Genomic DNA, 57671 nt, shown 5'->3' on the forward strand with positions numbered 1-57671 from the left:
ACACCAGTAGCTTCCTCGCCATTTGTTAAGCCATCGCTATCGCAATCGGCATTAGACCAATTATCATTTACCTTATCAAGATCAAAACTTGCCAACAAATAATCACAAACATCTTGTGGACCAGTCCCGTTTAAGATTTCTTTAGCATTATTTATTCCATCCCCATCACAATCCAACGCAGACCATTGAGTATAGGCTGTGCTACCTGAAAGCGGAGCAACAGCATAAGAACAAGGATCATTTGGATCAGTATTGTTTGTTGCTTCAGTCTCGTTTGTTTCTCCATCCCCATCACAATCTGCAGCCAGCCAAATAGGATTACTCGTATCTGGAATTGCCCCAGGAGCATGTGCACAAGGATCTAAAGGATTCGTATTATTTATTACCTCTTGACCATTGGTGGTCCCATCACCATCACAATCGGCATTGCTCCAAGCGGTACTTGGCGTAATATCTTGATTATCTATATTAAAGCTACATGGGTCGTCTGGATCAGTGCTATCCAAAAGTTCTAGGAAGTCCATTACCCCATCACCATCCGTATCCACAGGGCTTACAGTAAGGTTTAGTGTTGCATTTGCTGTAACAGTTCCGTCGGTAAACTCATAAGTTGCCGCTGGAACGGAACCATAATAATTTGTAGCAGGTGTAAAGGTAAAGCTGCCATCTGTATTGATGAATAAAGTCCCCTTTCCAACAATTGTAGCGGTAGAACCTGCCGTAAACGTTTCAGCATTACCATCACCATCGGTATCGATGCTAAATTCAGTAATTGTTAAAACATCGCCATCCACATCCGTTTCATTGGTCAATACATTACCACTAGCGTCGGTATTTTGAGGGGTAGCAATCGTTTCATTTTGTAAGATTGGTGCATCATTCACTGGACTCACATCAATGCTTAAGGAGCCAGGCACAGTTGATTCGCCATCAGTTACATTATAGCCAATTAAAGGCAGGATACCATTATAATTTGGAACTGGAGTAAAGGTGAATGTCCCATCGGCATTCACTACAAGCGTTCCTATCCCCGCTAGACTTACTGTTTGTCCTGCAGGATAAGTTTGCCCTCCAACCGTAAAATTAGTAACAGTTAAATCATCACCTTCCGCATCGGTATCATTTGATAATACATTTCCTGTGGCTACTGCATCTTCAAGGATACTGATTGTCTCATTCTTAACGATAGGTGCATCATTAACTGGAGTGATGGTTATCGTTAAGCCTGAAGTGCTTGATCCTCCATTTCCATCAGAAACAGTATAAGTAATTGGAGGCACAGCAGCATTATAATTAGGTTCAGGTGTGAAAATATAGTCGCCATCTCCTTTTATTATAATTGAACCTACATTAGGGATTTCAACTATTGTTCCTGCCGAATAGTTTACTCCATTAATAGCAAATTGTGTAACTGTAAGGTTATCGCCATCAATATCTGTATCATTTGACAATACATTACCATTGGCGATTGTACCCTCATCAATTGTTTGAGTATCTGCTGTTGGGACAGGATTATCATTTACTGCCGTGATGCTTAGACTTAATGTTGCTGTAGCAGACAATGCACCATCACTTACTGTATAAGTAATTACCGGAACTGTTCCATTGTAATTTTCTTCAGGTTCGAAAGTATAAGTCCCATCAGAGTTAACAGTAATTGTACCTGCATTGGCAATAGTAGTTGTACCAGAAGCTCCTGTTGGGATTGTAATCGTCTGACCATTAACCTCAAAGCTAGTCAGGCTCAATGTACCGCCATCAATATCGCTATCATTAGTCAAGACAGTGCCTGTAAGATCTGTATCTTCCAGACCAGTTTTGCTATCATTTACAGCTGCTGGCGCATCATTCACTGGAGTAATGCTAATCGTTAAAGAACTTGTCGCTGTTCCACCATCCGCATCTGTTAAAGTATAATTTATCGCTGGTACAGTCCCGTTATAATTCGCATTTGGAGTGAATTCATAAGTACCATTCGCATTGACAATAATTGTTCCAACACCAGCAATAGTGGCTGTGGTGCCTGCTGGGAAGGTAGAAGTTGTAGTGCCAATGGTGAAAGAGAACTCAGTCACTTTTAAATCAGCATTCGCTGTTTCTACATCCGAATCATTTGCTAAAACATTACCAGTAGCTTTTGTATCCTCATTGATTGTTTGAGTATCTGCTGTTGGAACAGGATTATCATTTACTGCCGTGATGCTCAGACTTAGCGTAGCTGTGCTGCTTCCTCCTTGTCCGTCGCTTAGCGTATAAGTAATTGCTGGGACTGCCCCATTATAATTAGCTACAGGCACGAAGGTGTAAGTCCCATCTGAATTGATGGTAATTGAACCTACATTGGCAATAGTAGTGGTACCAGAAGCTCCTGTTGGGATTGTAATCGTCTGACCATTAACCTCAAAGCTAGTCACACTCAATGTACCGCCATCAATATCGTTATCATTAGTCAAGACAGTGCCTGTAAGATCTGCATCTTCCAGACCAGTTTTGCTATCATTTACAGCCGCTGGCGCATCATTAACTGGAGTGATGCTAATCGTCAAAGAACTTGTTGCTGTTGCACCATCCGCATCTGTTAGGATGTAATTTATCGCTGGTACAGTCCCGTTATAATTCGCATTTGGAGTGAATTCATAAGTACCATTCGCATTGACAATAATTGTTCCAACACCAGCAATAGTGGCTGTGGTGCCTGCTGGGAAGGTAGAAGTTGTAGTGCCAATGGTGAAAGAGAACTCAGTCACTTTTAAATCAGCATTCGCTGTTTCTACATCCGAATCATTTGCTAAAACATTACCAGTAGCTTTTGTATCCTCATTGATTGTTTGAGTATCTGCTGTTGGAACAGGATTATCATTTACTGCCGTGATGCTCAGACTTAGCGTAGCTGTGCTGCTTCCTCCTTGTCCGTCGCTTAGCGTATAAGTAATTACCGGAACAGTTCCATTATAGTTGGCTACAGGCACGAAGGTGTAAGTCCCATCCGAATTGATGGTAATCGTACCTACATCTTGGATTGTAGCATCACCAGAAGAATTTGGAGCGATTGTAATCGTCTGACCATCCACTAGGAATGAAGTCACGCTCAATGTACCGCCATCAATATCGCTATCATTAGTCAAGACAGTACCTGTAAGATCTGCATCTTCCAGACCAGTTTTGCTATCATTTACAGCCGCTGGCGCATCATTAACTGGAGTGATGCTTATTGTTAAAGAACTTGTTGCTGTTGCACCATCTTCATCTGTTAGGATATAATTTATGGCTGGTACAGTCCCGTTATAATTCTCATTTGGAGTGAATTCATAAGTACCATCCGCATTAACAACAACGGTACCAACACCAGCAATAGTGGCTGTGGTGCCTGCTGGGAAGGTAGAAGTTGTAGTGCCAATGGTGAAAGAGAACTCAGTCACTTTTAAATCAGCATTCGCTGTTTCTACATCCGAATCATTTGCTAAAACATTACCAGTAGCTTTTGTATCCTCATTGATTGTTTGAGTATCTGCTGTTGGAACAGGATTATCATTTACTGCCGTGATGCTCAGACTTAGCGTAGCTGTGCTGCTTCCTCCTTGTCCGTCGCTTAGCGTATAAGTAATTACCGGAACAGTTCCATTATAGTTGGCTACAGGCACGAAGGTGTAAGTCCCATCCGAATTGATGGTAATCGTACCTACATCTTGGATTGTAGCATCACCAGAAGAATTTGGAGCGATTGTAATCGTCTGACCATCCACTAGGAATGAAGTCACACTCAATGTACCGCCATCAGTATCGCTATCATTAGTCAAGACAGTGCCGGTAAGATCTGCATCTTCCAGACCAGTTTTGCTATCATTTACAGCTGCTGGCGCATCATTAACTGGAGTGATTGTAATATTTATGGCACTGTTTGCTGTTCCACCATCCTCATCTGTTAAGATGTAATTTATAGCTGGTACAGTCCCGTTATAATTCACATTTGGAGTGAATTCATAAGTACCATCCGCATTGACAACAACGGTACCAACACCAGCAATAGTGGCTGTGGTGCCTGCTGGGAAGGTAGAAGTTGTAGTGCCAATGGTGAAAGAGAACTCAGTCACTTTTAAATCAGCATTCGCTGTTTCTACATCCGAATCATTTGCTAAAACATTACCAGTAGCTTTTGTATCCTCATTGATTGTTTGAGTATCTGCTGTTGGAACAGGATTATCATTTACTGCATTGATCTTAATTGACAAAGTTCCAGTATTTGAAGCTCCTTGTCCGTCGATTACCGTATAAGAAAGCACCGGCACCAGACCATCATAATTTGAGGCAGGAGTAAATGTATACGAACCAGTAGCGCTAATCTGGAAGGTTCCAACACCATCAATTGTGGCTGTAGTTGGAGTTCCAGGAACAACTGGAATAGTTTGTCCATCAACAGAAATTGAAGTTATACTTAATGTACCTCCGTCAATATCAGAGTCATTTGCTAATAATAAACCACTTGCTGGTACATCTTCAGCGATGATTTTTTGCTCATTTACAACAATTGGCTGATCATTTACGGCTGAAACAATAATATCTAATTTACTTGTAGCTGTTCCACCAGTATTATCGCTAAGGGTATAATTTATAGTTGGAACAGTCCCGCTATAATTAGCATTAGGTGTAAAGATGTATGAACCATTAACATTAACCACAATCGTACCTACATTCGGAATGGTGGCTGTGGTACCTGCAGGGAAAGAAGTATTTGTTCCGCCTATCAAGAATGAGAAGTCTGTAACTTTTAGATCAGCTTTTGCTGTTTCAACATCCGAATCATTGGTCAATACATTGCCTGAATCTACAGCATCTTCATTAATAGTATTACTATCGGCAATAGCAGTAGGACTATCATTTACCGCAGTTATGGCTAATCTAAGCGTAGCAGTAGTGCTTGCAGTACCATCGCTTAATGTATATGTAATTACCGGTACTGTACCATGATAATTAGCTAGTGGAGTGAAGGTATAAGTCCCATCAGAATTAATGGTAATTGTACCTACATCAGTAATTGTAGCTGAACCAGAAGCGCTTGGAGCAATAGTAATCGTCTGACCATCAACGGTAAAGCTAGTTACAGTCAAGGTACTGTTATCGATATCACTATCATTAGCTAATACATTTCCAGAAAGAGTAGAATCTTCTAAGCCTGTCTGACTATCATTGCTGGCTACTGGGGCATCATTTACCGCATTAACCGTAAGAATTAAGGTGCTTGTAGCTGTTCCACCATTGCCATCGCTTAGCGTGTAAGTGATAGTTGGTACCGTACCATTATAATTGGCATTTGGTATAAATTCATAATCACCATTCGCATCAATTTGGATAGTTCCTACCCCTGCAATGCTCACTGCGGCACCTGTATTATAAACTACACCATTGATAGTAAATTGACTAACTGTTAAAGTATTGCCATCGATATCCGAATCAGCAGTGTCATCAGTCAATAAATTACCTGTTTTATTAGCATCATCCTCATCAAGCGTATTGGTATTTGGCTGAGCAACTGGATTATCATTTACTGGACTAATAGCAATATTTAAGCTTGCTGTTGCGCTTCCTTGAGGAGTATTGTCTGTTGCGGTATAAGTAATGGTTGGTACAGCTCCATTATAATTTAATGCTGGAGTGAAGGTAAAATCACCATTTTCTTCAATTACAATAGTCCCTTTGCCAGGAATTGTTGCTGTTTGACCAGCTGTAAAGGTTCCGGTAATCCCACTAATGGTAAACTCTGAAACTTCAATGCTATCCCCATCAGGATCGCTATCATTCAATAAAACATTTCCTGATATTGGCGTATCCTCAGGCGTAACAATATTTTCGTCGTTTACTGCTACTGGGTCATCATTTACTGCGATAATGGTAATAGCTAAAATTGCGCTTGCTTGACCTCCATCATTATCGCTTAGAGTATAAGAAATATTTGGTACCGTGCCATTCCAATTAGAATTTGGTTTAAATTCATAATCACCATCCGCATCAATTTTGATAGTTCCTACCCCAGGAATAGTTGCTAAAGTTCCCGCTGGATAAGTATACGTTATTGCATTTACAGTAAATGAGAATTGCGTAAGTTCTAATATTGTATTTAGATCAAGGTCTGAATCGTTCAAAATAACATTATCTGTTAAGATATTATCCTCATCCACAGACTTGGTATCATTTACCGCAACAGGATCTCTATTTACTGGAGCCACATAAATATCAAGGGTTGCTATATCTATTCCGCCATTACCATCGCTAATAGTGTATGTGATAATTGGCACATCACCTGAGTATTGATCTCCTGTCGTTCCATCTCCATTCACATCTACTGAAGGAACAAAAGTAAATTGGCCATTAGTATTTAAGGTGATTGTTCCCACTCCTGGGATAGTCACTGGTGTATTGCCAGCTGTAAAAGTACCAGTAATACCTGCTATTGTAAATTGAGTAAGCGTTAATGCGTCGCCTTCTAAATCAGAATCATTGGTCAGAACATTTGCACTCACACTAACAGCTGCATTAGTTACAGCAATATCATCTGTTGCCGTAGGAGCATCATTAACCGCCGTAACTGAAATATCAATTAGCGCTGTAGCAGAGCCACCATTATTATCGCTGATGGTATAGAAAATATCTGGCACATCGCCTACATAATTTAATGCTGGTGTAAATGTATATGTTCCATCTGCATTAACTTTAACTGTTCCAATACCTGGGATGCTCGCGAGATCGCCAACATTATATGAAGTTGTACCAATTTTAAATTGTGTAACCGTTAAAGTATTGCCATCAACATCTGTATCATTTGTTAAAACATTGCCAGAAATCACAGTGTCTTCAGTAGCATTGACCACATTATTAACTGCTATTGGAGCATCATTTACTGGAGTAACCGTAAGATTTAATATCCCAGAATCTGTATCAGAGCCATCACTTAAGGTATAAGTAATTGCAGGTACAGTACCATTATAATTTAATGCTGGCGTGAAGGTAAATGTACCATCGGCATTTATTTTGATAGTACCCGCAGGAATAGTTTCTGTAACACCGATAACAAATGGGCCAGACAAACCTGCTATACTATAGCCTGTAATGGTAATTGCTGAGCCTTCAACATCGCTATCATTTGTTTTTATATTTCCGTTAATGATAGCATCTTCTGAACCTATAAAGCTATCATCAACAGCTATTGGTGCGTCATTTACGGCAATCATTGTGATTTTCAAATCGCCTGTATCTGTGCCACCATTTGCATCGCTAACTGTATAATTAACCACTGGGACTACACCTGCATAATTTAAGGCAGGCGTGAAGGTATAGCTACCATCGGTGTTGACTACAAGTGTACCCACACCAGGGATACTTGCCGTTGTACCGGCATTATAAGAAACACCATCAATGGTAAATTGTGTAACTGTTAAGCTATTTCCATCTATATCGGTATCGTTTGTTAAGATGTTAGCAGTTAAAGGCGTATCTTCTGTAGCGTTTACAATGTCATCCACTGCAAGTGGAGCATCATTTGCTGCCGTAACCGTGATATCTAAAATACCAGTGTCTGTTGCATTACCGTCTGATACAGTATAAATAATATCAGGAACAGAGCCACTGTAATTTGCTGCAGGGGTGAAAGTAAATGAGCCATTCACATTCATTTGAATAGTTCCAACACCCGCCACTGTGATTGTACCGCCAGTGCCCGAAACCACATTTACTGTTTCAGTACCAAATGTGATTGAACTCACTACAATTGGATTTCCCTCTACATCGCTGTCGTTGCTAAGTAAGTTTCCTGTAAGCGGAGCATCCTCTGCAACCGTAAAAATATCATCTACAGCAGCTGGAGCATCATTAACTGCGGCAACATTAATATCAATTAGACCTGTATCTGTCCCGCCATTTGCATCATTTACTTCATAAGTAATATCCGGCACATCGCCATTAAAGTTCAATGCAGGACTGAAAGTAAAGTCGCCATTCTCATTTACGATGATTGTACCTACTCCAGGGATATTAGCAGTTACACCCACATTGTAAGACACCCCATTAATAGTAAATTGAGTGACTTTCAATGTATTTAAATCCGTATCGGTATCATTTGAAAGCACATTACCTGAGATTGGAGTATCCTCAGTAGCAAGAATCACATCATCCGTAACTTGAGGAACATCATTCACTTCGGTTAAGATCAATGTCAAACTTCCTTCATCAGTCAGAGTACCATCTGTTACTGTATAAGTTACCAATGGCACTGTACCATTATAATTTGGTAGAGGAGTGAAAGTAAAGTCGCCATTTGCGCCGATAACAATTGAGCCTACTCCTAGTATTGTTGCTGTCTGTCCAGCATTAAAATTACCTGAAACACCTGCAACAGTAAATTTAGTTAAGGTTAAAGAACTAGCCTCAACATCACTATCATTCGCCAAAACATTTCCTGTAAGCTGCGCGTCTTCCAATCCGACAAAACTATCATCTGCCGCAGAAGGGGCATCATTCACAGCTAAGATTGTAATATCTAACAATCCAGTATCTGTTCCACCATTGCCATCAGTGATCGCATAAGTAATATCAGGAACAGCACCTGTATAATTTAATGCCGGTGTGAAAGTATAGCTTCCATCAGCTTTGACTTCTACCGTACCTACGCCAGGAATACTTGCCGTTGCTCCTGCATTATAACTAGTTCCGTTGATGGTGAAAGTAGAAACTGTTAAAGTATTGCCATCGATATCCGAATCATCAGTACCATCAGTTAATACATTACCTGTTAGCGGAGTATCTTCTGTAGCGTTTACTACTTCATCAACCGCTAAGGGAGCATCATTTACAGCGGTAACTGTAAGATTTAATGCGCCCGTATCTGTTAAAGTTCCATCACTTAAAGTATAAGTAATTGCCGGAACAGTACCAGTATAATTTGCTAATGGCGTGAAGGTAAATGTACCGTCAGTATTTAGTCTGATGGTACCTACATTAGGGATAGTTTGATCCGTATTTAAGTCGAAAGGACCCGTTACACCTGCAATGCTAAAGCCTGTAAGCGTAATTGCTGGTCCGTCGATATCGCTATCATTTGTCAGCACATTTCCAGTGATTGGAGCATCTTCCGCGCCAGTTAAACTATCATCTGCTGCTAAAGGAGCATCATTTACAGCTAAGATTGTAATATCTAATAATCCTGTATCTGTGCCACCATTACCATCAGTGATCGCATAAGTAATATCAGGAACAGCACCTGTATAATTTAAGGCAGGTGTGAAAGTATAGCTTCCATCAGCTTTGACTTCTACCGTACCTACGCCAGGAATACTTGCCGTTGTGCCTGCATTATAACTTGTACCATTAATGGTAAAGGTGCTAACCGTTAAAGTTGTATTTAAATCAACATCAGTATCGTTTGTTAATACATTACCTGTTAGCGGACTATCTTCTGTAGCGTTTACTGCCTCATCAACCGCTAAGGGAGCATCATTTACAGCAGTTACTGTAAGATTTAATGCGCCTGTATCTGTAGCCGTTCCATCACTTAGAGTATAAGTTATTGCCGGAACAGTACCATTATAATTTGCTACTGGGGTAAAGGTAAATGTACCGTCAGCATTTATTTTGATAGTACCCACTCCTAGAATGCTTGTTGAGCCTCCATTTGTTGGATCGACAGGAACAGTAATTCCTCCAACAACAAAATGAGTCACTTTTAGCGCATCACCATCCACATCGCTATCATTTGTGAGCACATTTCCAGTGATTGGAGCATCTTCTGCGCCAGTTAAACTATCATCTGCTGCTAAAGGAGCATCGTTCACAGCTGTGATTGTAATATCTAATAATCCTGTATCTGTTCCACCATTGCCATCAGTAATAGCATAAGTAATATCTGGAACAGCACCTGTATAATTTAAGGCAGGTGTGAAAGTATAGCTTCCATCAGCTTTGACTTCTACCGTACCTACGCCAGGAATACTTGCCGTTGTGCCTGCATTATAACTTGTACCATTAATGGTAAAGGTGCTAACCGTTAAAGTTGTATTTAAATCAACATCAGTATCGTTTGTTAATACATTACCTGTTAGCGGACTATCTTCTGTAGCGTTTACTGCCTCATCAACCGCTAAGGGAGCATCATTTACAGCAGTTACTGTAAGATTTAATGCGCCTGTATCTGTAGCCGTTCCATCACTTAGAGTATAAGTTATTGCCGGAACAGTACCATTATAATTTGCTACTGGGGTAAAGGTAAATGTACCGTCAGCATTTATTTTGATAGTACCCACTCCTAGAATGCTTGTTGAGCCTCCATTTGTTGGATCGACAGGAACAGTAATTCCTCCAACAACAAAATGAGTCACTTTTAGCGCATCACCATCCACATCGCTATCATTTGTGAGCACATTTCCAGTGATTGGAGCATCTTCCGCGCCAGTCAAGCTATCATCCGCCGCTAAAGGTGCGTCATTTACGTTTGTAACGCTCAGGGTTAAACTATTGCTAGCTGTTCCACCATTTCCGTCGCTCAGAGTGAAAGTCGCGACCGGGACCGCCCCAACGTACCCTAAGACAGGCGTAAAGGTATAGGAACCATTGGCATTCATGATCAAGGTACCTTTGCCAGGGATTATTGCAGTTTGGCCTACATTATAGGTGGCGCCATTAACAGTGAAAGTACTTAGGCTTAAGGTATTACCTTCTGTATCGCTTGAGTTCCCGGTTAAAACATTACCCGAAACGGCCGTGTTTTGAGGGGTGCCTTCAACAACGCTACCTACTGTTGGAGCATCATTTACTGGTGTTAGCGTCAGACTTAATGTACCTGAATCTGTACCATTATTAGCATCTATTGCTGTATAATCAATACTTGGAATAGGACCATTATAATTTAAATCCGGTGTAAAGGTAAAAGTACCATTTGTATTGATCACGATAGTACCAACACCACTAATAGTAGCTAAATCACCTGCGTTATAAATTGTTCCATTGATACTGAAGGTAGTCAGTGTTAATAAGGACCCTCCAGAGCCGCTATCATTGGTAAATACACTCGCTGTTAGCGGAGTATCTTCCACAGCCGCAAAACTATCATCCACAATGGTAGGTAAGAAACCGATAATAAGACGAGCTGAGTTAGAAGTAACAGCACCACACACATAATTCGATTGTGAAATATTTAATCGGAAACGATGCCCTTGCATTGCGGAGCTCACTGAGGCCACCGTCAAGCTTGTGGTATTTGCACCAGAATAAGCTCCGGTATTATTCACATTGTTCCAGGTAGCACCACCATCGGTACTTATTTGCCATTGATAGCTTGTTGTTCCGGAGCCTGCTGTTAGTGTAGCTGCAAAGACCGCATTTTCTGTGACTTGCACCGTTTGATTTATCGGTTGAGCAGTTATGGTACTTGCCAAACCAGCTGTGCTAACATTTGCATTTGTAGCAGGATAGCTTGCTCCAATTACTGTACCATTCGCGTTTACTGCTGGCGGATTTCCATTACCGTAGTACAAATTCCCATCTGTACCTTGCGCCGTTGTATTGTTGTATGCTTCGTTGGCATCGGAGCAACCATCGTTGTCTGAATCTAGATCTAAATGGTTTGGAATTCCGTCGTTATCTGTATCAATATCCGTACAAGAAGTAAGAATAACTTTAACATCATCTATGAAATTACCAACAGTAGCGCCACCAACTGATGAAACAGTTCCAATAACAAAATACGTATCAGTTTGACCTACAGGAACAGTATAAGTACCAGAATAGCTTCCCCAAGCAGTAGTGCCATCCGACATGAGTGCCACTTGTGTTGCACCTTGAATAGATGAACCAATATTCACTGAAGCAACATCTACCCCTTGGCGCCCTCTATGCTTAACCGACCAAGTAATTTCATCACCTGGGTTAACATTAATCTTTTGGTACAAAGAAGACACATAATATGCATTCAATTCTACAAATTGATTCCCCTCGGCAGAAGGGACACCGTATGCACCATTAACCCACATTTCCATGGTCTGGTCTGCAGCAGTAGTTTTCCAACCCACCATATTAGCATTAGTTGGGAAACCTATTCCTGTTGGCAATTCAAAGCCACCATTTATAATTACAGAACTATTAGGACAATTTTGTTCACCCGTATCCAATATCCCATCATTATCATCATCCAAATCGAAAATATCAGGTACGCCATCCCCATCGGTATCGGTACACGCATTGATGGTACGAACGAGGGCATAATCTGCATAAGTTGAGGTATAGTTAACTGTACCAGCAGTTGTGCCTTCGTAATTATTGAGTAGACCATTATCATTGCTATCATCACCATTAGGATAAATGCTAGTACTCTTTGCCGTAGTTGAACTACCTGCTTCGATAGCATCGGCACAACCGTCACCGTCTGAGTCGAGGTCTAATGAATTGATAATTCCATCATTATCCAAATCACAACTAACAGTAATCATTGGGATGTTTGAGAAATTCCAGCTAGCTGTTGGCAAGCTCGAGTAAGGGCCAACAAAATAACTATTGGTATTGTTGTTGAAAGAACCTCCAACAGTTTGAGGTGTCCAAGAACCTACAATAGTAAACTCGCCTGAAACTGTACTTGCCTCATCAATCACATAGGTATTAGTACCATTTGTGAGTAGCATGGCATCTGCCACGGCATAAGTACCTATAGTATTGGCATTGGGAGCTAGTCTAACAACAATTTTATTTTGAGCATTAGGCTGAATATTTGAAGCTACTAATTTCCATGTCGACAAGCCATTTGATGTAAAATTATTAGGAGCAACACCTTGAGTACGTTGATCTAATAAAACAGTTTGAGTGGTAGCACCCGTAATTATGACAGGAATATTTTGAGCCCAGCTACCATCTGCACGGTTATGAGTGTATAGTCTGTAACCTGGAGGTGGCGGACATTCATCGGTATCTAGGACACCATCATTATCATCATCTAGGTCAAAAATATTCCCTATTCCATCTCCATCGGTATCCAAACAAGCATTAATTGTGGTATTTAATGCGTAATTGCTATAAGTTGACGTATAATTAATTGTTCCGGCAGTCGCAGCTTCGTATACATTCAACAAACCATTTCCATTGGTGTCTGTTCCTGTTGGGTAAACCGTTGTACTAGTTGCTGTTGTTGAACTACTTGCTTCAATGGCATCTGAACAACCGTCTTTATCCGAGTCAAGGTCTAGGCGGTTAGGAATTCCATCTGTATCGGTATCAATGTCTTGACAAACAGTTTGTGCTGGGTTAGCACCATCTGTTAATATGATATCAGTGATAGAAGATGTAGCGTAGGCACTCACTACGACTTTATAATCAGAAACTACACCTTGATAGGCAGTTTGATTTACTCCATTCTTTTTTACCGTCACATAACCTGTTGTATTGATATCGATACTCCATGTGTCTGAAGGCAACATAGCTGTACTGAATGCCCAAGCAGATACAAAATATCCATATACGGAAGTGTTTTGAGAATAGAATTTATAGCCCCCATCAACCCAATCGTTAGGTGTTTGTGTATTGGCAGCTGGGATTAATCCAAACATGGCATAACCAGTGGTTGAAGGCACTTTAAAGCTAAGTGAAATTGGAAGCTTTAAATTTTGAGTTGAATAAGAAGAGGCCCAAACATTACCACCTCTTGTATTCATAGAATTAGCTGTTTTAGCTGTTATTCCAGAGCCAGTAAAGCTAAGCTTATTGAAATCTATACCTGAATTAAGGCAATTTATTTGTTCAGAAATATCTAATACGCCATCATTATCATCATCTATATCAATGACATCTCCCACACCATCATTATCTGTATCTAAACAGGCATTGATTGCGTTTGACAAGGCATAGTTTGCATAGGTTGAAGTATAATTTGTTGTTCCAGCAGTAGTGCCTTCGTAGTTGTTTAACAAACCATTTCTGTTGGTATCCGTTCCAGTTGGGTAAACCGTTGTACTCGTTGCCGTTTTTGAACTACTTGCTTCGATAGCATCGGCACAACCGTCACCGTCAGAATCTAGATCTAGGTGGTTCAGGATACGATCACCATCCAAATCCCAATTACAAACATTTTCTTTGAAATGGATCTCCGTTGCCCATCCGCCACCAGAGGTAGCGCTGATACCAAAAATACGGTAATATTTATAGGCAGTTGTATTGCTTGGGAACCTAGCAATATTGGAGTTGTGATTCGATAATCCACCACTTGTGGCTGTTGAAATATTGTTATAAGTTAATGTTCCTGTAACATCCGTCCACGTTGTATTATCGGTACTTCCTTGGATTTTGTAAGTAGATCCAGTAGCAAACAATTGTTGACCCTGATAATGTCCTATTTCTAAATAACCTAATGCTTTTGGCGTTGGGAATTCAAAATTAAACCATGGACTGTTATTCAATGTTCCTGTGGGGCCGCTAGTCACGTAAACATTCGCATCTATCCCATCAATTAAATTAGCAATTGTATTTCCGTTGAAGGAATAATTGATTGTGGCTGGCTTAGTAATTTTGACACCTGTTTTACTTGTTATTAGTTCTACACATGCCAATTCCACTTCATCTAATATCCCATCATTATCATCGTCAATGTCTATAACATCTCCAAAACCGTCGCCATCGGTATCTACACACGCGTTAATGCTGTTTGATAAAGCAAAGTTCGCATAGGTTGAAGTATAATTTATTGTTCCAGCAGTAGAGCCTTCGTAGTTGTTCAATAAACCATTTCCGTTGGTATCGGTTCCATTTGGATAAACCGTTGTACTTGTTGCTGTGATTGAACTTGAAGCTTCTTTAGCATCGCTACAACCATCGCCGTCGGAGTCAAGATCTAGATTATTTGGTGTACCATCCCTGTCAGTATCTGGACAAACATTTGTTGTGGTTATGATTCCAAAGTCGCCAGTAATATAGGTTTGGCCGATTACTACTTGACTAATTTGGAAGGTATTTGGTGTGAATTTATTTAAATTAATCGTATTGAAACTTCCATTTCTAGGGCGCATTTTAAACAATGGTCCGCCAGATGTTTTCGCACCAAAAACAGACACTTTTCCATCATTGTCAATAATTACACGAATTAAAGGCGCTGCTTGAGTACCTGATACAGACCATACTGATGGATACATGGTTCCATCCTCAAATTCCAAGTCAAAATTTGCAGGGGCACCATCTGGTTCATAGAATTGAAATTCAGATGGTGTAGATAAATCGGCTCCATTAATTTTTATATTAAATGAATTGTCTAGAGTCCGCACATTAACCACTAATGCATTGAATGCTGCGCCAAAAGTTTGAATATTTGATGCTCCATTGACAACATTAAAATCAATTGGGTTGTATGAAAGTGTTGACGCATCAACATTAAATGGACATTCAATTTCGTCTAATACGCCATCATTATCATCGTCAAGGTCGTTCACATCCAATGTTCCATCTGAATCTGTATCTAAACAAGCATTGATAAAAGAACTCGTTGCATATGGTTGGTATTTATTTAAGTAATTTATGGTTCCAGCAGTTGTACCTTCGTAGTTATTCAACAAGCCATTTCCGTTGGTATCGGTTCCTGTTGGGAATACTGTCCTACTTGTTGCTGTTATAGAACTTCCTGCTTCAATGGCATCGGCACAACCGTCATTATCACTGTCTAGTTCTAATGAATTTGGAATTCCGTCGCCATCTACATCGGGATTACAAACACGTTCTGTAAAGTACGCTTCTTGCACCCATCCTGAAACGGTACCAGAGACAGATGTTCCAAAAATTCGGTATTTTGAGTAGGCTGTATAATTGTTAGCCAAATTAAATTTATAGGAATTGTTGGTTCCCGTTATTGGTGTTGATGTGCCAAATGTTTGGTTAGAAGCTATTACCTTCCAAGCAAATCCATTCCAACCTTCTATGTTGTATGTTCCGGTGCTTCCAAGTGGGAAGTTACCAGCCTGACTGCTCAATTCAATCAAACTTAGTATTTTGGCCGAAGGCAAATCAAATTGTAAAATAGTTTGATTTAAGAATGTGGTGGTGGTATAGGCATCAATACTTTCTGTGCCATTGAGAATATTGGTTAAAGTTCCGCCCCAAGTTACTGTAGAAGAAACAGTAACTCCCGCTTTACTCATTAAAATAGGTGTACAATTGAACTCATCGGTATCCAATACACCATCATTGTCATCGTCTAAGTCAACAATGTCTTTAACCCCATCGCCATCTGTATCCAAACAAGCATTGATTGTGTTGGTTAAGGCATAGTCTGTATAGGTTGACGTGTAATTAATTGTTCCAACGGTTGTTCCTTCATACACATTCAATAAACCATTCGAATTGGTATCTGATGTTGCTGATGTTTCTGGGAATACCGTTGTACTTGTTGCTGTAGTTGAACTTCCTGCTTCGATGGCATCGGAACAACCATCTCTATCAGAATCAAGATCCAAACGGTTAGAAATACCATCCCCATCGGTATCAATATCTCTACATGCATATTCTAGGAAATAGGCCTCCTGTGCCCAATTGCCTTGATTAGTTAAAGAAATACCAAAGATTCGGTATTTTATATACGCCTTGGTATTGGCCGGCATGCTAAACTTAATCGAATTATTGCTGGCGAAGATGGGTTGGGTATTGGCCACCGTTTGGGAAGCAACAATATCAGTCCAGGTAGATCCATTCCAGCCTTGAATCTTATAGGTCCCGCCAGGTACAAATGGGATTTGACCTGGGTGGTTTCCTAATTCGATTAAATTCAAGACTCTTGCCTGAGGTAAATCAAATTGCAAAGCCGTTTTGCCACTCAATGACTCTATCGGATAAGCCTGATTCGTAGACCCATCGATCCCATCAACAAGGGAATTCAAATTGGCAACTCCATTGGCAAAAGTCCATTGAACCTCCGAAGAAACAGTGATTCCTGTTCTGCTAAGGAGAGAAGAGACGCAGGCCTGTTCTGTCTGATCTAAGACGCCATCGTTGTCATCGTCTAAGTCAAAAACATCTGAAATACCATCGCGATCACTATCTAAACAAGCATTTACGCTATTAATTAGTGCATTCGTAAAGTAAGTCGACTCATACCCTAACAATCCTGCAGTACTTGTATTTTCATAGGTATTGAGCAATCCATTCCCATTCACATCATCGCCAGTGGGATGTACTGTCGTACTTGTGGCAGTGGCAGATGCGCCAGACTCAATGGCGTCAGAACAGCCATCCCCATCAGAATCCAAATCAAGGGAGTTTATTTTCCCATCATTATCGGTATCAATGGTAGTACACACGCTGTAGGGCATCCCATTCATGGTATGACTTACTTCATGCCAGAATTGGTTAGGACCAACATAGGCGATTGAAGGACGTGTATCAAGTCCCACAGATATCGAAGTAGTAGTTCCAATAGCTGTAAAAGTAACTGAACGAGTTCCTGTACCATTCAAATAGGTTGCACCAAGTTCAAGACCCGTTGCAAAATCTACTCCTTTTAATTGTGGTTTAATGTCTTCTGCATCCACAAAATTATTCATCAAATTGATGGTGTAGGTATAGGTAATTCCAGGAACGGTGGTGAAATTTTTATACATTTTACCACATAAAACAGTGGTAGCACTACTTGAAACAGACCCTTGAAAATCAAAATAAGGAATTCCATTGGTAAGGCCCATGTAATCAAAGTTTGTAATAACCGTTACACTTGGCGATGGGTCATAGTCAAAACCTAGCCAGCCTGTACAATGCGACGTTATTCCGTATTGTAGGGTTCCCATTTGAGCGATTGTACAAGTACCATTTGCCACAGCAGCTATACAACTTAACTCTTGCAAATCTGGGGCACCATCATTGTCATCATCTAGATCAATGAAATCCCCTATTCTATCCCCATCTGTATCAATGCAAGTATTGATTAAACTGGTCCTCGCATTGAGGTAGGTATAGGTACCCTTAAATATTCCGCTACCAGCGGTCGTTTCTAATGCATCGGCAAAGCCATTGGCTCCTGTTGTAGCAGGATCAAAGAAGCTCGTGGCAGAAAAAGCGGTGGTACCTATTAGTGCTGTACCTGCTTCAACTGCATCACTACAAGAATCGCCATCCGAGTCGTGGTCTAAATGATTTGGCCTGCCATCATTGTCATTAGCAGAAATACAAGTTGGTTTTTGATACAACTGATTTGGAGAATCAGGAATCACAAAACGCGCGGTATGCACGCCTCCATAACTTGAAGTTCCTGCCACACCAATTAGCCTAAAGAATTTGAATTTAGCACTTGTTGCTAAGGTATTGTTTATAGTAAGTGTTCCAGTATTTGCACTAGAAGTGATTGCTGCTGACAAATTGGTCCAGCTTTGATTATCACTTGAACCCTGTAACCTAAATGTACTGTTGGCATCTGCGGAAAGTGCCCAACTTACCAAGTCGAAAGTCATGGCAGTCAGCGGAACATAATCTGCTGCAGTAAACTTGAAAATTTCTTTCCCTACCCAATTTTGGCCAGTTGCAAATGCAGATGCAGTTGACGAACTAGCGTCGATTGAATTTCCAATAACATAGGAAGTGTTATGTTGTGTTAATTCAGAAGAAACAGCAATCGGTATTCTTAATTCTTGATTGGTATAAAAACAATCAGGAGATTCCACATTGTCTATAACCCCGTCGTTGTCGTCATCCAAATCAAAATAATCTACAACGCGATCACCATCAGAATCTAGGCAAAGGTTAAACGCAGCGGAAAGTGCAAAATCATAGGTGGCATTGTAATTAACTGTTCCAGCGGTAGTGCCTTCATATTGATTTAACAGACCATTTGAATTGGTATCCGTAGTCGTTCCATTGCTAACAGGAAAGACCGTTGTGCTAGTTGCAGTAGTAGAGCTTCCAGATTCAATGGCATCGGCACAGCCATCACCATCTGAGTCGAGATCTTGGTGGTTCAGCTTTTGATCTCCATCAGTATCATTCGTACAAATTGCTTTTGGATTGGCTGAAGAATTAAAATCTGGGGCAATATTAAACCTAATTTCTCCCACACCACCATACCATGAAAGACCGGATGCTCCAATAATACGATAGTGAATAAAAGATTTAGTAGGCTCGATTGTATTGCTTATCACAAAATCATTTGAAGCAGCTGTTGAAGTTACCGCAGCAGATAAATCTGTCCAAGTTATATTATCAACAGAGCCTTGTAATTTAAAGCTTGCAGTACCATTGGTAAGTGGCCAACTCACCAAATTACCTAGAGTAACTCCAGTAATTTTAATAGACGATGCCGCAGTTAATTTAAAGAGTTCTAATCCCACCCAATTGATATTCGGTGCAAAAGCAGATGCAGTTGCAGGATTATCATCAATTGTACTAGCAATTAAATAGTTTGAATGCATTGACAATTGCGTGCTCACCGCAATAGGTCTCTGTAATTCGCTGGCAGTAAAGAAGCAGCTCGGCGATTCAACAGCATCTAAAACGCCATCATTATCATCATCCAAGTCAAAAATGTCTTTTACTCCGTCACCATCGGTATCGGCACAAACATTTAAGGTAGATGCTAATGCAAAGGAAAGATAAGTTGATACATAATTGATTTTTCCGGTGGCTCCTTCGTATTGATTCAACAAACCGTTGGAATTAGTATCCGTGTTCGTTCCATTAGTTACAAGAAAGTCCGTTGTGCTAGTGGCTACTGTAGAACTTCCCCCTTCAATCGCATCGGAGCATCCATCGCCATCTGAATCTAAATCAAGTCTGTTAGGAATGCCGTCATTATCTGTATCAATATCTGCCACTCCGCATATTGCCCTAAATTCACTTAGGAAAATGTTATATGCTGAGTTAACCGTTTGCCCTACAGTAGAAATTTGACCAATGCTGTTATTATTGACGTCGTACCATCCGCTGGAAATGTTTAATCGGATTTTCGTAACATTATTTAAAGCGGTCGGGAGATAAAAAGCTTGTACCCCCGGCAATGCACCGCTAGAATTGGGCTGAGCTGTCGTGAAAACCTGCGATGTATAGATTTTTCCACCATCATAAGTTACAACCACAGTAAAGTCTTTTACAGGACCGTCTCCCCCACCATAGTTTGTAGCATCAGGCGCCCACAAAGCTACCCCGCCAACATTCGCATTGGCCGGCATTGTATATTCGATGAACCCTGAAGTTTCTGGTTCTTTGAGCAACCAAGCATCGGATATCGTTGCTGGAGCAGTTGCCAGTGCCGAGAGACCTGATCCTGTAAATCCTGAGCCATCTATTGATAAAGTGGCTGTTGCACTTCCCCAAAATGGACTTGAGATAGCAGAAATAGGAGTCAAGGTCTCCGAGGAGCATGTCCCCGATTGTTCACTTACATCCAAAATCCCATCGTTATCATCATCGATATCGATTAGATTAGGAACCCCATCACCGTCGGTATCCAAACAACCATCTATGTTTTTATCAGTAGCAAATTGATAGCTATACAAACCCTTGTAAACTCCTGATTCTGGACTGGTTTCCAATACATCTATAAATCCATTGGCACCTGTGGTCGTATTGTTAAAAAAGCTTGTGGCTGAGAATGCTGTCGTCCGGGCTAGTGCCGTACCTGCTTCGATAGCATCCGCACAACCATCCGCGTCAGAATCTAAATCCAAATGGTTAGGACTATTATCGATATCTATGTCATCTAAACAAGTGATTTTAGGAAACAGACTGGTATTTGTACTTGCATGGAGTAACAATGTAGCATTGGCGACACCGCCATTTGAACCTGTTCCAGCAACCCCAATAATGCGGAAATATTTGAAGCTTTCAGCGGATTGAAGTGTATTTGGAAGAATAAAAGAACCTGTTGATGCGGTAGATGAGAGTGCACCAGAAAGATCAGTCCATACGATATCATCTTTTGAACCCTGCAATTTAAAGGTATTGGTTGTTGCACTTGATAAAGCATAAGTACTTAAGTCGAGCTTTAAACCCGTAATTTGTATTTGTCCTTTTGCTTTAAATTTAAATATCTCTCTATTTACCCAATTTTGACCACCCGTAAATGCTGAAAAAGAACCAATTGAATTATCAATTGCATTTCCAATCACATAAAGCGAATTAGATGAACTTTGGAAAATCTCCAATTGTGTGCTTACCGCTTCAAACTCCCCTACTTCTTTCAAGTTGTAGAAACAAGATGGTGATTCTACCGCATCAAGTATCCCGTCATTATCATCATCGATATCGTAAATATCACTGATGCCATCCTTGTCAAAGTCTAAACAAACATTTATACCAACAGCGGTAGCTAATTCATAGGTGTATACGCCATTGTAAATACCATTATCTACTTGGCCCTCTAAACTATTTGCAAATCCATTTGTACCAAACCCAGTAGTAAAGACATAATCTGCTGTCTTAATGGAAGTTGTTCCAGATTCATAAGCATCACTACAGCCATCATTATCTGAATCCAGGTCTAAGCTATTTCTAATACCATCTCCATCGGTATCACAAGCGCCAGAACCATTAAATGCGTTAAATTCAGCAAATAAATAGGTTGGCGCAAATTCGTTGTCTTGACCTAAGGTAATGGTGTTCGTACCCGTTAAGTTAATTGGTAACAACTGATAGGAAGCATTCAGTAAAACTAATTCTTGGTAATTACCTGCTCCTTGCGTACCATCTAGTGCTAATATTTTGGTTTCACCAAATCGATTGATCACAACTCGAAGTAATGGACGAGGCTGAGTATTTCCATAGGTCCAAACGTGGTTTGGTGCATTTACAGCAACTCCATTTGGTAGAACCATCAAAGTACTACTAGCCGTGTATACTGTTGTCCCCATGTTAGAAAGGTTCAACTCACTAACGGTAGAAATATTTACACCATTCACTTTTAGGTTAAAATTGTTGTCGATATTCCAAATATCAATGTACAGTTCTTCTGGGAAACCAGTTAAAGAATGTGATTGTAAAGCTCCAGAGCTAATTTGAAAACGAGGTAAAATCGGTTGAAAACCAGGGGTTGGACATTCTACTTCATCCAGTACACCATCATTGTCATCATCAAGGTCGAATACATCAGTTAAACCGTCTCCATCTGTATCCAAACAAGCGTTTATAGTGTTGGTTCTGGCATTGCCATAGGTATAGCTTATTTTTGAAATACCAGTTTCAGCGCTTGTTTCCAAAGCATCGGCAAAACCATTCAATCCGAAAGGACTTGCTGCTAATCCTGTAGTTGATGAAGAAAGTACCTTTGCTTCCACTATATCGAAACAGCCATCCCCATCAGAATCTAAATCCTGATGATTTAATTTACCATCATTATCCGAATCACTAAAGCAAGTCAATTTAGGATGTGCACTCGGATTATAATTAGTAGCCGTTTCAAAATAAACCTCATCAGACCATCCGCCTGAGGAGTTTATTCCTCCTCCAGAAGTCCAGTAAATATCATAGAATTTATATTTAGAGGCATTTTTGGTTACTGTAAACACATTGGCATAGTGGGCTCCTAAGAAAGGAGGGAGCACGCTTACTCCCAAAGTGCCGGTAGTATTGCTATAAGCCAATGGATTAGATAATTCTATCCACGTTGCCCCATCATTTGAACCGCGAAGCACCAGATTAGTACCTGCAAGGAAATGTGTCGCTGTGGTGGTATATCCCAAGTAAATTTTACTCAATTCAACAGGAATATTCATATTGAAAGCATAAACTTGCTTAGCAGCAACAGTCTCGCCAGCAAATCTAACAGCAGTATTCCCTATACCATCTAAATTATCCACCAATTCTGATGGTTGATTGTCTGATGAAAGCATGTTTAATGGAGTACTTACCCTAATCTCTCTTCTATCGCCCAAGAACCAATTCTGAGCAGTATAAAAACAACTTGGCGATTCAATCGCATCAAGAATACCGTCATTATCATCGTCTAAATCCGCTTGGTCAAATACACCATCTGAGTCTAAATCTTTACAAAGAGAAAGGTTATTACTCAAAGCATTGGGAAAGTAGGTAGAGGTATAGGTAGTTAGCCCATTATCCACAGCAGATTCAAGTGTATTATCAAAACCATTTAATCCAACAGTTCCTGAAAATCTAAAAGTAGGATCTGTATTTGCTGTAAGACCTGCTTCTAAAGCATCCGAACAGCCATCACCGTCAGAATCTAAGTCCAAACTATTAGGAATCCCATCTCCATCGGTATCTAAGAAAGTAACACATTTACTATACACCGCTAAGCCAGCTGTGCCAGACGTTGCTGTTGATTCCAAGATAGTAAAGCTCAATTCTACAATACCTTTTGTCTTAGCACCAGGGATATTTTTAAAATGAACAATTCCCCAAGATTGCGCATCACCAGAGGTTAGATTTGACGTTTGAAAGAAAGGTGTTCCTGGAGCAAAGGGTGCTCCATAATTTTTAGTGAAATTACCCGTGAAATTATTTACATTATTGGGCTGTGGCGTCCAGATAGCTGCCGTAGGCGCAAAAGTAGTGGACAGATTAAAATCTATGTTTTCTATAATCGTACCATCCGACAATTTAGCCGTGAACTTACCATATCGATCAAAATCATAAATAGATGCAAACTGTAGGGCAATGTCCTCTACAGGTGAGTCAAAAGTAAGGGTATAACCTGGTTGGAATTGATTAAACGAAAGTCGCATCCAAGAAGGGAAGGCTGCATTATAACCAAAAGCTCCAGTTGTGGATCCATTGATGTTTTTAAGTGTAAATGGAACCGTTCCTGTACAGGTTGCTTGTTCAATTGTATCTAGTATACCGTCATTGTCATCGTCTAAATCTATTAAATCGATTACACCATCACCATCGGTATCCGTACAAGCTACAATTGTATTATCTACTGCATAATCATAGGTATACGTACTTTTATAAATTCCATTATCTGCAGTGGTTTCGAGGCTATTTAGTAACCCATTCGTCCCGTTCCCTGTAGATGGATGAGCAAAGTTGGCCGTTTTGCTTGTCGTAGTTCCTGCCTCGAAAGCATCCGAACAGCCATCACCATCTGTATCTAAATCTAAATGGTTAAACTGTTTATCCCCATCTGTATCATTTACACAGTTAGGTTTAGGAAATAGGGAAGCCTGATAGGTTGCTAAATTGACATCAAAATATACCTCAACAGCTATTCCTGAAGATATATTTGCAGCAGTAACTCCATAAATACGATAGTACTTATAAGCTCCTGGATTTGTATTCAGTGTAAATTTATTGGAGTTAGGTAAGGTAAGTACCCCAACAGCTGTAACATTCGTAGCATTTGCAGGAGGAGTTATATCAGCTGTTAAGTCCATCCATGTCAAGTTGTTATTCGAACCTTGTACTCTTACACTTGCTGTTCCAGTGAAAAGTTGTGTAGCAGATGTTTTTTGAATATAAATCGCATCCAATTGCATTGGCTTCGACAATTCTATTTTTAATAATTCTTTGTTCAATTGCGATTGTGCAGGTGTTGATACAAATTGAACAGCAGCTGATGTTGATCCCAAACCATCCACTAAGGCACCTAAATTATTATTTGGCGCTAACAGGTTCAATTCCGAAGTAACTTTTGCAAACAACGATTTATCTGTACTGTTCCATTCGTTCGGTTGGAAGAAACAACCTGGCGATTCGACAGCGTCTAAGATTCCGTCATTATCATCGTCGATATCATCCAAATCATTTATCCCATCGTTGTCCGAATCGCGACAGGCAGCAAGATTTCCGCTAAGAGCAAAAGGAACGTAGCTTGAGGAATAATTAATTGTACCAGGTGTTGTTCCTTCATATACATTCAAAAGGCCATTCGCATTCGTATCTGTTCCTGTTGGGAAAACCGTTGTACTTGTTGCTGAAGTTGAACTTCCTGATTCGATGGCATCGGCACAACCGTCAGTATCAGAATCAAGGTCCAAATGATTTAGTTTTCCATCATTGTCAAAATCTGTTGTGCAAATTGGTTTTGGTAAGAGAGAAGCTTGGTAATTGCTAGTATTTACATCAAAATAAAATTCGGATGCTGTCCCTAAATCAACATTAGCAGCCACTGCACCATAAATTCTATAATAACGGTATGCCCCACCATTCACAGCAACCGTAAATTTATTGGAATTGGTCAATGACACTGCGCCATTTGCGGTCACATTTGTTGCGTTAGCCGGATTGGCCGCTGCAGTAAATAAATTGGTCCAAAGCGTGTTGTCATTAGAACCTTGCAACCAAACATTTCCTCCTGAAATTTGGGTTGTACTTGTTTTTTGGAGGTAAATAGCGTCTAAATGAACGGGAGCAACAAATTCAAATTTAAATAATTCTTTGTTTAATTGAGATTGGGTTGGCGTCGTAACAAAGCGAATTGCCGCTGTAGCACCTCCAATATTATCCGTTAAATCCGTAAAGAAATTAGTCGGAACAATAGTGGATAGTTCAGAAGTGATTTTTACATAGCCAGATTTATTAGCTGTATTCCAATCTAATGCACTAACAAAGCAGCTTGGCGATTCTTCTGCATCCAAAACCCCATCATTATCATCGTCAATGTCAAATAAATTGGCTATGCCATCCGTGTCTGTATCCGTACATGCATTGAATGTAGTATTCAAAGCATAATTAAAATAAGTTGAAGGATATTTAATTGTCCCAGCAATAGTACCTTCATAAACATCTAAGAAACCATTTGTATTTGCGTCTGTACCTGTGGGATAAACCGTGGTACTAATAGCCGTTTTAGAACTTCCTGACTCAATAGCATCTGAGCAACCGTCGCCGTCAGAATCTAAATCCAAGTAATTAGGAATTCGATCATAATCGAAATCTTGGTTTGGCCCTTCCAGACAATTCAAAGGTTTCATGAATGCAAAACCATGGTTGTCGCAATTATTGCTGCTGAGTAACCAAATGTGCTTTATTCTAAATCCTGTAACCGAACCAATAACTTGAATACGACCGAATGCAGAATTGCTTGGTTGGTTGGTAGAAGAAATTGGCGGAGTGGACAATGTTAATACATTGCCATCCACAACGGTTGGGGCACTTACATCTAAAATTCTGAATTTAATAGGATTACCATCTTGGTCAAACCATTCTTCGCGTGCAAAATCTATACCGTAGAATGCAACAATAGGATTAACTAAAGTTTCAGCAAAATTGTAATTAATGAATACTTCTTGACCAGGAGTCATACAAGTGGTTTCATTTTTTCCACCACCTGTTACTACTGGGAAAAATGTTCCGAAGTTAGCTACTGGGTCATTATAAGTCACACCAATAGGTGTAACCATTTGCCCTAATGTTGGTTTACACCAGAAATCTTCATCTGTGTCTAAAACACCATCATTGTCATTGTCTAAGTCAAAAACATCACCTACTCCATCCCCATCTGTATCCAGACAAGCATTAACAGAATTAGTCAAAGCATAAGCGGTATATGTTGACGAATAATTCACCGTTCCTGCAGTGTTTCCTTCGTACACATTCAATAGTCCATTCCCATTGGAATCTGTTGTTCCTGATGTAGTTGGGAAAACTGTCGTACTTGTTGCAGTGGTTGAGCTTCCTGCCTCAATGGCATCGGCACAGCCATCGCCATCAGAATCTAAGTCTAAATGGTTTAGTTTTCCATCATTGTCTAGATCATTTGTACAAATTACCTTAGGGAATAAACTTGCCTGGTAACTTGGTAAATCTATGTCATAGAAAATTTCGGAAGCCACCCCTGATAAAACATTTGCAGATGCAGCACCAAATATTCGATAATACTTGTACGCAGCAGAATTATTGTTTATCTCAAATTTATTAGAATTTACTAATGAAATTGAACCATTTGCTGTAATGTTTGTGGCATTTGCCGGATTTCCAGCTGCAGTTTGCAAGTTTACCCATTGGGTATTGTTATTGGAACCTTGCAGCATCACATTTCCACCAAAAATCTGTGTTGCAGTAGTTTTTTGAATGTAAATGGCGTCTAATTGTACTGCTAAGCCAAAATTAAATTTAAAAAGCTCTTTGTTGGATTGGTTTTGTGCTGGCGTTGTTGAAAATTGCACAGCAGCCTCACTTAATCCATCATTTAATTGATTTAAATTGGATGTCAACATCAATAATTCGGATGTAACATCTACGAAAGAAGATTTATTGATTTGGTTCCACTCTGTGGCCGTATAAAAGCAAGCTGGAGATTCCACTGCATCTAAAACCCCATCATTATCATCATCAATATCTAGAAAATCGGCAACCGTATCTCCGTCAAAATTTGTACAAGAAAATGAAATTGAACTGGAATTATTGGTATAAGAACATTCTATGATGCCACTTTTACTTAAGTCAGCAAAAGAATTCCCAATATCATTTACTATTGCGAAAATCTGCGTACTGCCTAAATTATTGAGGTATAAATTAGCGTTAAACACCTCAGAAGAACCAACATTTACTGTTTTATTCGTTCGTATTGTTGCTAAAAAGGAAGCCTTAGGCTGTGTCGGATTTCCTAAATAAAATGATACCGGAGTACCAGAAGGTAAATCAGCATCTCCGCCATTAGATATAGTAAATTCTAAAGAAATAAAGGGACAATTAGCTTCAATTTCATCAATATTGATACTTGCATCTGGTACTTTAACTATCCCTGGAGGCAATGCCAATGCATCATAATTAGCTACCCCATTAATATAACTAATACCACTAATTTGTGTGAGGTATTTGTTAAAAGTAAAAAGACCTGAGTTTAGCGGAAAAGGCAATCCCACATTTTGTTCTTTTACTGGAACTGTTAAATCATTATTAATATTTACTGTTCTATAATTTCTTTGGTTCCAACGGTTCAAAGTATTTTGCCAAGGATAACTACCACTTGCCAAAACATAAAGATAACCAGTAAATGGAATGTCTTCGCCAACTGCACCTCCAACAGCAACAATTTCAGCAGTACCATCACCATTCACATCTGCAACAACCGGATGCTCGGCCCAAGTAGCCGTAGCAATATTAAATGATGCTTTTACAACAACAGGAAGTTTCGAAGCATTAATAATTGATAACTGTTGCTCTCCTAAAAATAATATTTCTTCTACCCCATCACCTTCAAAATCAAAAGAAGTTACCGAAGTTTCAGCATATCCAATTCCATCATCAACAGTAATTTGCCAGATTACTCCAGGTGTGGCATTGGTCTTATAATTCACATTATAAGCAATTAACTTACCCGTGTTTACAACCAATATTTCAGGAAAATCTTTCTGCTTACCATCTTTTGTATCATTATACAAATTGGCCGCCATAGGCATACCAGAAGTTGATGTTCCTCCTGTGCGTCTTAATAATACTGAACCGCCATTTGGATCCCAAATAATAAAGTCACCAGTTGAACTAGAGCCATAAAACACGTCAATATCTCCATCCAAATCTACATCGGCAATACCTGTTCTACCATCATCATTAATTGCAATAGACGACAAATAGGTATTCGCTCTTCTTAAAACAGTTAATTGATTGGTGATAAAGTTTGGTGCATAAACTGTTCCTCCAGCAGCTAATTCCTTACCAGGATTAGAAAGAATAATATCCGCTGCCACAGCATCCGCATGCGCGTAGGCTAAACCTCCACCAAATGGCATTGATAGTCCGTTTGAAATAACTCTTGTAAGCGTATTAGTGAGCGGATCAAATTTAAAAATATCTGTTCCTACATAAATCTCAGAAATACCATCTTCATCAAAATCCACAAAATTAGGTGACGCTGAGGGTCTTAAAACTGGTAAATCTGACTTGGCAATATAAGAACTTGGCGTGCTAGTGCTACCCGGACTTACAAGTACAGTATTAGGGAATAAGTAAAGAAAACCATTCGCATCAATTACCGCAATTTCAGGATTCCCATCTCGATTTATATCAGCAACAGCTGGCTGCATGGTTGAGTTTCCAACCTGTTTCAACATCGGTATGGTAATATTGTTGGTGGTTTTCGAAAAATTAGAACCATCACCCTTGTAGATAATGATACCAGTTCCTGTTTTAACCAATATTTCAGCAATACCATCATTGTCTAAATCAGCAACCGTTGGTGTAGTAGCAGTCTCTATTCCATACGCACTTCTATAAACCTGCCTGATATTCATATCTGCTATTTCAATAGCAGGTCCGACGCATTCTGGAGTTGTTAAATCATTGGAAATGGGATCTATCAAATCTGGCAAGCCGTCGCCATCAGTATCAGTACATAAATTGAATGAACTTTGTAAAGCAAAAGCTGCATAAGTTGAATTGTATTTTATTGTTCCCGCAACTGTTCCCTCGTATTGATTCAACAATCCATTACCATTACTGTCCGTTCCTGTTGGAAAAACTGTCGTACCTGTTTCTGTTGTTGAACTTCCTGCTTCAATTGCATCGGCACAACCATCGCCGTCGGAGTCTAAATCCAAATGGTTTGGTTTACCATCCGTATCTGTATCTAAATTAGTGCAGCTTATCTCTCTAAAATAAACCTCTTGGGCCCAATTAGCCTGACCCGTCATGCTGATAGCAAAAATTCGATAGCTTTTATATGCTATCACATTGCTTGACATATCAAACTTTATCGAATTTGTTGTAGCTAATACTGGAGCGGTATTGGCCACCACTTGTGAGCTCACAATATCAATCCAGCTAGTACCACCATCATTAGAACCCTGAATTTTATATGTTCCGCCTGCAATAAATGGCGTCTGGTTTACATTATTCGCTAATTCTATGAGGTTAAGTAATTTAGCAGTTGGTAAATTAAATTGTAAAACAGTTTTGTTTGCGATGGCAGACTCACTTGGATATAATTGCTGACTGAGCGTACCATCAACTAAAGCACCCAAATTAGTAGGCGCATTTTGATAGATCCATGCCACTGCAGAAGTTACCGTAACTCCAGTTTTACTCATCGAAGTACGGGTACAAGTCTGCTCTGAAACATCTAAAACCCCATCATTATCATCATCTATATCTAGAAAATCTGCTGCCCCATCTAAATCAGAATCTAAACAGCTAAAGGTTTTGAAGGCTATATTATTTTCGTATGAACACTCTGGAACAGTAGTATTCGGCGACCAAGTACTTAAATTAAATGGTGTAGCGGTAGTTCCTAAATCATTAACTACAGCATAAATACTTGTTCCTACACGATAAATTGTTGCGGAAATTGAAATGTTTGCACTTGCGCCTACCGCAATGCTCGCAGTAGTTTGAGCGCTACCAATTAAATTGGCTTGTCCAATAGTAGGATCAGCATCATACAAAGAAACATACACTCCGGCAGGTAAAGCCGCCGCACCAGAATTTGAAATGCTTGCCGATACTGTTAAATTGGGACAAGTACCTGTAATAGAATTAATTACAATACTTGCATCAGCTCCTAAAGTAAATCCATATGGCACATTTGACCCTAAAGCATCCGCAAATTGCAATTGTGCTACGTTATTATTTAAAGCAGCAGAACTTGCCGAATTGTTTTCGGTAGCTGGGACTGTTAAATCAGAATTAATATTTACAATTCGATAATTTCGTTGGTTCCAATAATTGGGCGCACCTTTCCAAATAAAGGTATTGGGTGCACTACTAAATACACGCAATTTACCATCCGCAGTAACGGCAATATCCGCTTCACCATCATTGTTAAAGTCGCCAATAATTGGGTACTCACCCCAAGTGGATGAAGCCGCTGGAATATTTACGTAATTAACTGGTACAGCTAGATTTCCATTAATAATTCGCAAGGTGCTTTGATCGCGATAAACAATTTCACGAATACCATTTCCATCAAAGTCAAATGCTGTGACTCCAGTTGAACCAGACATGTCATTGGTATTGATAGACCAAACGAATTGATTCGTGCTACCTAAAGCGGTAGTGAAATTCAGATTATATGCTGTTACAATACCAGCACTTGAATTCAATGAATTTACAATAATCGCCTCTGGCAAATCTTTTGCCCTGCCATTATTTGCTTTTTCGTTATAAACATTTGCAATCAGAGGCAATCCTCTCACGCCAAAGTTAAAAGCAGGTGGAATTCTTCTAAATAAAACTAAAGATTGATTTGGGTCCCAAATATAAACATTGGCTGAACCGTTGTACACTATGTCTAGGTCGCCATCCAAATCCATATCGGCAACAGCTGTGGGACCATTATCCCCTGCTGCAGCACCAGATCCAGCAATAGTGCTTAAATCTTTAAGGATGCTCATGGTACCGGAAGCCAAGTTTACTGCATAAACTCTTGAACCATACACTAATTCCTTACCAGGATTTGATGCAAGAATATCTACAACAACCACATCAATTGCTGTCCCAGTATCACCCGAAGTTGCACCAACGTAGTTTAAAGGAGTGCCTGCAACTCTTTTCACCAACGCTCCATTCACTATTCCGAAAATATCAGAACCAAGAACAATCTCTGCTGTTCCATCCTCATCGATATCGACTATATAAGGAGTAACATTTGAGGTATATTGAGAAGCAGTGGTAGATTTAAATAAGAAATTGGTTTCAGAACCACCAACATTATTGAAAATATAGACAAAACCTGCGGAATTAACCATGATCACCTCCGGACTAGCAGTCGCCGTGATAATATCTGCGATTGCAGGTTGAACAGAACGAGTGCTTGAGGTATTAATTACATATTTCTTTGTCGCTGTAGTGGCATTTGAGCCATTACCAGCATAAACAAAATAACCAGAATTATCAGATGCAGGTACAAGCAAATCTGAAATGTCATCGCCATTCAAATCTGCCGCAGTTGGTGTTCCACCATTCCAGATTCCGGTATTACTCTCAAACTTTAGAGCAATTCCCCAAGGAGATGCAGGAATTGGACTATATGGTGCATAACAATTTGCATTATTTGATGTAGCTTGGGCCATAATTTGGTCCGAACCGATCAATAATGCAATTAAAAACAATATTAAAAAGAAATATTTTTTCGTAATTATCATGCTTTGCAAACAAGATTTAATTTAAATTCTTTAAAAGATATAAAATTTCTAATTAATTAACAAATTGGAAAGATTAGATCAAGCGAGCAAAAGTGAAAAAAACGGGTGAGAATAGGGAATTGGAGAGCCACAAATGAGTCCAATTTTATATTTGTGAACTCATTAAATTTTTTATTCTAAGTACTTATACTTAATTTAGCGTAGAATACTCAGACATAAAAGTTAATAACTCAAATTTTAGCAAGTATAAAAACAATAAAAAACATAGAATCCCTCCAACTGTTTATAAATCAGGCTCTTGTCAACTAATACCCCAATATTAATCACTAAAACAGCATAAAAAGGGGTTTTTAATTTAGATAAAACTTGAAATTAAGACCATATCAAGGTTAATATTAAAAATACCTTTCACTCCTAGCATATTCTTAAACAAACTAATATTTATTTATCAGTGTAATGATTCCTGTACGTTTCACTATTTTTCCATCTCGATCAAAAGCTTCAATAAACCATAAATAGGATTCGGTACCTTGATCAGAGGACCTAAAACTTCCATTCCAGCCATGATCTTTTTCTTTAGTCTCGAAAACTAAATTCCCCATTTGATTATATATTTTAAAGCATATTAGCTTATTAATACCTAAAAGAATTGGTTTGATTATATCATTAATTCCGTCGCCATTGGGTGTAAATACATTCGGAATTATTATATCAATTTTACAGGTATCATCATCTAAAAAGTTGGGAATACCATCTTTATCGCAATCATCGCTCCCGTCCTCGCCATTTTTGAGCCCATCCTTATCACAATCACCAAGGTTCCAACTTATGCTTGGAGTAAGTGTGCGATTAGCCAAATTAAAATCACATGGCTCCAAGGGGTTTGTTAAATCGGATAGCTCCATCAAATTACTTACACCATCCCCATCACAATCGGAATTATTCCAAGCACTATTTGGTTTTAGCGTCTGACTTGCTAATTTAAAAGAACATGGATCTTTAGGGTTTGTACCTTTTTCTTTCTCAACGAGATCAGGAACCCCATCTCCATCCGAATCCGCAATTAAAACTAGACTAGCTTCCCCGCGAGTAGGTACAGCATTCCAAATAAATTCCGCATACACCACGTTGCTAAGCTTGCCGGCATCTAAATCAGACTGCTTTACATTATATTTAGTATTGAAAGTCTTAATTTCTTTCGGACTCAAAACTTTAATTATTTCACTCAAACCAGTTAATGGATCCCTAACAATCACATCTAATAAAGTAACATTTCCTGTATTTGAAACTGTAATAACATAATCTAAAACATCACCAATACTTGAATAAAATGTTTGAGGAGACTTTTTTATTAAATTAATAGCAGGTAACTGAGTGGCGTTCACCGTTTTATTCGCAAATACTTCCAATTCAATAGATCTATAATTAACACTTGCTTTAGCGGTATTGATAAGCAATCCCGCATCTATATCTGTCTGATTTACAGCATAACTCGTATTAATTTCCTTTTTCTCACCAACCTTTAACAAGCTCAATTTTTCCGACAATCCTGTTAATGGATTGCTAATAAAAACATCTATTAAATCAACATTTCCAATATTGCAAACGCTAATGGTATAATCCAGTTTATCACCCACAGATTTAAATGTACTTTGTTTCAGCTCATTGGTAATATTCAATTTAGGGTCTTCTACTATGAATTCTATCTGACAAGTCTGTCCACCAATACTCAAATCAAAATAACCTTTACCACCTACATTAGCGGTTCCTGAAATGGTTAAAGTGATTGATCCATTTCCCTCATTAAAAAAACCAGAATTAAGGGTAGCTGTTAATCCAGAAACACCAATGGATTGGAGGACCTGCTCAGTATAAAAACCTCCATTTCCGCCTTCATATTTAATGGTTAAAAGATTAGATATGGATTCACCCTTCACAATTGGATACAAATATTTTACCTGTTCACAATTTAGAGCATCAATTTTACCAACAATTTGATAGAGACAAATGCGGTATGCAAATGGATAAAATAAATCCCATGAAGCGTCTAATAAATTACTTTCGGGACTAGTATTGAAATAGGTCATGCCCCCATAGAAATAGAAATAACGCTTTAGATAGGGCTCAGTACCCGATTTCCAACCTGGATTTAAAGTCGGAATGGAATCCGTACCATCTTCATTATTATCAATTATATAATAATAGATATAGTCGCTAAGTCCGTTAAAGCCAAGAACCTCAAACTGCCCCATAAATGCAGGTGCAGAAAAAAGCATATTATTATCTAGATCAAAAACCTTAATGAATAGACCGTCTGTGTTTGCAGGTTCTTCATCCCTATCCTTCACGCAATCCTTATTTATATCATTGTATGATAAAACCCAAAAATCAATTGAACTTTGACTAGGCTCACTAATATAAATTGGAACCTCACAGGTCTTTCCGCCAAAATTGATAGGTATAATTGCAGGATTTGCATTATCTGGAGTACCCTGCACACGATATACTAAATTACCACCTTCGGGATTGATAGTGCCCGCTTGAAGCCTTGCTGTGAGAGTGCCATTACCTAAGCTTAATAGCTCACCTTCAGGGTAAGAGGCAGCAATACCTCTAGAATAGGAAACAATTACATTAAACTCTGCATATTGGCCAATTGTAATATTATAATAATTGAGCTCGCAATTAATATCATCTATAACAAAAGGATCGTCAAGTAATAAAGATGAAGAATTAGGCTCGGGATATTCAAAAAAACTTTCGGGTTCTGGATTAAGCCCTAAACTAAACGGGTGAGCTAAAACAGTATTGAAATTCCATAATAAACCGATAAAAATCAGCTTAAATAGCAAACATTTTTTCAAATTCAGCATAAAACCTTAGAATAAATGAGACTAACAGCAACATTTTTAAATTATTTAAAATATTGCCGATTAATTCATATTCGAATTTAGAAAAAATATGTTAAAAATAAGTATTTATACTCAATAATATTACATTAAGGTTTAATTAATTAATTTAAAATATTTAATACACCCCGTAGGGTGCCCCCTTGCGGGCCACCTAATCAACCATGAAAATATAATATGATAGTATAGGTAGGGTGCCCCCTTACGGGTCACCAACCATGAAAATTTTTATATAATAGAAAGGGGACCCGCTAGGGGTCCCCCGACAACAACGATAACCACATTTTAATAAGGTGAATTATTATTAATTCTCAATAAACACAGCTTAAACACTTGCTTCCTTCATCATCGCTTTTCTTAAAGCACTCGTAGTTTTATGATCGCCAGTATGGCTCCAGCCGGGAGGCATGAAAAGATATAGAATTTTATTTTTAATACCTGGAGCATACCATACATCTTTCGCCAAAGCAGTTATTTCTCCAAAATAGGCATCCAAAAAACTATTAGGCTTCATTTCTCTAGTAATTCCGTATTCAATTTTAACTTCATCCTTTTCAGGTTGATAGGTCTTAAATAGCTTATCCCAAACATTCAATAAATTGCAATAATTGGTATCCATATATTCCAAGTTCTTGGCATGATGAACACGATGGTGTGATGGCGTAAGAATAAACCTACCTAAAACACCCAATTTGGCATTTTTCATCACCGACTCCCCAATATGAATAAATGACCCATAAGTACCATCAATGAACATAATCACAAATAACATGGTTGGAGGCACACCTGCAAGCATACAAATAGAAGTTCTGATTATATCTGCATAAGGTCCCTCAAGGAAAAAATGAGAATAAGAAACAGCCAAATTCATCCCTTCAGGGGCATGATGGGTAGAATGAAGGCACCAAAACAATCTGACTTTATGAGCTAAAAAATGATAAATAAAATGAGCGAACTCCCAAATTATATAACCATAAATAAACCAATACCAAGTAAATGAAATCGAAATGATGGCATATTTTTCAAATAAACCAATACAGAAAATAGTCATTCCGATAGAAATATATCTTCCCAAAACCGAATTTAACAAATAGCTAAAAAAGGATATTTTATACTCAACCACATGAAATTTCTTGTAAAGCAATCCCCTAGTAAGCTCAAAAATTAAAATAAATGGCAAAATAGGTGCTATGATTGAAGTAATACCTTGATAGGTCATCAAAGTAGAATAGTCGCCACTTTCAATAAGTTTTAGCAGGCTATCAATCCCGAAAAAGCCTCGTATTTGTCCAATAATTATTTCTAAAAATTCCATAAACCTTTTAAATATTAATTTTTAAATAGCGTAAATTAAAAATATAATTTAAAGAGCATATTGCAAAATTTTTTGTTGGGGTGGAGTCGCTGTGCATATCCCCCTCTGGAGGGGGTAGGGGGAGGATTATTAAACAACTATACTACCCCCATCGATATTACATTCCACTTACAAAAAGCTCTATCCAATTTCTTAATTTTGTAAAAAACACATCAACCAAGCTCTATTAATGGAAGAAAACGAAGAAAAGCCCGATCTAGTAGTCTGGGAAAAAGAAAAAGGCTATTATCAAAAAGGCTTAAGCTATGGCAGTAATGTTAGTGCTCCAGCAATTAAACTCGAAAATGTTTCGGGATGGAAGCAAGCAAACGCCGACGTAGCCAATAAAAACTTCCAAACCAAGTTTGATGAACTCAAAGAAGAATACGAAAAACTAGTCCAGGAAGTCCAACTCAACGAGCTAGTTTACTCTTCAAAATACAACTTCACCCCTATCATGGGTCAAGTATATCACTTGTATCGCAAAGCCGATGAAAGCCTATTTCTATCCATGATTTCACCAGATAGTTGGAAACAAGAATATTTAGGCTCCTTTAAATTAGATACTAGTCATAAATGGGCTAAAACCGATATTTAATTAATTTCTATTTTATTAAATTTTTATCGATTTAAAAGGTCTTTTAATTAAATCAATTTTTATAATTGGTTCTAATCCCCCTCTTGAATAATTTTTTCCTTTGCAAAAAATAGCTTAATTTGTTTTTCTAAATCGGACAAATTTTAGACTATGAACTTCACTTTACTAAATAACTTTAAGTTTTCTTTAATTTTATTTGCTACCATCTGCCTTTCAAATACAGCTTTTGCTCAGGTTAGCTTTATTTCTGGTGAACTTAAACTGGTCTTGAACAAATCGGGGGCAATTAGCGAATTATCCAATAGCCCCAAGGGTAAAAATTTTCTCTATACAGATACTATTTCACCACTAATTACGCTGGTTAGCAAGAACATACGCTACAAACCAAGTTCAATGATTTATGATAAATCATTGAAAAAGATTACACTTAGTTTTAAAGAAGTAGGTGTATCTATTGATATAATTGCAGTAGAAAAGTCTACTCACTTAACGCTAGAAATCGCTAAAGCTACACCTGCAAACAAGGTTGAGGCTGTTATCTGGGGACCAATACCTACAACAATCAGCAGGACCATTGGTGAAATTATTGGTGTGGTACGCGATGGTGAAACATCCTTAGGAATTCAGGTTTTAAATATAAAAACACTCGGAGGTGATTATCCTAATAAAGAAGGTAGCACATGGGCAAGAGGCATTGCCGCTGTTCCCGCAAAATGGGGAAGTAAATTACAAGCATATTCCATTAATAGAGATCTTAACCGATCGGTAGATGCTTGGGTGGGACTTTATAAAAATATGCCATTAGGTGCTCTAAAAGGAGAAAGCGTTGTGGGGAGTAAAATCGCGATTTTTAGCTGCCAAGAGACCCAAACCTTTGATCGCTTGGAGCAAATTGAACTTGCCGAAAACTTACCACATCCCACCATTGATGGGGTATGGTTTAAAAAATCAAAGCTTTACGGTAAATCATACATGATTTCATCCTACGGTGAAAAAGATATTGATGAGATGATTGGATACACAAAAAGGGCAGGATTAGTGTCCTTGTATCATGAAGGACCATTTAAGAGTTGGGGTAATTTTATCTTGAATCCCGAACAATTCCCAAATGGCAAAAATGGACTAAAAGAATGTGTTGATAAAGCACATGCCGCAGGTTTGTATTTGGGAATGCATACCCTTACAAATTTTATTAATACCAATGATCCTTATGTAAGTCCAGTACCTGATAAGCGACTCAGTGTAACTGGAACTTCTAATTTGATCAAAAAGATCGATTCCAATCAACTTACTATCGAAGTAGCATCACCCGAATATTTTAAAGATGAAGCAGGGAATAACCTACATACGGTAAAAATAGGAAATGAATTAATTCGCTATAAAACAGTAAGTAAAACTGCTCCATACATTTTATCAGATTGCCAACGAGGTGCTTTTGGGACAGAAAAATCAGAACATCTTGCTGGAGAACAAGTGGGCAAACTCTTCGACCATCCATACAATGTGTTCTTTCCTAATTTAGAAATGCAAAGAGAAATTGCCAAGAATATTGCAGATCTTATGAATGAAACAGGCGTTGATCATTTAGATTTAGATGGGCATGAAGGTGCCCTAGCATCAGGACAAGGAGATTACGCGCTTGAACTATTTGCCAAAGATGTTTATGATCAGGTTAAACATGACTTTATTATTGGAACCAGTTTAAGTAAAACATTTTATTGGCACATTGGATCTTATTATAATTGGGGTGAACCGTGGTATGGTGGGTTTAAGGAAAGCATGCAACAATATAGGATAGATAACCAGGGACTATTCGACAGGAATTACATGCCCCACATGTTGGGATGGTACTTACTTGCAGAAAACACGACCCTTCCAGAAATGGAATGGATGTTGGCGCGTGCGGCTGGATACAATGCCGGATTTGCCATGGTTGCAAGGCCAAATGCGCTCCGAAAAAATTCGCAAACAAACCAATTATTAGATGCCATTCGTGAATGGGAATTTGCCCGAAATAACAATGCCTTCAACAAAGCCCAACAAGAACAATTAAAAAATCCGAAGAATGAATTTCATCTAGAAAAAATAGAAGATGGGAAATGGATTTTGCATCAATACGCCATGTCGGAAGTTTTTAAAAGAGAGAAATTTGAACGCCAACCTGGAGAACCTACTCATACTACTTGGAATTTGATGTATAATTGGAAAGAGCAGCCTTTACAATTCAGGATGCAAATTGCAGGGGATAAGGGTAGTGTGAAAAACATTAAAATGCAGATCGATAATTATAAAGAATTATTATTCCCAATTGAGCTCGCTGCAGGTGAAAGTTTGGTTTCGGATGGGACTGAAACTATTCGATTTTACGATAAAAACGGGAAACCTAAAGGTTCATTCAAATTGGCATCTATCCCACCAAATATGACCAAAGGCCCCCACAGCATAATCATTGATTCCGAGTATCCTCAAGAGGATAGTCCCAAAATTGAGGTGCAGTTTAAGGGAATTGACAAAAGCGAAAACATTCAAATATTAAAAAAGTAATTTTATTTTATTCTAGTTGAAAATAGCTTAGAATAATCCCAATCTTAAAGACATTGATTTTAAAAAAATATACCATTTGGAAATGAAAAAAATAATCGCTATATTCTTTGTAATTTTCCTGAATACGATTTCTGCAAATAGCCAAATTCTCCCTGTAAAAGAGCAAGCACGAGTAATTGATGAGGTTTTATCCGACCGACTCAACAATCTATTGCCCTCCCTTATGGAGAAAAATAAAATCGACATGTGGGTAATTGTTTCGAGGGAATATAATGAAGATCCTATTATCAGAACTATGCTCCCTGCCACTTGGTTAAGCGCCCGCAGAAGAACTATTTTGGTTTTTTATTATAATCCGCAAAGTAAAGTCTATAAAAAATTGGCTATTGCAAGATATAATGTTGGAGATGCCATTGAAGCTCAATGGGATATGACTAAATTTCCAGATCAATGGGATGCCTTAAATGATGTAATTGAGCGCTATAAACCAGAGAAAATTGCTTTGAATACATCAAAATATTTCGGACAAGCTGATGGTATCGATCATACCGATTATTTGGAACTGACCCAAAAACTTTCCAATACAAATAAAGCTAAAGTAGTTTCAGCCACAGATTTAGGAGTGGCTTGGCTCGAGACTAGAACTCCTCGCGAAATGCAGTTTTATCCTCAATTGAATAAAATAACGCATGAAATAATTGCAGAAGGATTTAGCAGCAAAGTAATTACTCCAGGAATCACCACAAGCGATGATTTAGTATGGTGGTTCCGACAAAAAGTGACAGATTTAGGGCTTACAACCTGGTTTCACCCATCGGTAAATATTCAGAGAAATGATCAAGTAGAATTCGATCATTTAAAAGCATTCTCAAAAAATTTAAAAGATCAAGACAATATTATTAGAGCGGGCGATTTACTGCATGTTGATTTCGGAATAAGTTACCTACGTTTAAATACAGATGTGCAGGAGCAAGCCTATGTTCTCGGACCAAATGAAAAAGATGCTCCAGAATATCTAAAAAAAGGCTTAGCAACAGCAAACCGTCTGCAAGACATTTTAACCAATAATTTCAAGGAAAAACTTACGGGAAACCAGATTTTAGCCGCAGCTCTCGCACAAGCTAAAAAAGAAAATATCAATGCGACCATTTATACGCATCCACTTGGCTTTCACGGACATGCAGCTGGTCCGACAATTGGCATGTGGGACCAACAAAATGGAGTTATAGGCAGCGGCGATTACCCTTTGTATCCAAATACAGCCTATTCCATCGAATTAAATGCAGCAGTCGATATTAAAGAATGGAACAAAGCTGTACGATTCATGCTTGAACAAAATGGCTATTTTGATGGAAATGGTTTTTGGTATTTGGATGGTAGGCAAAAGGGATTGCATTTGGTAGGTTCCTGGTCAAGCCCGGAATGACAGCAGGATTAGTATTTAGTATTTAGTACAAAGTATTTAGATGTGAGATTTGAGATGTGAGATGTGAGATGTGAGATACCAGTACTATTCAAGCTCAATATCATCTCCACCCAGCCTGACAAAGACAACTGATAACTGACAACTGACAACTGATAACTGAGATATGAGATATGAGACACTAGTACTATTCAAGCTCAATATCATCTCCACCCAGCCTGATAACTGATAACTGATAACTGACAACTGAGATGTGAGATATGAGATATGAGATATGAGACACTAGTACTATTAAAGCCCAAAACCATCTCCACCCAGCCTGATAACTGATAACTGATAACTGCCAACTAATAACAGAGATATAAACCCTCCCGCAGATTACACGGATTAACGCAGAAAAAAATCTGCGATATCTGCGAAAATCTGCGGAAAACAAATAAAAAGTATAAAGCATTTAGTACTAAGTATCTATAAATAAAATAATTAGGAAATATATTTTCAAAAATCACATTACTCATCCCAATGAAATAAATCATAGTTCAGACAAATTTTGTCATTGCTCCTTGCTCTTTATTCCTTGATCCTAATCATCCCAATCAAATAAATCACAGTTCAGACAATTTTTGTCCTTACTCTTTGCTCCTTATTCCTTATTCCCTAAACTCCTAAAACCCCCTCCTCAACATCTCTGCAAATTCATTGGGTAGCGGACTATCCTCAATACCCTTTGCAGCCTTTTCAACATCGTATTCAAAACGCAGAAACTCGACTGAAATAGCCTCTTTATTGAATTTACTAGATTCAGAATTTATATTTAATATCACATAACAACCTCTCTTATCTGCATCTTTTGGCTTACCAACTGATCCAATATTAATGGCATGTCGATACGGTTGTCCTTCCAAATCACCTGAAGGTAAAACTCGATGGTAAGGCTTATGAGTATGCCCAAAACATAAAATATCCGCATCCGCATCTTCTAAAATGCGCATTAAACTTTTCTCCTCACGATCTTCAAAAAGATATTCGTTAATCTTCCTCGGACTCCCGTGCACCAAAAGCAAATTCATTTGTTCTTGATTCAACTTAAACTCCACTCGAATATGAGATGGCAGCGTACGCAAATAATTACGCTCTTTAGGCTGTACTAAATGATTGGTATAAGAAATAGAAATTTTTCCCATATCCTTTTCATTATCAGTCTTATAGGCGCATCCACATTGATCACTCATCAAACCTATTCCCTCATCGTAATTTCCAGCAATTGTCGGAATCCCCCTTCTCCTAATCTCATTAATTACTTCATTAGGCCAAACATTATAGCCTACAAGGTCGCCTAGGCAGTAAATAGCATCTACATCTTGCTGGTCAATACTCGCTAAACAGGCCTCCAATGCCGGTAAATTGGCATGTATATCCGAAAATAAGGCAATTTTCATATTATGATTTCTTATAAAATTTATCTCTTAACCAAAATGCAACGTTTACCAGAATGATGAGGGCCGGAACCTCAACCAAGGGACCAATAACACCTGCAAAAGCTTGTCCGCTATTAATGCCATAAACTCCAATGGCAACAGCAATAGCCAACTCAAAATTATTACCAGATGCTGTAAATGCGATGGAAGTGTTTGTGCTATAATCAGCTCCCATCTTTTTCCCAATCAGAAAACTAATGAAAAACATCAAGGCAAAGTAAATAACCAAAGGAATTGCTATTCGAACCACATCGAAAGGAATTTCAACAATTAGCTGCCCTTTTAAGCTAAACATCAAAACAATGGTAAAAAGAAGAGCTAATAAAGTTATTGGTGATACTTTCGGAATAAATTTTTCTGTAAACCAGTCCTCCCCTTTTAAGCGAATTAAAATAAAACGGGTAAGAAATCCCGCCAAAAAAGGAATTCCCAAATAAATTCCTACGCTAATGGCAATTTCAAGCATAGTAATCGGAACAATCGTACCCGAAAAACCAAACAATGGAGGAAGCACAGTGATGAAAAAATAAGCATAAACACTGTGGAGTAATACCTGAAAAATACTGTTTAATGCCACCAAACCAGCTGCATACTCACGATTTCCCTCGGCAAGCTCATTCCAAACAATCACCATGGCAATACAACGAGCTAAACCAATTAAAATTAAACCCACCATATATTCTGGATAATCATGTAAGAAAATAATGGCTAAGAAAAACATCAAAATGGGACCGATAATCCAATTCAAAAACAAGGAGACTGATAGCACCTTTGTATTCTTAAACACCTCTCCCAAGCGATTGTAACGCACTTTGGTGAAAGGCGGATACATCATCAAAATCAATCCAATTGCTAAAGGAATATTTGTGGTACCTTGTGAAAGTGAGTTAATCCAAGTAGATGAATCAGGCATAAAATGACCAATTCCAATTCCTAAGGCCATGGCCATAAAAATCCAAAGTGTCAAAAAACGATCTAAAAAACTAAGCTTCTTCCTTTCTACTACTGGTGCACAACTGTTAACTGACATAATTTTTACTTCTATATCGCAATATTACGATTTATATGTTAATTTTAGATTAATTTATTGAAATCATTAAAAAAGCTATCAATTGTGGAGATACTCTCTGCGTCAATCCGTGAAATCTGCGGGAGTTTATTTTTTATTTCCCGCAGATTCCGCTGAATTCCGCTGATTTTAACACTGTGGTCCTCTGCTTGGAGTTGTCACCCTACCAGTCTCGTCATTAACCCTCATTAATAACAATTCGTTTAATAAAGCCAATAATTTTTCATAATTTCCCTCATTCAAATCCTAAAAATGAATCTCAAACAAACTAAAACGACTCTCCTACTTATTTTACTGCTCATCCCTTTTCTAGGATTCGCACAAGTCAAACTAGCTAAGATTTTTTCAAATAATATGGTTCTGCAACAAAATGAACCCATTCGTATTTGGGGAAAAGGCACTCCTGGAGAAACTATTTTAGTGGATTTTGCAAATGAAAAACAAAGTTTTAAGGTGAATCAAGACTCTTCGTGGTTGGTTTCATTTAAAAGTCAGAAATTTAATACAAAGGGCCAGTCTCTTAAAGTTCAATCAACTGGTCAAAAAATAGAACTTCAAAACATCCTTATCGGTGATGTGTGGTTATGTATCGGACAATCGAATATGGAATGGCCAATGATGCGTGAGATGCACTATAAATCCGAAATAAAGGAAAGCAATCAGGCAAACTTGCGCTTCTATAACCCAAGCTATGCGGGCAAAAATACCTACAATATTCCCTTTTCTGATTCTATCATAAAGAAGCTTAACCCACATGATTTTTATCAAGGAGAGTGGCAAATTAGCGACTCCAACACCTTTAAAGCTATGAGCGCGGTAGGATATTATTTTGGGAAAAGAATTAATCAGGAAACTGGAATACCTATCGGGTTAATTAATATTTCGATTGGAGGTGCACCCCTTGAGACATTTATCAGCCTAAATGCATTAAAAAATGATCCACAGTTCGCTGATAAAACTAAAGGAAATTGGCTTGAAAATAAGTCGCTACCAGAATGGACTAAAGAGCGTGGGCGACAAAATACTACAGGAAAGAAAAACATACCTAGCGATGAAATTGGTCCCAATCACCCTTTCAAAACAGGTTTTGCCTTCCAATCTGGTATAGAGCCTATTATTAACATGCCAATCAAAGGAATTCTTAATTACCAAGGGGAAAGCAATGCTCAAGAAATAGAACGAGTGAATGAATATGCCACCCTATCAGCTCTGATGGTCAAAAACTATCGTGAACTATGGAAAAATCCTAAAATGCCCTATTATTTTGTGCAATTATCGTCCATTGACACCCTTCAATATAAAGGTCATTTATGGCCTCAATTCAGGGATGAACAAAGAAAAACATTGCAAATGATTCCTAATAGCGGCATGGCAGTAAGTAGCGATATTGGTGCAAAAAATGATGTGCATCCCACAAATAAAAAAGATGTTGGCGCACGACTCGCTCAATGGGCATTAGCAAAAACTTATGGTAAAAAAATCATTCATGCTGGTCCGATGCCACTAAATGCAAAATACAAAAATGGTAGCTTAATCATCACATTTGAAAATCCAGGAGCTTTCTTATCCACTTCAGATGACCAATCGCCCCGCGGATTCTCAATCGATGGTAAAAATGAAATTGATGCAAAAATCCTTAAAAACAGGGTTATTATTCCCCTTTCAGAAAAACCAAAACATGTATTTTATGCTTGGAAACCCTTCACAGATGCTAATTTGATTAATTCGGAGAAATTGCCAGCCTCTACATTTAAATTAAAAATACAATAAGCCTTAAAAACGACATTCAAAAAAATTCTTATATTTCTCAATGAAAAATTCAATTTCAAAATTGCTATTCGTCATTATTTTCTTTCCATTCTTTGGTATCGCTCAAATTAAGTCGGCTCCAGAGCGGGCAGAAGGCGAAGGACCATTCAATAAACTCATAATCAGAGGAGTAAACCTAATTGATGGTACTGGCGCCCCTGCCATCGGTCCCGTAGATATTGTCGTAGAAAAAAATAAAATCACTGAAATAAAAGTGGTAGGATATCCTGGTTTAGCGATTAAAGAAGATAGGCGGCCAAAAGCAGCACCTGACGATAAAGTTTTAGATTTAGAAGGCCATTATTTATTACCAGGATTAATTGATATGCATGGGCATATTGGCGGCACAGGTCAAGGTACTCCCGCCGAATATGTATTTAAGCTATGGATGGCCCATGGAATTACTACCGTACGTGATCCATCTACTGGTAACGGATTGAACTGGGTGCTTGATCAGAAAAAGAAATCGGCAGCCAACCTAATTACTGCACCTCGAATATTGGCTTATACAGGCTTCGGACAAGGAGCAGCAAAGCCAATTACTAACGCAGCCGAAGCTAAGGCATGGGTAAATGAAAATGCTGCTAAAGGTGCCGATGGAATTAAATTTTTTGGAGCAAAACCTGAAGTAATGAAGGCTGCTTTAGAGGAAAATAAGCGTATCGGCTTACGTTCTGGAATGCACCACGCTCAAATGGATGTGGCACGCTGGAATGTACTTCAATCTGCACGTGCCGGACTTACCTCCATGGAACACTGGTACGGATTACCAGAAGCGCTCTTGCTAGATCGTACCATTCAAGATTATCCACTCAACTATAATTATCAAAAGGAGCAACATCGATTTGCGGAAGCTGGTAAATTATGGAAACAAGCTGCTCCACCCTATTCAGAACATTGGAATAAGGTAATGCAAGAACTCCTTGACTTAGATTTTACCCTCGATCCTACCTTCAATATTTATGAAGCTAATCGTGATTTAATGAAAGCCCGAAGAGCTGAATGGCATGACGAGTATACTTTACCTTCGTTGTGGCGCTTTTACAAGCCCAACAGAGAGTCGCATGGATCTTATTGGTTCGACTGGACAACCGAAGAAGAAATTCAGTGGAAAGAGAATTATAGGCTTTGGATGACCTTCGTAAACGAATATAAAAATCGTGGCGGAAGAGTAACAGCAGGATCAGATTCAGGATTTATCTATCAACTTTATGGCTTTGGTTATATCCGAGAATTAGAATTACTCCGTGAAGCAGGATTCCACCCATTAGAAGTAATCCGTTCCGCTACTATGTATGCTTCTCAAGCTTTAGGTATGGAAAAGGAAATTGGCACCGTTGAAGTTGGTAAATTAGCTGATTTCGTAATTCTAAAGGAAAATCCACTTCAAAACCTAAAAGTTCTTTACGGCACAGGTGCAATCCGCATCGATGAAAATAATGAACCTATACGTGTTGGTGGCGTAAAATACACCGTAAAAGATGGAATCGTGTACGATGCAAAACAATTACTAGAAGACACACGAAAAATTGTTCAAGAAGCGAAAGTAAAAGAAAACATAAAAAGCTTGAAACAACCAGGATTGGATTGGTAAATGAGATATGAGAATTGAGATGTGAGATGTGAGATAAGAGATGTGAGACAAGAGATGTGAGACACGTAACATCCATATAAAATAACAAAAAAACCTCTCGATCAAATCGAGAGGTTAAAAATAGGTTTATATTTAAGAATGTTAATTGCTTGGAAAACACCGGCCAAGACAATTATTAGGAAAGAACACCAACTAAGGCAAATAATTTCAATAAATCATCGAAATTGATATGTTACTTTTTCTTGTTGGTATTTTTCAATATATAATAATGGGTGGTATTATTAAAATCTGCATTCGACTCTGGAGTTACGTATGAACTTACTAGTTCAAAACCATAACTTGAAAAGAAGTTTAATGCATCCATCATTGAATTGAACTTAACAATTTTTCCAGCTTCATCTCTAACTGTATTATCTTTCCCTGAAGAAAACATTTTAGTTCTTTGTCCGAAATCAATTTGCACCCTTGGCTTAGCAGCAAGAGGTTTTGCTTCTCCAACAATTTGAACATAATTTACATCAATGTCCTTTACTGGAACGTCATTGATTGTTTGAGCTTTTAAGAAAAAAGAAGAAGTTAATAAAGTTAAGGTTAATAAGATTTGTTTCATTTTACGATTTTTATTAATTTAAAATTTAAATTTCATGTTTCAACACCTATTTTATATTCACTAAACGACATAAAATTAATTTTATTTTATCAGGACTCAAATTTATTAATCTGAGAGAATCATTAAACTCTGTTGGAAATAAAAAACAGGCTTTTCTTTGTCTTTATCCCGTGGCTCGCTATGTTCTATTAACAAATAAGATGTTTAGTGGAGAACAACAAACACAGAGTAAAGAGCTTTCCCTCTGACGCAAAAAAAAGAGGCAGCCTGAAAAGGCCACCTCTTTTTTCTATTGTCGGTTTATCCTGGGGTACGGTGACAACACCGACCACAAATACCACCTTATGCTAACTCGAAACGATCTAAGTTCATCACTTTAGTCCATGCCGCTGCAAAATCCTGAGCAAAACGCTCTTTGTAATCAGCAGATGCATAAACCTCAGCTAAAGCACGTAACTCAGAATTCGATCCGAAAATAAGATCAAAACGAGTACCCGTCCACTTAATATCACCAGTAGAACGATCACGTCCTGTGAATACATCTCTAGATTCTGAAGATATCTCCCACTTGGTGCTCATGTCTAATAAATTAACAAAGAAATCGTTTGTTAATGTTTCAGGATTTTTAGTGAACACACCATGCTGACTTCCATAAGTATTTGCATTTAGTACACGTAAACCTGCTACTAAAACTGTCATTTCAGGTGCAGTTAAAGTTAGCAATTGTGCTCTATCTAAAAGCATTTCCTCAGCATAACGATCAATAACTGGCTGATTTACATGGTTACGGAAACCATCAACTTTAGGCTCTAAGAATGAGAATGATTCTACATCTGTTTGCTCTTGTGTTGCATCTGTACGTCCAGCAGTGAAAGCTACTGTTAAATTATGACCCGCCTTCTTTGCCGCTGCTTCAACAGCTGCTGTACCACCTAAAACGATTAAGTCGGCCAATGAAACCTTCTTACCACTTGATTGCTGTGCATTGAATTCTGCCTGAATTTTTTCTAAAGCAGATAGTACAATTGCAAGCTTTGCTGGCTGATTTACTGCCCAATCCTTCTGAGGAGCTAAACGAATACGTGCACCATTTGCACCACCACGCTTATCAGAACCACGGAAAGTAGCTGCAGAAGCCCATGCAGTAGAAACTAATTGTGAAATACTTAATCCTGAAGTAAGAATTTGTGCCTTTAAAGTTGCTACATCTTGATCATCAATTAATTTATGATCAACAGCAGGAACTGGATCTTGCCAAATTAATGTTTCTTTAGGCACTTCTTTACCTAAATAACGAGTAACTGGTCCCATATCACGGTGAGTCAATTTAAACCAAGCCTTCGCAAAAACATCTGCAAATTCAGCAGGATTTTCATGGAAACGTCTTGAAATTTTCTCGTATGCCGGATCAAATCTTAAAGCTAAATCGGCTGTAGACATGAATGGAGCATGTTTTTTATTAGGGATATGCGCATCTGGTACTAAATCAGAACCAGCGCCATCTTTTGGAGCCCATTGTTGTGCACCTGCCGGACTCTTAGTTAATTCCCACTCAAAGCCAAATAACATATCGAAATATGAATTATCCCACTCAATCGGAGTTGGAGTCCAAGCACCTTCTAAACCACTAGTAGTAGTATCTGCACCCTTACCTGTACCAAACTTATTGATCCAACCGAAACCTTGATTTTCAATTGGTGCACCTTCAGGTTCAACACCTACAAGCGCCGCATCTCCAGCACCGTGAGTTTTACCAAAAGTATGACCACCAGCAACAAGAGCAACAGTTTCTTCATCATTCATCGCCATACGAGCAAATGTCTCACGAATATCTTTTGCAGATGCCAATGGATCTGGATTACCATTAGGACCTTCCGGATTAACATAAATCAATCCCATTTGAACCGCACCTAGAGGATTGTCTAATTCACGATCTCCCTTATAACGCTCATCACCTAACCAAGTAGTCTCTGGTCCCCAATATATATCTAATTCAGGCTCATAAACATCCTCACGACCGCCCGCAAAACCAAAAGTTTCAAAACCCATTGATTCTAAAGCAACGTTACCCGCAAGGATCATTAAATCTGCCCAAGAAATTTTACGTCCGTATTTTTGCTTAATTGGCCATAACAAACGACGAGCCTTATCTAAGTTACCATTATCTGGCCAACTGTTTAATGGCGCAAAACGCTGAGTACCAGCACATGCACCACCACGACCATCACCAACACGATAAGTCCCAGCACTGTGCCATGCCATACGAATGAAAAACGGTCCATAATGTCCGTAATCCGCTGGCCACCAATCCTGAGAATCAGTCATTAATAACGTTAAATCTTTCTTTAACGCTTCAAAATCAATACTCTTAAACTCCTCAGCATAATTAAAATCCTTACCGTAAGGATTAATCATTGAAGAATTCTGATGAAGAATTTTAAGGTTTAATTGATTTGGCCACCAATCTGCATTTGATAAAGATCCGGCTGCTGTGTGTCTCTGTGATGCTGCCATAAATGGGCATTTTCCTGCATCTGAAGATGAGCTGTTGTGTGTATGTTCCATATTTTTAATAATTTTCTTCTGTTACAAATCTATAATTTTATCTGATCATTACAGTTCAATAAAATCTATGCACATATAGATGAAATCTATAATGTTTAGCATTTTTATAAGATTTACGAATAAAGTATCATCGCATTCCTCAAAAAATAAAAAACTAAAAACAGGGTAAATTGTTCTAAACACATAACTGTAATAAATCAATTAATAGATGTAAAACCCAATTTTCGACCCAGTTAATATTTATCTAATTTTATCGTAATAATCTTATTGATATTAAATTTTCTTAAGCACCTTTCCTATATTTGTTAAAAACCAATAAAATAAACATGAAAAAAGCAATCTTTTTATTATTGACCACAGGTCTATTTAGCGCTTTCACAGCATGCGCTCAAAGACCAAGCCCACAGGCTAAAGTTTCTGAAACTACTTCTGCAGGAGTAAAAATCACTATCGATTACAGTCAGCCGGCTGTTAAAGGTAGAACTATCGGAAAAGATATCGCTCCTTATGGAAAAGTTTGGCGCACCGGCGCAAATGAAGCTACTTGGATGGAAGTTTCTAAAGATGTTAAAGTTGAAGGTAAAGCTTTAAAAGCGGGCAAATATGGCATCTGGACTATCCCAGGCGAAAAAGAGTGGACTATCATCTTTAACAGCAAATCAAATGTAAGCGGTACTGCTTATAGCGAAGCTGATGATGTTCTTCGTGTGAAAGTAAAACCTGGTAAATCAGCGAGCTTTACAGAACGTCTTACTTTTACCATTGCAAAAACAGGACTTGTTTCTCTAGCTTGGGGAGATCACCAAGTTAATTTTAACGTAAAATAAATTTTTAACCCATGAAATCTTCATTGAGATTTCATGGGTTTTCTTATCTAATCAGCATTACATTTCCGGAATTTGAATAGGGCTTCGAATTTACCATCCCCTTCAATACCCAATAATAAACTCCACTAGGCACCTCCGTATTCGCCCTAAATCCATTCCAATAATTAGTAATATCTCGGGTTAAATAAACTACTTCACCCCATCGGTTAAAAATCCTAAACTCACTAACTTTTATCTCATCATTAATAAAAATTGTAAATAAATCATTTATCTGATCCCCGTTTGGTGTAAATACAGTGGGTACAGCAAGTTCCGAGGTAAATATTTCTACCCTTGCCTCTAACACCTTTGTACAGCCGTTTTCACTGCTTAGCTTGATGTAATAGGTTCCTGGGCGACTTATACGCTCTGGTTCTTTCAGCTGAATTGTTGCTGCTGCATCCAACCAATAGCTATATGCCACATCTAAAAAAGGAATTTTTCGTGTCGTTAAATCAACCGTGCCAGGGTAATTTGCTCTAAAGTTTAAATCTAACTGAACATTTGGGAGTTCAATAATGCTCACCTGAGTAGGTAAAACAATAGAACAACCTGATGAACTCAAACCCTTAACATAATAGGTGCCACTCTTTGAAACCGCCTCGGGATTTAATAATGGTATAGTAGCCTGACTATCCTTCCAATAGCTATAGCTTAAATCAGAGCTATTTCCTTCCCTTAAAGCCGGGTCTGTAAGATCTACTGATGTACATCGCGCCAAAGGGTTACGAATGGTCATTACAGCATCTTGAATTGTAGTATATAATATTTGAGTACAACCCAAACCAGGGTAAGGTACCATCTCAATTCCTATTTTAGTCCCAACCGCCGGCGCTGGCGTCATCTTCAATGTTTCGGAAGTCCCAAGATCAATATTTCGTGCTGCATCAAACCAACGGTAAGAAGCAAATCCTGGTAGTGCCTTTAATGTAACCGTATTCTTGCTCGTACAAGTCAAATTCCCAGATAATGGGGCAGAACAATCCTCATTGAAATCTACGTATGCATAACCAAAATGCCCCCCACGAGAACAATCACTAACCGTAAATTCTAAACGTATTGTTTTCCCTAAATAACTGGAAAGGTTTACCAAAACTGGAGCCCATGGCTTATACAATACTGTTCGATCTTTCGTTGAAGCAAGAAAACCAGGCAAACCACCACTAGCAACAAACTCAAATGAACCACAATCTGTTGAACTTTCAGTGGCAACATCGAAAACACGAGCAGTAAACCTTGGTTGCTCCTCATGTTTATGATCAGGATTCTGAAAAACAACAGCATAATTAAAAGTGATAGAATAAAACTCTACATCTGCTGGTACCTTTATAGTATAACTGATGCGATCTACTCCCCTGCCTGTTAAATCATTTCCTAAACGGACAATGTTGCTGCTGCCATTTGGCGACTTTAATGGGAAATTTCCGTATGGATCCTTTTGGCCAGTATTTTTTATTAAAGTATGTAAACCGGGAATAGGCTTTGTAGGACTAACAGAAATTTTATTTTGATCACTTGGAAGAGCCGACTTCTCACCTGTTTGAGGTAGTAACCCTTTATAACATTCCCAATTGGCAAAGGTTCCAGATTCAAATCCAATGTTTTCCGGACAAGCTGTAATGACTTGTGCTCGCACTTGGATAAGTGCAAAAACAAGTAAAAACATAAGTGCCAAGCTCCGGAACATAAGGATTCTTATTAAAACACATCTCTGTGTCGTATCGTCTAAAATTCATCTGCTTTTTCAATACCTTAATATACAAAAATTTTCTAAATGCAACAAAAATTTAATTAAATAGTTAAAATATTAATAAAATAAACCGAACAACATAACAACAACAAACATTCCCATTGTAAAATCGAGTCCAAAATGACAATAAAAGGGCTTTTTCCTCTAGAAAGATAATTTAACTTTAAATAAAAAAAATAAATAAAAGCAAAAATTAGATCCTGAAATTTCAAAAAAAATGTCCACAGAACACTTCTTGGATGATAAAATCATCTCAAAAAACAAAAAAAATAATTTCTTTCTGTTTTATTCTAATCCAAAGTCAAAAAAATAATTCCTCGTTTTGGATGAAAATCTAAGCTATCCTATGATAAAAACACCTAAGAATTTAAAAGGTTTTATTAAAGAGAAATTTTTCGGTAATTGGTGAATTAAGATTTTAAATAGCCAATCATTAATTCTGCGGCACGCTCTGAAGCTCCTGCGCTACCCATTCTCAAGGCCAGTTTCTCATAGTTCTCTAACATAGCTACCCTATAAGCCTGATCATTGATCATCAAATCAATTTCAGCGCTAATCTTATCACCTGAGCAATCTTCTTGAATGAGTTCTTTAACTACTCGACTATCCATCACTAAATTGACTAGCGATATGTATTTTATGTTAACCAACATACGGGCAATACCTATAGATACAGCATTCCCCTTATAAACAACTACCTGAGGGGTTTTTAACAATGCAGTTTCCAATGTGGCTGTCCCCGATGTAACCACCGCAGCCGCTGCATTTAATACTAAATTATAGGTATCATTAAATATAATAGGTATAGAATGATGTGCTAAGTATTTATGATAATCCTTTTCAGTGAAGGAGGGCGCCCCTGCAATTGCAAATTGAAATTCGGGAAAACGATCAACTGCCTTCATCATCTCTGGTAAAACACGTTCCAACTCCTGCCTTCTGCTTCCAGGAAGGAACGCAACTAATGGCCTATCATCTAAAGCATGTTTGGATTTAAAATGAGCGTCCGACCGATTCATGGCGATAGCATCGAGTATAGGATTTCCTATATAATCTACCTCCATTCCCCATGATTTATAAAAATCAACCTCAAAAGGAAGAATACAAAACATACGGTCGACAATCTTTTTTATTTTTAGCACCCGCTTTTGATTCCATGCCCATACCTTAGGTGAGATATAATAAAAAACGGGTATGCCTTGCTTTTTAGCGAAATCTGCAATTTTTAGGTTAAATCCAGGAAAATCAATTAAAATGAGCACATCAGGTTTTTTATCTAAAATATCCTGCTTGGCCATTTTGATATTTCTCAAAACAGTACCCAAATTGGCTATTACCTCAATAAAGCCCATAAATGCCATTTCTGAATAGTGCTTTTGAAGGTTTCCACCCTCTGCCTTCATCAAATCGCCACCAAAAAAATTAAAAGTGGCTTGTGCATCATGCTGCTTTAAAGCCTTCATCAGGTTTGACCCATGCAGATCTCCCGAAGCTTCACCGGCAATAAGGTAATAATTCATAGAATGTCTAATTAAAAATCCCAAGTATTTAAAATCGGAATGGCATGGTGGGCAGTCATATCAAACTGTACAGGAACAATCGACACATAATGATTATCCAATGCCCATACATCCGTATCTTCACCATGATCATTATTCTGGAAAACACCCGTTAGCCAATAATATTTTCTTCTGTTGGGATCTGTTCGCTCATCAAACTCCTCCGCCCACTTCGCATTTGCTTGTCGGCAGATTTTAATACCCTTCAAATTGGCCCCTCTTGGGAAATTTACATTTAAAAGTGTTCCGATAGGAAGATGATTAGCCAAAACTTGTTTGGTAATCATTTCAATATATTTTCGGGTGTGACTAAAATCGGCCTCGTTTGAAAAATCATCCAATGAAAAACCAATCGATGGAATACCTTCGATGGCCCCTTCAACAGCCGCCGACATGGTTCCAGAATACAATACATTTATCGAATTGTTTAATCCATGGTTAATCCCAGATACGCATAAATCGGGCTTTTTACCTTTAAAGATTTTGTTTACAGCAAGCTTTACGCAATCTACAGGTGTGCCTGAGCATTTATACATCTCGAGCCCTTCATATAAATCTACCTTATCAAGTCGCAATGGTTTGCCGATGGTTATAGCATGTCCCATACCAGATTGCGGACCATCAGGTGCTACAACCACCACATGACCAATGCTTTGCATCACTTCTATTAAGACTTTTATTCCTGGCGCAGTGATTCCATCATCATTCACCACCAAGATAGTTGGCATCGTTTTTTTCATTTGGACGAAAATACGAAAGAAAATTGAAATGATCGGATGTAGGGACAGGTCGCGACCTGTCCGCCTAAAAAAACAACATGTCTAAAATAGAAAGAACAAGGTCGCGACCTGTCCGCTCCACAAACAAAAACATATCTAAAATATAAAGGACAGGTCGCAACCTGTCCCAACATAAAATTATATACAATTAAATAAAACCAGGACTTAAAAAAAGGCCATAGATTCAATTATAAATTATTTATCTATTTTAGATTAACATTAAATTGAATTAGAATTAATCAAATTCAGTTGAAAATATCGTCATATGCCAAATTCACCAATAAAAACCACCATTTCATGAAAAAATCAATTTTATTATGTCTTGTTATTCTAACACTGAATGCCTGTACACAAAAAGTAGAGACGCTAAAAAATTATTTTACCTACTCAGATAGTATAGAAACTGCTGGGGTAAAAATGATTCCTATTCAAACTCCATCTGGGACGTTCAAGGTCTGGACAAAACGTTTTGGGAATAATCCTAAAATTAAAATCCTTTTACTTCATGGCGGCCCAGCAATGACGCATGAATATATGGAGTGCTTTCAAACCTTCTTCCAAAGGGAAGGATACGAATTTTATGAGTATGATCAATTAGGTTCCTATTATAGTGACCAACCTAAAGATACCACACTCTGGAAAATTGATCGTTTTGTGGAGGAAGTTGAGCAAGTACGAAAAGCTATTGGTGCTGACGAGTCTAATTTTTACATCTTAGGTAATTCTTGGGGTGGTATTTTAGGAATGGAATATGCATTGAAATATCAAAAAAACATGAAAGGTCTTTTGGTATCAAACATGGTTGCAAGCGCACCTGAATATGGAAAATATGCCGCTGAAGTGTTAGCGAAGCAAATGAATCCAGAGGTTTTAGCAGAAATTAGAGCCATCGAAGCAAAAAAAGATTTTAGTAATCCCCGTTATATGGAATTACTAGTTCCAAACTTTTATAACAAACACATTTGTCGTTTGAAAGAGTGGCCTGATGCCGTTAATCGTTCATTTAAACATGGTAATAACTCGATTTATGTTCAAATGCAGGGCCCGAGTGAATTTGGAATTAGCGGACTATTAGAGAAATGGGATATTAAAAATAGATTAAAGGAAATTGCCGTTCCAACTCTAATGATTGGTGCTAAATATGATACAATGGATCCGAAAGCAATGGAAGAACAAAGCAAATTGGTGCAAAACGGGTCCTACCTTTACTGTCCAAACGGTAGCCATCTCGCTATGTGGGATGATCAAAAAATTTACATGGACGGTGTAATTTCTTTTATTAATAAGGTTAATTCTGGTAAATAGAAGGTTTTTCTGTGGTCAGATTTATCTGCACCAGCAATTCTATCAATTGCCCTCGACCTATTTCTCTGCGTCTTAGCGAGACACAAAAAATAAATTCTCGCTAAGACCCAGAGACGCAAAAATTACCTTTAATTGGTGCTATGATTGATGTTCTCAGCGTACCACTTGCCTTAGAAATCAATTCCCTTAAAACAAAAAAATCTAAGCTGTTAATCCATTCGATTAACTCTTGTCGCGATTTACCAGTTTTCTTCTGTAAACGACCATAGAGCTCATCTTCTTTGCCCTCTACATACTTTAAATCATCATCCGTAAGGTCGGCATAAGTTTGTTTAATCTTGCCTTTTAAAACATTCCAGTTTCCTTTTATCTCTAATTTATCTATCATAATATATGTGTTTAAATGTTATGAAATAACAAATTATAAAGAATAAGGTTTTAATGGGAATGGGAATAAGGAGCAAAGAGTAAGGAATAAGGAACAAAGAGTAAGGACAGATGGATGTATCTCAATTCTCACATCTCAGGTCTCACATCTCATATCTCACATCTCATATCCAAATACTAAAACCGAGCAAGGAATAAGGAACAAAGAGTAAGGTCAGATGGATTTATCTCACATCTAAATACTTTGCACTAAGTACTAAATACTAACTCAGATGTCGCAAGCCTGACAACTGATAACCGATAACTGACAAAAAAAAAGCCCCGCCAATCATCTCAGCAGGGCTTTTAAATCAATTAAAATACTTACAAACTCGAAGCTCCAACCTTAATCTCTTCAACCACATTAGGATCTAATAATGTTGAAGTATCGCCAAGGTTTGAAACATCCCCTTCAGCAATTTTCCTCAAAATCCGTCTCATAATCTTACCCGAGCGAGTTTTTGGTAATCCTGATACAAATTGGATCTTATCAGGTTTTGCAATTGCTCCAATGATACGAGCAACCGTCTGAAGTATGTCTTTTCTAGTTAAGTCATGATCATGTGTGGAAGATCCCAAAATTACATAAGCATAAATTCCTTGCCCTTTAATATCATGTGGGTAGCCTACAACCGCACTTTCTACCACATCAGCATGCATATTAATCGCATTTTCGACCTCTGCAGTTCCAATTCTATGCCCTGAAACATTAATTACATCATCTACACGACCAGTAATACGATAATATCCATCCTCATCTCTCAGACAGCCATCACCCGTAAAATACATATTTTGATAGGTAGAGAAATAGGTCAGGCGGCAACGCTCATGATCGCCATAAGTAGTACGAATAATTCCAGGCCATGGGAATTTTATACATAAATTTCCACTAACTCCATTTCCCTGTAGTTCTGCACCTGTTTCGTCAACTAAACAAGGTTGAACTCCTGGAAGTGGCAATGTTGCATAACCTGGTTTTGTAGGTGTAATACCTGCAATCGGAGAAATTAAAATTCCACTATTCTCGGTCTGCCACCAAGTATCTACTATCGGACATTTACCTTTTCCAATT

18 protein-coding genes and 1 pseudogene (1 of these 19 running past the window's edge) are annotated in these 57671 nt (G+C 38.3%); 7 read left to right on the forward strand and 12 right to left on the reverse strand.

All coding sequences use genetic code 11. From position 1 onward, the window contains the following. From QZ136_RS11460 to QZ136_RS11470, 3 genes are all read right to left on the reverse strand, one after another. On the reverse strand, positions 1–31961 hold a 31961-nt coding region (locus tag QZ136_RS11460), incomplete at its 3' end, for an Ig-like domain-containing protein (protein ID WP_291403637.1). Positions 31962–32395: 434 nt separating this feature from the next. Further along, the gene (locus tag QZ136_RS11465; RefSeq protein ID WP_291403639.1) at positions 32396–34834 is read right to left on the reverse strand and encodes a gliding motility-associated C-terminal domain-containing protein; all 2439 of its coding nucleotides are present in this window, start codon (positions 34832–34834) and stop codon (positions 32396–32398) included. Between the two features lie 361 nt (positions 34835–35195). Beyond that, the gene (locus QZ136_RS11470; RefSeq protein WP_291403641.1) at positions 35196–36185 is read right to left on the reverse strand and encodes a sterol desaturase family protein; all 990 of its coding nucleotides are present in this window, start codon (positions 36183–36185) and stop codon (positions 35196–35198) included. 229 nt (positions 36186–36414) lie between these two features. On the opposite strand from QZ136_RS11470, the gene QZ136_RS11475 reads away from it, so the two are divergent. The 3 genes from QZ136_RS11475 to QZ136_RS11485 all read left to right on the forward strand — a co-directional run bounded on the left by QZ136_RS11475 (position 36415) and on the right by QZ136_RS11485 (position 40792). Next, positions 36415–36822 (forward strand): DUF2452 domain-containing protein, encoded by a 408-nt coding sequence (locus QZ136_RS11475; protein ID WP_291403643.1) that lies wholly within the window; start codon positions 36415–36417, stop codon positions 36820–36822. A 150-nt stretch (positions 36823–36972) separates the two neighbouring features. Continuing rightward, positions 36973–39366: a hypothetical protein gene (locus QZ136_RS11480; RefSeq protein ID WP_291403645.1), complete on the forward strand. Its 2394-nt coding sequence runs from the start codon at positions 36973–36975 to the stop codon at positions 39364–39366. 82 nt (positions 39367–39448) lie between these two features. Next, positions 39449–40792, forward strand: a complete 1344-nt coding sequence (locus tag QZ136_RS11485) for a M24 family metallopeptidase (RefSeq protein WP_291403647.1) — start codon at positions 39449–39451, stop codon at positions 40790–40792. Between the two features lie 662 nt (positions 40793–41454). Here the strand turns inward: QZ136_RS11485 and QZ136_RS11490 are convergent. Together QZ136_RS11490 and arsB are read right to left on the reverse strand one after the other, a co-directional pair. Next, positions 41455–42228, reverse strand: a complete 774-nt coding sequence (locus QZ136_RS11490) for a metallophosphoesterase family protein (RefSeq protein ID WP_291403649.1) — start codon at positions 42226–42228, stop codon at positions 41455–41457. A gap of 1 nt (position 42229) precedes the next feature. Further along, positions 42230–43297, reverse strand: coding sequence for an ACR3 family arsenite efflux transporter (gene arsB, locus QZ136_RS11495; RefSeq protein WP_291403652.1), 1068 nt, complete (start codon positions 43295–43297; stop codon positions 42230–42232). A 291-nt stretch (positions 43298–43588) separates the two neighbouring features. Here arsB and QZ136_RS11500 point away from each other — a divergent pair, with 291 nt between their 5' ends. Beyond that, positions 43589–45106, forward strand: a complete 1518-nt coding sequence (locus tag QZ136_RS11500; protein WP_291403654.1) for a sialate O-acetylesterase — start codon at positions 43589–43591, stop codon at positions 45104–45106. 40 nt (positions 45107–45146) lie between these two features. Beyond that, on the forward strand, positions 45147–46739 hold the full coding sequence (locus QZ136_RS11505; protein WP_291403656.1) for an amidohydrolase family protein: 1593 nt from the start codon (positions 45147–45149) through the stop codon (positions 46737–46739). Positions 46740–46971: 232 nt separating this feature from the next. Here QZ136_RS11505 and QZ136_RS11510 read toward each other — a convergent pair whose 3' ends face one another. Beyond that, a complete protein-coding gene (locus tag QZ136_RS11510) occupies positions 46972–47349 on the reverse strand; it encodes a hypothetical protein (RefSeq protein ID WP_291403658.1) in 378 nt (125 codons plus the stop codon). A gap of 342 nt (positions 47350–47691) precedes the next feature. Continuing rightward, positions 47692–49914 (reverse strand): catalase/peroxidase HPI, encoded by a 2223-nt coding sequence (gene katG, locus QZ136_RS11515; protein WP_291403660.1) that lies wholly within the window; start codon positions 49912–49914, stop codon positions 47692–47694. A gap of 326 nt (positions 49915–50240) precedes the next feature. Here katG and QZ136_RS11520 point away from each other — a divergent pair, with 326 nt between their 5' ends. Next, complete coding sequence (locus QZ136_RS11520) at positions 50241–50741, forward strand: DUF2911 domain-containing protein (protein ID WP_291403661.1); 501 nt, start codon at positions 50241–50243, stop codon at positions 50739–50741. A gap of 43 nt (positions 50742–50784) precedes the next feature. Here the strand turns inward: QZ136_RS11520 and QZ136_RS11525 are convergent, their stop codons facing one another. From QZ136_RS11525 to surE, 3 genes are all read right to left on the reverse strand, one after another. Next, complete coding sequence (locus QZ136_RS11525; RefSeq protein WP_291403663.1) at positions 50785–52467, reverse strand: gliding motility-associated C-terminal domain-containing protein; 1683 nt, start codon at positions 52465–52467, stop codon at positions 50785–50787. A 473-nt stretch (positions 52468–52940) separates the two neighbouring features. After that, complete coding sequence (gene lpxB / locus QZ136_RS11530; protein ID WP_291403665.1) at positions 52941–54050, reverse strand: lipid-A-disaccharide synthase; 1110 nt, start codon at positions 54048–54050, stop codon at positions 52941–52943. Positions 54051–54061: 11 nt separating this feature from the next. After that, complete coding sequence (gene surE / locus QZ136_RS11535; protein ID WP_291403667.1) at positions 54062–54829, reverse strand: 5'/3'-nucleotidase SurE; 768 nt, start codon at positions 54827–54829, stop codon at positions 54062–54064. A gap of 336 nt (positions 54830–55165) precedes the next feature. Here surE and QZ136_RS11540 point away from each other — a divergent pair, with 336 nt between their 5' ends. After that, a complete protein-coding gene (locus QZ136_RS11540; RefSeq protein WP_291403669.1) occupies positions 55166–56173 on the forward strand; it encodes a proline iminopeptidase-family hydrolase in 1008 nt (335 codons plus the stop codon). Between the two features lie 202 nt (positions 56174–56375). Here the strand turns inward: QZ136_RS11540 and QZ136_RS11545 are convergent. Together QZ136_RS11545 and acs are read right to left on the reverse strand one after the other, a co-directional pair. Further along, positions 56376–56558, reverse strand: a pseudogene (locus tag QZ136_RS11545) (CsbD family protein); the annotation flags it as partial. A 365-nt stretch (positions 56559–56923) separates the two neighbouring features. Continuing rightward, on the reverse strand, positions 56924–57671 hold the end of the coding sequence (acs, locus tag QZ136_RS11550) for an acetate--CoA ligase (RefSeq protein ID WP_291403671.1). The gene runs 1166 nt beyond the window's last position; only the last 748 of its 1914 coding nucleotides appear in the window; its start codon lies beyond the right edge, outside the window; the stop codon is at positions 56924–56926.

It is taken from the genome of Daejeonella sp. (assembly GCF_017495225.1).
In the GTDB taxonomy this organism is placed as follows: Bacteria; Bacteroidota; Bacteroidia; order Sphingobacteriales; family Sphingobacteriaceae; genus Daejeonella.

Excerpts from the sequence above, each read along its gene's own strand:
- QZ136_RS11465 (WP_291403639.1), bottom strand. The coding sequence starts at position 34,834 with ATGCTGAATTTGAAAAAATGTTTGCTATTTAAGCTGATTTTTATCGGT.
- QZ136_RS11470 (WP_291403641.1), bottom strand. The coding sequence starts at position 36,185 with ATGGAATTTTTAGAAATAATTATTGGACAAATACGAGGCTTTTTCGGG.
- QZ136_RS11475 (WP_291403643.1), top strand. The coding sequence starts at position 36,415 with ATGGAAGAAAACGAAGAAAAGCCCGATCTAGTAGTCTGGGAAAAAGAA.
- QZ136_RS11480 (WP_291403645.1), top strand. The coding sequence starts at position 36,973 with ATGAACTTCACTTTACTAAATAACTTTAAGTTTTCTTTAATTTTATTT.
- QZ136_RS11485 (WP_291403647.1), top strand. The coding sequence starts at position 39,449 with ATGAAAAAAATAATCGCTATATTCTTTGTAATTTTCCTGAATACGATT.
- QZ136_RS11490 (WP_291403649.1), bottom strand. The coding sequence starts at position 42,228 with ATGAAAATTGCCTTATTTTCGGATATACATGCCAATTTACCGGCATTG.
- arsB (WP_291403652.1), bottom strand. The coding sequence starts at position 43,297 with ATGTCAGTTAACAGTTGTGCACCAGTAGTAGAAAGGAAGAAGCTTAGT.
- QZ136_RS11500 (WP_291403654.1), top strand. The coding sequence starts at position 43,589 with ATGAATCTCAAACAAACTAAAACGACTCTCCTACTTATTTTACTGCTC.
- QZ136_RS11505 (WP_291403656.1), top strand. The coding sequence starts at position 45,147 with ATGAAAAATTCAATTTCAAAATTGCTATTCGTCATTATTTTCTTTCCA.
- QZ136_RS11510 (WP_291403658.1), bottom strand. The coding sequence starts at position 47,349 with ATGAAACAAATCTTATTAACCTTAACTTTATTAACTTCTTCTTTTTTC.
- katG (WP_291403660.1), bottom strand. The coding sequence starts at position 49,914 with ATGGAACATACACACAACAGCTCATCTTCAGATGCAGGAAAATGCCCA.
- QZ136_RS11520 (WP_291403661.1), top strand. The coding sequence starts at position 50,241 with ATGAAAAAAGCAATCTTTTTATTATTGACCACAGGTCTATTTAGCGCT.
- QZ136_RS11525 (WP_291403663.1), bottom strand. The coding sequence starts at position 52,467 with ATGTTCCGGAGCTTGGCACTTATGTTTTTACTTGTTTTTGCACTTATC.
- lpxB (WP_291403665.1), bottom strand. The coding sequence starts at position 54,050 with ATGAATTATTACCTTATTGCCGGTGAAGCTTCGGGAGATCTGCATGGG.
- surE (WP_291403667.1), bottom strand. The coding sequence starts at position 54,829 with ATGAAAAAAACGATGCCAACTATCTTGGTGGTGAATGATGATGGAATC.
- QZ136_RS11540 (WP_291403669.1), top strand. The coding sequence starts at position 55,166 with ATGAAAAAATCAATTTTATTATGTCTTGTTATTCTAACACTGAATGCC.